The organism is Azospirillum oryzae (assembly GCF_008364795.1).
GTDB classification, from domain to species: Bacteria; Pseudomonadota; Alphaproteobacteria; order Azospirillales; family Azospirillaceae; genus Azospirillum; species Azospirillum oryzae.
Map to the genome: position 1 here is coordinate 57,672 of NZ_VTTM01000008.1, position 56,520 is coordinate 114,191.

The window sequence follows — 56,520 nt, forward strand, 5'->3', positions numbered from 1 at the left end:
TGAAGGCCGGCAAGGGTGGCGGGATCGCCAACAGAGTCGGCGAGTTGCTGAAACAGGTGGCGGCGCAGGTCGGACGGCCGCTGACGCAGGTGGCGCCCATCTTCCTGGTGGAAGGCAAGCTGTCGGATGCGGCGATGATGTCGCTCCATGCCGCTTCCACCCATTACTGGAGCATGTCGCACGGCGAGGGCTGGGACCTGCCGATGGCCCAGGCCGGGGCGATGGGGCTGACCCTGCTGGCGCCCGATCACAGCGCCTACCATGCCTATCTGGACGGGCGGGTGGCGCACATGATCCCCAGCGCCGTCACCCCCGGCATCGGCGCCTATGCCGGCCAGAGCTGGTGGAGCCCCGACGAGGACGAGGCCGCCCGGCTGCTGCGCGCGGTCATCGACGACCCCGCCGGCACCCGCCGCTCGGCCCAGGCCCATCTGCTGGAGCATTTCAGCTGGCAGGCCGCGACCCGCCGGCTGATCGCCCTGCTGCGGGAGTTGGACGCGCTGTGACCGTCTCCGCTCCCACCCCATCCAACCCCGGCCTCCGCCTGCCGGACCCGGTCACGCTCTTCTGCTGCCTGGCCCCGCCTGAATACTACCGCCGGCCGCTGTTCTCGGAGCGGGAGGTGTTCTGCGGACCCGACTGTCCGACGGTGGAGACGGGCGACGGCTTCGCCTCGCTGAACACCCCGCCCGGCGAATATGATCTGACGGCCGTCGTCGCCCGGCTGCCGGCGCACCAGCGTCCGGAACTGATCGTGGTGAAGGCCGATGCCACCCGGCGCAACCTTCCCCGCGGGCTGGACCGGCTGCCGGGCACCAAGGTGCTTCTGGTCGGCGACACCCATCACTTCGCCGCCCCCTTGCGCACTCTGCTGGCCTATGGCGCGATGGAGGACTTCGATGCGGTGATGCTCGACCATACCCGCCAGCACGCTTATCTCTTCCTGGAGGCGGGGTTCGAGCGGGTCTATTGGGTCCCGGCGGTGGATTACGCGCTGCGACGGCGCGACATTCCCCCGGCCCCCGACCGCCCGCTCACCTTCGTCGGGCAGATCGGCGCTTTTCATCCCTGGCGCCGCCATGTGCTGGAGCGGCTGAGCGCAGCCGGGCTGCCGCTGCTGGGCATGCGGGCCGAGCCGGAGAGGGCGGCCGACGTCTATGCCGCCTCGCAGGTCACGTTGAACGTTTCGCTGAACGGCGACCTCAATCTGCGCGTCTTCGAGGCGCTGGGCGCCGGCGGCTTCCTCGTCACCGACGCGCTGTCGCCCGATGCCGGACTGGAGCGCTGCTTCACCCCCGGCCGCCATCTCGCGACATACCGCTCGCCCGACGAGCTGGTGGAGCTGGTGCGCCATTACCTCGACCACCCGGACGAGGCGATGGCGATCCGCCGGGCAGGCCAGGCGCATCTGCTGGCATTCCACAGTCCGCAGGTCAAGCGCGCCCAGTTCTTCGCCGCCGTGTTCGACGACCGTGTCGATCCGGCGCTGGAGGTCCGCGGGGAGCGGCGCGGGCTGGCGCCGCTGCCGGCCCGGAGCATCGGTTTCCGCCGCCGCCTCGCCGCCTATGAGGCGCTGCAGCGGCTGCAGCTGACGGCGTCGCGGCTGACCGTCCACGCAGCCGGGCAGGACGAAACTGGAGGCGGCTTCGCCGCCGACCTGCGGGCCATGGCCCGTGACCTGCCCCGCGTGGTCTTCGCGGATCCGGACGCGGGTTCCGAACCGGTTGCCCTGCCCATGCCCCTGCCGCTGCCGCCATCCGCCGACCGGGTGCGGGATGATGCGGTGACTCTGCTGCCCTGGCCCGACCGGGCGGAGACCGACCGGCGAATGGCCCGGCTGCCCGGCGCCTCCGTCCTCTGTCCCACCCTGTCGTCGCGCGACCATGCCGAGGCGGCGGCCCATCTGGCCGGTTGGGGTTTCGTGCCGACCGAACCCGGCGGCATCCTGTTTCAATGCGCCGACGCCCTGCGCTATGCCGGCCGTTCGCTGTCCGCCCCGGCCCTGGCGGCGGAACTGGCGCCGGAGCTGCGGCATGCCCGCCTAGCGGCGCTGGAGCCGATGCTGCGGACCGCCGAGCAGTTGATCGGCGTCGCCCGGCTGGCCGCCCGCTTCGGCGAGACGTCCCTGACGGAGCGGTTCCTGCTGCGCGCCGTCGGGCTGGACCGCCAGCAGCCGGATGCGCTCGCCGGGCTGGCCCGCCTGTGCGTGGCGGGCGGGCGCCCGGTGGAGGCCGCAATCTATCTGGGCGAGGCGCGCCGGGCCGCCCGGCTTGCCGGCACGGCCGATCCGGCCCCGGATCTCGACGAGGCCGCGCTTGCCGCTTCGGCCGGTGGCCATCCGGGGCTGGAGCGCTACCGCGCGCTGTTCCGGCAGGCGACGGTTCCCTCGACCGGGCGGCCCCGCCGCATCCTGGTCGTCACCAACCTGTTCCCGCCGCAGGAGTTCGGCGGCTATGGCCGCAAGCTGTGGGAGTTCTCGGCCGAGTTGATCCGCCGCGGCCATGCGGTGAAGGTGCTGACCGCCGACATGCCCGACCTGACGCGGCCGGGCATGGCCGGGACCGAGGACATCGAGGCGCATGTCGACCGTTCGCTGACCCTCTACGGCTATTGGCGGGACGGGCGCGCCTTCACCCACGACGACCCGGCCCACTGCGCCGCCCTGATCCGCGCCAACATCCGCCGCGTGCTGGAAACCGCCCGCGACTTCCGTGCCGACGCCTGTCTGGTCGGCAACCTCGACATGCTGGCGACCGAGTTCCTCGACCCGCTGACCCGGCAGATGGGCGTGCCGGTTCTGCATTGCCTGGGCAACCAGCATCCCGGCTACGCACCGGAGGCGGCACCCCGCTCACCGCTCTACCGCGCCGGGCCGGCCAGCGGCTGGGTGGCGGAGCGGCTGGCGGCCGGCGGCTACGGCCTGCCCGCCACGGTGATCCATCCCGGCGCCCGCGTCGATTACTTCCACCGCGCGGTGATGCCGGCGACCGACCGGCTGCGCATCGCCTTCGCCAGCCTGTTTGTCAACTACAAGGGACCGCAGACGCTGGTCAACGCGCTGGGGATCCTGCACCGCGAGGGCATCGACTTCGACTGCACCTTCGCCGGGGAGGCGCCGGACGCCGACCTCGCGGCCCGCTGCCGCGACTTCGTGGAGCGCAACGGCATGGCCGGCAAGGTGCGCTTCACCGGTTTCCTCGATCGCCGCGCCCTGTCCGACCTGTTCGCCCGCTGCAATGTCCTGGTCTTCCCCAGCGTTTTCCAGGAGCCCTTCGGCATCTCGCAGGTGGAGGCGATGGCCGCCGGCCTGACCGTGATCGGCAGCGGCACCGGCGGCAGCGGCGAGGTGCTGCGCGACGGCGTCGACGGCCTGCTGTTCAAGGCGGAAGACCACGAGGCGCTCGCCGACCGCCTGCGCAGCCTGGTCAGGGACCGCGCCGCCTGGCTGCGCATGGCCCTGTCCGGCCGCGACCGTGCCCGCGACTTCACCGTCGCCCGCTCCGTCGACCGGATCGAGGTGGTCTTCGAGGAACTGATCGCGCAGAAGGAATGAGCGGAGGGCACCGCAGCGCGTCGTCCGCAGTCTATCGGCCGCAGTCTATCGGCCGCAGTCTATTGGCCGGTGGAGAAAAAAGGTCCGGGCTCCCCTCCCCTTTCGATTGGGGGATGAAAGGTTGTAGAGTGGCGGAGCCGCAGCCCGCGGCGCGGATTCCCTTGCGGCCATGACCACCATTTTCCCAGACCCGTCAGACGCTCCGGCCGGTGCCGTGCCCGCCTGTTCCTGCCTGCTGTGCAACGCAACAAGCTGGGGCGGCGACTGGAGTGCCGCACCCATCGCCGCAGGGTTGGACGGAACGTCGCAAGGCGCGCTGCCGCAGGGCGCCGCCTCGTCCACCGTCCAGGCCCTGCTGGCGACGGGAACGCCGCGCTGGGGCAGCGGCGGGGTCGGCAGCGGGGCGACGGTCACCTACAGCTTCATGGAGCAGGCGCCGTCCTACGCCTCCGGTTCGGACACCACCGGCTTCGCGCCGCTGTCCGCCGCGCAGCGCGACGCGGTGCGCCAAGCCTTCGCCGCCTGGAGCGCCGTCGCCAACATCTTCTTCGTCGAGACCTCCGACAGCGCCAACAGCGGGCAGGGCGGGTCGATCCGCATCGGCACCAACCGGCAAAGCTCCAGCGCCGCCTACGCCTATTATCCGACAGGGTCGCTCTATGACGGCGGCGGCGACATCTATCTCGCCAACAACACCTCGACCAACACCAGCCCGACGCCGGGAACCTACGGCTACCTGACCATCCTGCACGAGATCGGGCACGCCATCGGGCTGAAGCATCCCGGCAACTACAACGCCACCGGCGGCGGGGGCGAGCCGCCCTACCTGTCCTCGACCGAGGACAATTACCGCTACACGCTCATGTCCTACAACCGGCACCCCAGCCTGGGCCTGAACGGGCTGGCGACGGGGCCGGCGCTCTACGACATCGCGGCGGCCCAGTACCTGTACGGCACCAACACCGACACCCGCATCGGCGACGACCGCTATGCCTTCGCCAGCAACACCGTGGCTGTCAGCCAAGCCATCTGGGATACCGGCGGCACCGACAGCATCGACGCCGGCGGGCAGGCGTCCGCCGTCACCATCGACCTGACCCCCGGCGCCTTCAGCTCCATCGGTCCCAACGGCTCGGGCGGGCTGGCGGTGGGCAATGTGGCGGTCGCCGCCGGCGTCACCATCGAGAACGCCATCGGCGGCAGCGGCAACGACATCCTGATCGGCAATTCCGCCAACAACCTGCTGATCGGCGGCGAGGGCTCCGACACGCTGACCGGCGGGGCCGGCGACGACACGCTGCAGGGCAACGGCGGCAGCGACACCGCGGTCTACAACGGCAGCCGCTCCTCCTACACCGTCACCGTCACCGCCGACGGCGCCACCATCTCCGGCGGCGGCGAGGGCACCGACACGCTGACCGACGTCGAATTCGCCCTGTTCGCCGACACCCGGATCAGCCTGACTCCCCCGGCGGTCACCGCCAAGGCCGGCCGGGTTTCCATCGGCTCCTCGATCAACATCGCCAGTCTGGTGACGGCGACCGATCCGGCCGGCGGCCTCGTCACCCAATATGAGCTGGTCGACAACACCAGCGGCGCCGGCTCCATCATGGTCGGCGGGGTGGCTCAAGGAACCGGCGCCGTGGTCTCGCTGAGCGCCGCCGCCTTCGCCGGCGTCACCTTCGCCGCGTCCTCCCTGACCAGCCTCGACGAGCTGTCGGTGCGCGCCTACAACGGCGTGGCGTGGAGCCGCTGGATCGGTTTCATCGTCTCCTCCCGCCCGGCCAACCGGCCGCCGACCGTCCAGGGCGACAAGACCCTGACCGCCCTGGAAGCCGGGCCGGCCATCGCTCTCGGCATCGACCGGCCGAGCGACCCGGACGAAGGCGACGGCATGACGGTGACGCTGACCCGGCTGCCGACCGCCGGCACGCTGCGGCTGGCCAACGGCACCGCCGTCACCGCCGGGATGACGCTCGGCACCGCCGATCTGGCCGGCCTGACCTATCAGGCGCCATCCGGCACCCCGTCGTCGCCGGGCTCCTTCGCCTACACCGTCACCGACAGCCAGGGCGCGGTCAGCGGCCAGACCGTGACCTTGCGGGTGACCCCGCTGGCCGAGACGATGGCCGGCTTCGATCCGCTGGCCTATCTCGCCTCCAATCCCGATCTCGCCGCCGCCTTCGGCAGCGACGAGACGGCCGCGCGCGAGCATTACCTGCGCTTAGGCCGGGCGGAAGGGCGGGCGCCCCAGTCCTTCGATCCGCTGGCCTATCTCGCCGCCAACCCGGACGTGGTCGCCGCCTATGGCTACGACCGCAAGGCCGCGACCCAGCATTATCTCGCCTTCGGCCGGCGCGAGGGGCGCTCGACCGGCAGCTTCGATCCGCTGGCCTATCTGGCGGCCAATCCCGATCTGGCCGCCGCCTTCGGCACCGACACCGTCGCCGCCACCCGCCATTACCTGACCCTCGGGCAGCGGGAGGGGCGCAGCACCCGCTTCGACGCCTTCGGCTATCTGGTGTCGAATTCCGATCTGTCCGCCGCCTTCGGTCTGGATCCGGTGGCGGCGACCCGCCATTACCTGACCATGGGCCGGGTCGAGGGGCGCAGCATCACCTTCGACAGCCTGGGCTATCTGGCCGCCAACCCCGATCTGGCCGCAAGCTTCGGCACCGACACCGCCCAGGCGGCCCGGCATTACCTGTCCTACGGCCGGCGGGAGGGGCGCAGCAGCAGCTTCGACGCGCTCTCCTACCTGGCGGCGAACCGCGATCTGGCAGCAAGCTTCGGCAACGATTCCACACGGGCGGAGGAGCATTACATCCGCTTCGGCCGCCTGGAGAACCGCAGCACCAGCTTCAACTCCCACGACTATCTGCTGGCCAATCCGGACCTGCTGAGCGTCTTCGCGGGCAGCGAGCAGCAGGTGAAGCTCTATGTCGTGCTCTACGGCAACACGCCGCGGCGCGACGCCGCCGGTTTCGATGCCCTGAGCTATCTGGCCGCCAATCCGGATCTGGCAGCAACCTTCGGCACCGACACCGCGGCGGCCACCGCCCATTACCAATCCGCCGGTCAGGCGGACGGGCGTCCGACCCGGTTCAACGCGCTCGCCTATCTGATGGCCAACCCCGACCTCAGCGCCGCTTTCGGCAGCGACCAGCAGAAGGCGCTGATCCATTTCATCACCTATGGCCGCAACGAGTCCCGTCCCAACCCGATCGGCTATGTCCGACCGCAGCCGGCCGGGCTCGCCATGGCGGGCGACGGGCTGCTGGCCGCCGCGATGGGGGGATAGGGCGCGATTTCCGCCTCCTGATCGGCTTCCGTCAGGGCGGTTTCCCTCAGGCCGGGCTCCGTTGCGGGCCGGCCGTGGAGATGCGTCGCCGCGGCAGGCAGCCGGCTGAACAGAAGGTCCACCTGGACGCAGCGGCCCGCCCGGTCGAAGGTCGGATGGTTGGTTCCGGCAAGGCCGAATCCGTGCCCGGCAAGATGCTCGACGACGGCATGCGCCAGCGGCTGGCCGTCGTACAGCGGCAGGAAGGAGACCTCGACATACACATGGTCGACGGACGCGAGCAGGCGCCCGGCCCCCTGCAGGGCCTGCAGTTCGCCGCCCTGCACGTCCAGCTTCAGCAGGACGGGCCGGACGAGGTCGTCGGGAGCGATCAGTTCGTCCAGCGGGCGGACCGGCACCGTGATCGTTCTGACCGCTTCCGACCCGGGAGCGAAATCCGTCTGGCCTCCGGCGATGGGCAGCAGCGACGAGCAGTCATGACGCCGCGAGACGTGCAGCGGCGCGTTGGCCGTTCCGGCGCCGGCGGCCACCCGGTGCAGCCGCACGCGCGCGCTGTCCGCGAACAGGCGGGTGAAGACGGCGGCGGCTGCCGGCAACGGCTCCACGGCATGGATGGCGGCGTTCCGGTACAGCGAGGCGGCAAGCAGGGAGAACTGGCCGGTGTTGGCGCCGACGTCGATGACGGTGGCGACGGGCAGGGCGCCGAGGATGGTGCGGTGTTCGATGGCCGCCGCCACGCCGAAGCGCAGGCCGCGGCGGAACGCCGGATTGCCCAGCAGGCGGGCCAGCTTGCGCGCCTTGCGCCAGAATGCACCGCCCATCAACGCTCCGCCCACCCGGCTCATGCCGGTTCGCCGCTGTTCCGGTGGCGGTCCGCGGTGTTCCAGGACTGCGCGTAGCCGATCCCGAGGATCATCGCCAGCATGGCGGCGATGGCCGGCATCTGGGCACTGAAGTCGACCAGTCCATGGGCGCCCAGCAGCGTCGCGGCACCGAGCGCCGCCGCGGGATAGATCCCGTCGCGCCGGCGCACGATCAGGCCGCGCACGCACACCCCGAAGATGACGGCCAGGCACAGATAGAAGAGGGCTGCTGCCGGCAGGCCCAGATCCAGTGCCATTTCCAGCGGAATATTGTGCGCGTAATCCCAATCGACCGCACGGGGCAGCGACGCGTCGCGGTACAGACGGAAGGTCGGGGTGAAGGCGCCGAGCCCGGTGCCCGTCAGCGGCGTGTCCTCGATGGCGCGCATCGTCAGGTGGTATGCGTTGAGCCTTTCCTCGTCATAGTCCTGGGTGCTCTCGTTGGCCAAGCGCTGCACCATCCTGTCGCCGCTCACGCCCAGGACGGCGAAGCCCATCCCCAGCACCAGGAGGGCCGACAGCAGCCCCGTCCGCGGACGCACGATCCTGCCGGTCACGAGCGCGATCATGAGAGCGGCCAGTGCGGCGCCCGTGCTGATGAAGGCGCCGCGCGAATGCGACAGCAGCAGCGCCGACCCCAGGATCGCCAGGGCCATCAGATAGGGCAGGGCATGGATCAGGAAGGTCTCCGCCATTTCATAGGCGCGCGGAGCGCTCGGGCGGGAGGACGGCCGCAACGCGTGCAGGAACAGCGCGAAGCAGAACACCATGCCCAGGCCGGCATAAGCGCCGTAGGCGTTGCGGTTGACGAAGGTCGAGGTCAGGTCGTCGACGTAGGCCCACTTGCTCATCCACAGGATGGTCTTGGCGCCGGAAAAATAGGCGGCCAGCCCGTAGACGGCGTACAGCGTGCTGGCGGCGGCCATCAGGATCAGCGCCTCCCTTGCGCGCTTCCGGTCGCAGGCGAGTTGCACGGCAAGCCAGAAGATGCCGCCATAGGTCGCGAGCCGCAGGATCGCCGCGCGTGTCATCGCCGGATCGGCGGACACCATTCCGGCCGCCTCGCCCCCCCCGACGGCCTCCAATGCCGGCTGCGCCGCCATCCACAGGGGGTGCCACAGTTCCGAGGGAAGCAGGGAGGATGCCTGCGCGCAAGCCCAGGCCAGCACCATCGCGAAAGGCACGGCCACCGGCCACAGGCGGCGGAAGGACAGGGGAGCCTGTGCCTTCCCGAACGCGGCCAGCACTCCCCAGAACCCGCACAGAAGCCCGACCGCCACGGCCATCATGCTCCACGCCCAGGGGCGGTTGGCGCCCAGCGGGAGGGGCGCAAGCAGGACGACGATCATCAGCAGGCGAAAAATCAGCGTGTTTCCCGTCAAGTGTGCAAAGTCTCCAACAGTCCTGCGTGATCGTTCCCAAGACCGCCGCATCATACCCGCAAAGGAGGTGCCGTGCCTACCGCCATCGGCGGAGCCGGCTAGCCGGGAGGCGTGCTTCGCCGCTCGAAGGAAGCGCAGTCTCTTGGGCAGGCCGCCGGGCCTTCCCAGAGGGGACCGGCAGGAATCATGCCGCCGCACATTTCAGGAATGAAATAGATTGAGTCAAATTTGATTTACACCAAAGCAGGAGTCTTGTCGCGGAATGCCCTTGCAGGTAGTAAGTCTTTTCATCTTCCGCCAATTCCAGCGAGGCGCGCCCGCGTGACCAGTCGTGAGGCTACCGTTCATCCGATGCTGAAGACGTTGGGTTACCCGGTCCAGTTGGCCCGCCTGCGCCGAATGCGGCATGTCGCGCTCCTGACCTCCGACTTGGCCATGCTGCTGGTCGCGTTCGGCTTGGCGGCGCTGCCGTCGCTGGCCGTGAACGAATGGATCCTGAAGCGGCCGTTCCTGGATGTGTTCGGCGAGGACACGGCGCTGCGCCTGATCCAGTTCGGCGGGTTCGGCATCGGTCTGGTCCTCTGGCTGCTCACCCGGGGCCATTACCGTCAGCGCCTGCCTTTCTGGACCGAGGTGAAGCACATCGTCCTCGGCTGCATCCTGATGCTTCTGTGCGACGGCTTCCTGATGTTCGCGCTCAAGGTGGACTTCTCCCGCCTTTGGCTGGTCCTGACCTGGATGGTTTCGGCGGCGGTCCTTCCGCTGGGCCGCCGGGTGGTGGCCGCGCTTCTCGACGCCTGCGGCTGCTGGCGCATCCCGGTTCTGATCGTCGGCAGCGGCGAGGAGGCCGACGATGCGAGCTACGCGCTGCGGTCGGAACCGTCCCTCGGCTACGACATCCTCGGCACCGTCCCGCTGTCGGCCCTGCTCGACACCGTCACCGGCCGCTCCTGGGCGGCTCTGTATGAAACGCACAAAGCGCAGCTGGTGGTTCTGGCGCTGTCCAGCGCCGAATGCGTGGAGGACAGCGACCTGATCACCGATCTGGTGTGCGAAGGACTGCCCTTCGCCATCGTGCCGCCGCTGCGCGGGTTGCCGGTGCTTGGATTCGACCGGTTCTACTTCTTCAGCCACGACATCATGATGATGATGGCGCGGAACAATCTGGCGCAGCCGATGAGCCGCGCGCTGAAATTCTGCTTCGACTTCGTCGTGGCGGTCCTGCTCATGGTGCTGCTTCTGCCGCTGTTCGCCGTTTTCGCCGCCCTGATCGTGAAGGATGGCGGCCCGGTTCTGTACGGGCACCGGCGGATCGGCTGCAACGGCCGCCCCTTCACCTGCCTGAAGTTCCGCACCATGGTCGGCGACAGCGACCGCATCCTGCGCGAGCTGCTGGAGCGCGATCCGGCGGTCCTGGCCGAATGGCGGAGCACCTTCAAGCTGAAGAACGATCCCCGAGTGACCAGGATCGGACGCTTTCTGCGGGCCAGCAGCCTGGATGAGCTGCCGCAGCTCCTGAACATCCTGCGCGGCGAGATGAGCCTCGTCGGTCCGCGACCGGTGACGGCGGACGAGCTTCACAAATACGGGCGCGACCTGGCCTTCTATCTGCAGGTGCGTCCGGGCATGACCGGGCTCTGGCAGGTGAGCGGCCGGAACGACAGCAGTTACGATCAGCGGGTCCGCAGCGATGCCTGGTATGTCAGGAACTGGTCCCTGTGGCACGACATCGCCATCCTGGCCAAGACCGTCCCGGTCGTGCTGCGGCGCGTCGGCGCCTATTGATACCCGGCGCAGGCGCCGTCCAGCACGTCGAGGAAGCGCGGCCCGATCCGGTCGATGTCGAATGTCCGGTGCGCGTATCCGACCTGCCGGTCCGCACAGGACATGCGCAATGCGGAGTCGGCGTGGAGGCGCCGCGCGGCGGCGAGGAATCCCATGTCGTCGCCCGCATCGACGCAGAGGCCGGCCCTCTCGCGCTCCACCAGCCGGCGCGCCAGGTTGGCCGCCGGCAGTGCGCCGAGGATCGGCCGTCCGGCGCAGAAATAGCTGTACACCTTGGACGGGACGGACAGCGCGCCCGCATAGGATTCCAGAAGCAGCACCTGCACGTCCGCCGATGCCAGCACGTCCGACAGCTGGCCGACCGGCTGGAAATCCAGCAGGACGAGGTTGTCGAGCCCCTCGGCGGCCTTCACGTCCTCCAGCCAGCGGCGTCCCAGCCCTTCGCTGACGACCACGACCCGGACGCGCGGGTCGTCCCGCCAGGCACGCGCCAGATTGGCGAGATGGGCCGGGTTGTGCTTCATCCCCAGGGTGCCGCTGCACAGGAACACGAAACGGTCGTTCAGCCCATGCGCCCGGCTCCAGGCGTTGTCCTTCGGGCGGGGCGTGATCTCGCCGTAGGGAGCCCAGTTCTCCACCACGGTGCTGTGCGGATGGTTGACCCCGCGGGTCGACAGGGTCGGGAGGAAGTCCGGCGAAATGACCACCAGCCCCGCCGACTGCCGCATCGTGCCGAACTCCGTCCGCTCCAGCAGGCGCAGGGCCGCCCAGCGCAGGGGCTTCGGCTTGCGCTTCAGGATTTCCTCGGCCCCGATGGTGAAGATGTCCTGCACCCAGTACACCAGCGGCACGCCGTCCCGCTTCAGGCGCTTCAGCAGGCGTGCCTGCGTCGCCGGCGGCGTGTTGCCCGACAGGACGACGTCCGGGCGGAAGGCGGCGATGCGTTCGGCCAGATGGCCGCCATAGGCGTGATCGTGCAGCCAGCGCCGGTGCAGGACGTATTTGTCCAGCCGCCGGCCGATGCCGACTCCTTCGACCGCGAAGCCGGGGGGATCGTCGGCGCTCCGCATCAAACGGCCGCGCGGGGCCTCCGATTCCGAGGCGTAGAGGTGCAGGACCTGGTTCCCCTCGGCTGCGAGCCAGCGGCTCAGCTGAAGCGGGAAGATGTGACCGGCATAGTCATGCACCAGGATGCGCCGTCCGCCGTGGCGGACGGGCGGCATCGCAGACCGCGTCGCGGGTGCCGGAATGTCCAGGAGAAGGGTCACCGGTTTCCTGCGCCCCGGTTGATGTGTCCGATGCCGCCCGAAATGCTGGCGCTCAGGTCGGGCTGGTCGGAGCCGGAGTGAAGGGGGGGACGACCGGCTGATTGTTGTTCTGATTGTTGTTATTGTTATTGTTATTATTGTTGTTGTTTTGGTTGTTTTGGTTGTTCGCTTGATCGGCCGGCGGCCGGTTGACGGTGTTCGTCCGGTCCAGGATATCCGATACCTCTTTGCTGTTGGTCGGGTTACTCTGCGCGAGGCTGCCGTTCTGCGAGGCCTGGACCAGTTCGCGCGTCACCGTCTGCACCACCGTCGGCGCCGCGGCGACGACCGTCTGGCTGCTCGCCGCCTTGTAGGAGTTGTCCATTACGCTGATCGCCGCCTGGGGCGACGACTGGTAGACGGCGGGGGTGCTGGCGATCTGGACCGTGGCAACGGCGATCGATGCCACCGCCTGCGGGTTCAGGCGCTGCACCTCCGGATTGACGATGATGCGGGCCGCCGTGGTCGCCACCTGCAGCGTCTGCTGCGGCGCGCCCTGGGTGACCGGCTGCTCCTTCACCGCCTGGACCGCCACGGTGGCGACCTGAACGGCGGCGGCCGGGGCGGCCGCTAGAACCTTTTCCGCGGCGCTGACCGCCTGGTTGGCGATCGTGGCGACCAGGGTCGGGTTGTTGGTCGTGCTGGCCGCCTGGACCGCGGAGGACGCCAGATTGGCCGTGGCCTCCGGAGCGAGCCGCTGCACGTCCGGCTGGACGAAGATGCGGGCGGCGATGGTCACCACGGTCGTCACCTGCTGGGGCGATCCCTTGGAGACCGCGTCGGTGCGCACGCTTTCCACCGCGACCGTAGCGATCGCCACCGCGGCCTGGGGATTGGTCTTCAGGATGCGCTCGGCCGCGGCGACCACGCCGGTCGCCAGTTCCGCCGTCCGTTGCGAATTGCCGCCGCTCAGGGTGGCGATGGCCTGGCTCACCGCGGCAGGGTTGCCGGACTGGATGGCCGCCTGCAGCGCCGGGGGCAGGTTGACCGCGCCCGCGGCGGCGGCCCCATTGGCCCCGCCGTTGGCCGCGCCATTCTGGGCCATCGCCGGCATGGCCGGCAGGACACCGACCAAGGCGACCATCGCGAGCGTCAGAACACTGCCCCTGCTCAACATCCGTCCCTCCACAATTCGCATTCGCCGCGCACTGGTGGCCCCGGCATGCTTCCCAGCGATGATCCTGCCCCGTTACTAGCATAATCCGGCGGCAGCGCGAACCTGGATTGATTACCACCGTCGCCGGAGCTTCCCCCGGTTGTGGATCAGATGCGCCGCTGCATCACCCGGACGATGTCGCCGGGCAGGATCGGCGTCCGTTCGTTGGCCCGGTATTCATGCTGCTCGCCGTTGACGGTGCGGACCAGGACGACGTCGCCTTCCCAGGCGCGGTAGTCGTACCCGCCGGCGCGCGCCACGGCGCTCAGCACCGTCAGGCCGTTGGTGTAGGGGAACTCTCCGGGCTGGCGGACCTCCCCCAGCACATAGAAGGGGCGGAAGGTCTGCGCCTCGACCGCTGCCTTGGGATCCTGCAGATAGGCGTCCTTCTTCAGGTGGTCCTCGATGCGCTTGGACAACTCCTTCGCCGTGATTCCGCTGGCGGCGACATTGCCGATCAGCGGCAGCGACAGGTTGCCGACCGGGTCGATCGTGAAGTCACCGGACAGCCCCGTCTCGCCGAACACGATCAGCCGGACACGGTTGCCCGGCTCGAGCAGATAGCCTTCCGCCGGGTTGCCGGGCTTCATGGGCGCCTGTTCCGACGGCAGGCCCGGCGTCACCGCGCAGCCGCCGAGAAGGACGCCGGCTAGGGCACCGGCCATGACGAGACCGCGCAGAGGTTTCGCGTTGAGGAACGGCAGCATGGACGACGAACTCTCCACTATGAGAAAACCATGGGGGGAGGCGCACCACCGGAACGGCGCGTCGGGGATCGGCATGGCGCCCTTATACCTCAATATCGTCATTGAAACGAGTGGTTGATCCCTTATCGCGTGCAGGTGACATGAAGCTTTTTGCAACCATGCGGTCCTGGTTTCCGGCCCGCCCGCCGGGGAGAGGCGACGGCCGCATGCCGGCGCCCAGCGTCCCGGACGGCGTCTGCGCCTATGCGATCGGCGACATCCACGGCGAGCGCAAGCTGCTCGACAGCATGCTCGCCGCCATCGCCGGGGATGCCGAGCGGCGGCGGGGCGACGGGTTGGGCGTCGTCGCCGTCTTCCTGGGCGACTACATCGACCGCGGCATGGACAGCTGCGGCGTGCTCGACCGGTTGTGCCGCGAGCCGCTTCCCGGCGTGGAGTGCCACTTCCTCCTGGGAAACCATGAGGCGGCGATGCTCGACTTCATCGAGGATCCCGTCCGTGCCTCGGAATGGCTGAACTACGGTGGGGCCGAGGCGCTGGGCAGCTACGGCATCCGCGCCTCGGTCGGGACCAGCGACCCCTCCCGCTGCAAGGCGCTGCGCGATTCGCTGCTGGAGCGCCTCCCCGACGAGCATCTGGCTTTTCTGAAGGCGTTGAAGCCGATGGTGGTGCTGGGCGACTACGCCTTCGTCCATGCCGGCGTCCGGCCGGGCAGGCCCCTCGCCCGCCAGCGGACGGACGACCTGCTGACCATCCGCGAGCCCTTCCTGTCCTGGCTGCGCCCGCACGAGAAAATGATCGTGCATGGGCATACCGTGACCCAGTCGCCGGAGGTGACGGCAACCCGGATCGGGATCGACACCGGCGCCTATGCCACCGGGGTGCTGACCGCCCTGGTGTTGTGCGGCGCCGGACGCAGCTTCATTCAGGTGGGCGCCTGATCCGGCCGGGCGCCGGGCTCCGATGCGGGTCTTTCCCGATCGCCCGCGCCCCCCGCCCGTGTTCCTCCAACCCAAGCCCCTCCGGCACCCGCCCTCCGTGGTCCTTCCCGAGCGGGCGGTGCCCGTGGAGGGCGGGTGCCGAGGGGAAGTGATGAACTGTGGATGTGCCCATGCGCTCCAATACACGCTAGTGGATAGTGCAAGGGCTCTGATATATACCTCGAAAGAATTTAGCCAAAGGTATGGGGGCATTGGCGCTATGGCTGTGGTCTTTGCTGCTTTTTCCACTGTTTCGGCCTCGTCCATGCATCCGGCCTTGCGGTCGGAGCGGCGGTGGAGCAGCGGGCTTCTGGGCTGCGCCGCCCTTGCGCTGGGGATTGCCGCCTGCACACCGTCCTGGGCCCAGGTCTCCGGCCAGACCGCTCCCGGGCAGGACCCGCGCAAGGCGCACTCCGGCGCCAAAGTGACCACGGAAACCAACACCGGCACGGAAGACGAACGCCGCAAGGACGATTCCGAGCGGATGCATGATGCCTACGACCCCAAGGGCATCGAACTCGGAAGCTTCCTGCTGCTGCCGAAGGTCGAGCTGGACAGCGCCTACAACAGCAACGTCTTCGCCCAGAACTCCGGCGCCAAGTCCGACTTCCTGACCACCCTCCGTCCCGAGTTCAAGCTGCGCTCGCGCTTCGACGAGCACATGCTGAATTTCTCGGGCATGGTCGAGAAGGTCAAGTACCGCCGGTTCGACGGCGACGACCAGTTGAACGCCCAGGCGGACATCGATGCGCGTTACGACATCGGCGCCGCCACGGAAGCCAACGCCTTCCTCCAGGGCTATGCCCGGCACGAGGACCGCGGCAGCCCCGACGAGGCGGGCGGAACCAAGCCGACGCCGACGAAAGGCCTGACGCTGCGGTCGAACGTGAAGCACCGCTTCGGCAAATACGCCGTGGTGGGCGGCATCGACGCCGACCGCCGCGTTTTCGAGAATGTGCCGGGGGCGAGCAACTCGGTCATCCGCAACGAGGACCGCGACCGCTGGGAAGTCGCCGGGCGCCTGCGCGGAAGCTACGAGATGTTCCCGGGCTATGCCGCCGTCAGCGAGGTTTCGGCGAACACCCGCCGGTACGACTCCAAGTCCGACCGCAACGGTCTGGACCGCGACAGCTACGGCTACCGCGCGGAGGCCGGTATCGGTGTCGACATCAGCCAGCTGCTGCGCGGCGACTTCCTGGTCGGCTACTTTCAGCAGAACTACAAGGACTCCCGCCTGAAGGACCCGGCGGGCCTGTCGGTGCGGGCGACCTTCAACTGGACGCCCGACAAGCTCACCATCGTCGTGCCGTCGCTGGAGCGGTCGGTTTCGGAGACCATCACCCAGGGCGCATCGTCCCTGGTGCGCACCACGGGGTCGGTGATCGTTCGCCACGAAGCGCAGCGCAACCTGATCCTGACCGGCATCGCCTCCGTCTCGCGGGACGAGATGGAAGGCGTGAAGGGCCAGGACGCCTGGGTCTATGAAGGCCGCATGCGCGCCACCTATGCTTTTACCCCAGAATTGTTCGTGGCGGGTGAGGCAGCTTACAGGCGCAAGGATTCCGAGTTGGAGACGTCCTCCTACCGGCAGACGCTGTTCTTCATCCGGCTCGGGGCGCAGCTTTGACGGGAATCTGGTCTGGAGTTCTGTGGTGAGTCTTTTGAACCTCGTTAGGCCGTCGGAGCGCGAAGCCGCGACCGTCCCGGATGCCGATTTCCAGGAGGCGTTTCGAAAGAGCGTCCGATGGGCCTGGCGGGTCCTGTGGCGCGGCAAGTTCCTGATCCTCGCCGTCCTGATGGCGGCGCTGGTTCCAAGCGTGCTGTACCTTCAGCAGATCCCGCCCCGCTACACCGCCGAAGCGCGGATCATGATCGAGGCTGCCCAGGTCCGCAACGCCCTGTCCGAGAACATGTTCATGCCGGAGTGGATCGGCGACGTCACCGTGCAGACGGAAGCCGACCTGATCTCGTCGAGGATGCTGGCGCGGCGCGTCATCGACAAGCTGGGGCTGGCGAACGATCCGGAGTTCAACTCCAAACTTCGCACGCCCCGGCCCCTCGACACGTTCATGGCCGCGCTCAATCCGCTCTCCTGGCTGGTCAGCACCCTGCCGACGAACGAGGTGGAGCCGTCGACGCTCAGCGAATCCGCCCGCGCCGACATCGAGCAGGCCGCCCTGGTCCAGACCTTCCTGGGTGGGCTTCAGGTCGCGCCGCAGCGGCGTACCCTGATCATCTCCGTCCGCTACACCTCGGAGAACCGCGAGAAGGCGGCACTGATCACCAACACCATCGCCCAGCTCTATGTCCTGGACCGTCTCGAAGCCGGGTTCGAGGATACCCGGCGCGTGGCGACCTGGCTCGGGGAGCGGCTGGAGGCCCTGCGGCGCGACGTGGTCAGCGCGGAAGGGGCGGTGGAGGAATACCGCGCCCAGAACGGTCTGCGCCGCAAGGGCGAGCAGCAGGCAACCGTCACCGACCAGCGGCTTTCCGAACTCAATTCGCGCCTCATGATCGCGCGGGCCGATCTGGCCCAGAAACGGGCGCGGTTGGAGCAGGCGCGGCAGCTCATGCGGTCCCGCGGCAGCGTGGAGGCCTTTTCCGACGTTCTGCAGTCGCCGCTGATCCAGCGCCTGCGCGAGCAGGAAGCGACGACGCAGCGCGAAATGTCCGACGCCCTCAAGGTCTATGCGGACCGGCACCCACGCATTCTCGGGCTGCGGGCCGAACTGAACGAGATCCGCAGCAAGATCGGCCACGAGGTCGACAAGATCGCGACCTCGCTGACCGCGGATGCCGAAGCCGCCGCCGCCGGCGTGCGTGCGCTCGAAAGCGACCTGAACGGGCTGCAGCGTCAGTCCGACGTGGCGGGCGAGGCGGAGGTCCGCCTGCGCGAACTCGAACGCCAGGCGGATGCGAGCCGCAGCCTCTACGAATCCTTCCTCGCCCGCTTCAAGCGCGAGGACCAGCAGGAGCGGATGCAGAGGGCCAACGCGCGCATCGTCTCGCAGGCCGACATTCCGACCTCTCCGAGCTATCCGCGTAAACTGTCCCTGCTGATGGCTGTCAGCATGCTGGCCCTGATGGGCGGCGCGATGCTGGTGTTCCTGCTCGACCGTCTGGACAATGCCCTGCGTTCGGCCGACGAAACCGAGGATCTGACCAGCCTGCCCACCCTGGCCATGATCCCCTACCGGCGCGGCCGCGACCTGTCGCCGATGAAGGAGATCCTGGAACGGCCGCGCTCCGTCCTCGCGGATGCCGTCCGCAGCCTTCGCACCAGCCTGGAGATCGCCGACGGCGAACACTCCCCCGTCATCATGATCACGTCCTCGATTCCGAAGGAGGGGAAAACCTTCCTGTCCTTCTGCCTGGGGCTGATCTATTCGAAGATGGAGGGCCGGGTGCTGCTGATCGACGCCGACGTCTACCGGCCGCGCCTGCATACGCTGACCGGCACCGACGGCGAGCGGGGTCTGGCGCAGGTGTTGAGGGGAGAGGCGAAGGTCGAGGATCTGATCCAGCACGGCATCGCCGGCACGCTCGATTTCCTGCCCGCCGGCCGCTCGCCCGACCTGCCCGAGCTGATCAAGGGGGCGGCGATCGAAGAGCTGCTCAAGGGCCTGCTCACCCGCTACGACCGCATCATCATCGACTCGCCCCCCGTTCTGGCGGTCGCCGACACGCGCGTGCTGGCCCGTCTGGCGGACCGGGTCATCTATCTGGTGCGCTGGAACTTCACGCCGCGGGATGCCGTGCGCAACGGCATAAAGCTGCTGAACGGCACCGGGGCGCCGGTCCACGGCGTGGTGCTGTCCCAGGTCGATCAGCGCAAGCACGCCCGCTACGGCTATGGCGACTATGGACAGTATTATGGACGTTACCGCGACTACTACGCCGAGTGAACGGTCGGGTGGGGCCTCCACCCGACCGCGCGCTTCCACACAGCCGTCGTCTCCGGTCTCCGCCATACTGGGGCTGGTGGTGGGCGGCCTGCTGCTGTGGATGGGGACGCCGCAACTGGTCGCCGCCTTGGTCGCCCTCGATGCCGACGCCGCTCTGCAGGGGGTGCGCAGCGGCTCTCCGGGCTCTCCCGATCAGCTCGCCATGGCGGGCGAGGCCCTGACCGCCGCCAATCGCTGGGAGAAAAGCGGCGAGCGCGAGGCGGCCCGTGCCGTGTTGCTGACGTTCCAGGCGCAGGGCGCGCCGCCCGGCCCGGATCGGGACCGCCTTTCTGCCGAAGCCCTGGCCGCCGCGTCTGCGGCCGTGCGGCTCGCGCCGGGACAGCCTCATGCCTGGGCGCATCTGGCCACCCTGCTGGAGCGTGGCGGCGACCGGAAGCGGGCGGTCGAGGCGCTGCGCCTGTCGATCCTGTCCGGCGCGGTGGAGCCGGCCCTGATGATGTGGCGGATCGAAACGGCCCTGCGCCTGCGCGGCGACATGGACGCCGAAGCCCTGTCGCTTCTGCGCCGGCAGATCCGGCTGGCCTGGATCATCATGCCCGACGAGATCGCGGCGCTGAGCAAGCGCCCGGACGCCCATGATCTGGTGACCGAATCCCTCTCTCTGCTGAACGAGGAAGAGATGGCACATTACGTGAGGCTGCACGGCAAGCGGTAGCCCGCGCCGCCGCACCGGCCTCGGACCGGCCCAGCCTCAGATCGGCCCAGCCTCGGACCGGCCGCCTCAGACCGGCATGGGCAGCGGGTCGGCCGCCAGCGGATCGGCGGCGTGGAAGAAGAAGAAATTGTTCACATAGTCCGGCGTGCCCGGCGGCGCGGTTTGAAGAGATCGCGCGTCGACGTCCCAGGGAAGCGGGCACAACCGGCCGTCCTGCTGGCGGAAACGGCGATAACCGGCCGGCTCCAGTAGGGCGCGCACCCGGTCATGGGCGCCGGAGCGGTGCCTCTCCTCGACCTCGATCATCAGGCGCGGGCGGTCGCGGCGGATCAGCCCCATGGCGCCGGCCAGCACCTCGGCCTCGTGGCCCTCGACATCGATCTTCATCAGGCCGACCGGGTCCAGCCCCTCCTCGTCCAGGCGGACGGTCCGGACCATCAACTGGACGTAATCGGGCCTGCCCCCCAGGGCGGAGACCGGGTTTTCGTCCGCGATGCTGCCAATGCCGGAATTGCCTTGCTGGAAGACGAGGCGGGCGGTTCCCGGCCGGTCCGACAAGGCGGCGGCGCGCAGCGTGACGTTGCGCCGGTTCAGGCGGGCGATGGCCGCGTGGCATCCGGGGTTCGGTTCATAGACGACGACCCGCAGGGCATGCAGGGACAGCCAATAGGAATACTCCCCGGCATTGCCGCCGACGTCGACGGCGATCCGGCCGGGATCGCACAGCGGCCCCAAGGTGAAGAACTCCCGTTCGAAATGGCGATCCCGCCGCCAGATGCGGTTCTTCAGCCACCAGACCGGGAAGCGGCGCTCCAGATGACGGGCCAGCCGCCGCTTGACCAGGCCGATCACGTTCCGGCTTCCGTCCGCAGCGGCCGGCGCCCCATCAACCCCATGGCCAGGATGACGGCGATGAGGATCAGGAGATTCATCACCGCCTGGATCGTCACCTGCGGTCCGATATCGGCAATGTCGGAATTGCAGAATGTGAAATAGAGCGTTGAGAAGCCGAAGGCGAGAAAGTAATTATTCCTTCCACCTCCATAGATCAGGCGCAGGCCGCTCAGATACAGGAAAAGAACGATCAAATTGATGGGAATGAAAAGAAACCCGCCGAAATAGGCATAGGTTTCCGCAAACACTCCGTAATTCATGTTGGTGAAGGAGTGCAGGATGCTGGTTTCCAGGATCTCGCCGCCACGGGCCGGGCGTTCGATACCGAAAAGCTGGAGCAGGACGTTGGGAATGGCGTATAGGAACTGGCCGAGGAAGGTCTCGCCGCCGAAATTTCCCATGTCCTGGACATAGGCGATCACCTCGTCCAGCGGGCTGGGGCTGAAGCGGTCGAGGAAGCCAAGGGGTTCGCCATAGTAAAGGCGGGTGTCCCAGCTGTAGTAGATATTGTTCAGCTGCTCTTCCTGCAGGCTGCGGCCGGACGAGCTGAACAGGTCTGATGCGATGCTGAAGGTTTCCTGAAGGAAGCCGCCGATCCCCAGCCCGCGCTCGATGCCGCGTTGCAGGTCGATCAGGGGAAAGATCACGAACTGCATCGCGACGGCCAAGGCGGCCACCGGCAGGACATGCTTCAGCCGGATCACCCCACCATAGGCCAGAAAGGTCGTGACGAAGGCGATGCCGCCGCTCAGCATGATCAGCCGGACATTCTCCCAGAAGCCTTGCAGGACCGTGAAGCCCAGCATCGTCACCACCCAGGGGTCGACGAAGCTCCGCCCCCCCGACAGGATGGCGCGCCGCGCCGTCATGGCGGCGACGGCCAGCGGAAGCAGGTTCGCCAAGTAGAGCAGCAGGACGAGACCGCGCCCCTCCTCGTAATCCGCGGCGCCGGCGCGGCTCAGTCCGGCCAGATGCCGGGCGACGATGGAAAACAGGGTGAGCATGACGGCGACGCTGGCCAGCCAGGACAGGAAGCGCGGATCCTGGGGCAGGGTGATCAGGCCCGACGACCGGCCGAACAGGGCCCGGATGGCAAGTCCCGCCGCCATGAAGACCAACACCCCCATGAACAGGACGAAGGCCGTCTCGACCGGGGCCTGGAGATGGCTGTCCGCCGACTGTCCCATAAGAATCTTCAGCCATTGGGCGATGAAGAACAGTTTGCCGTAGGAGGCGACGAACAGCAGCGACCCCATGCTGCCGATCCCGCCGTTCATCCGGATCACCACCGGCGTCAGCAGGAAGATTGTCAGCGACAGGAAGGCGAAGACCGGCGAGGTGCCGAGAGCGAGCTGGAGCAGGCAGGTCAGAACAGACACCGCCCTCCATGCCTCAAGCAACATTCTATGGTTGTCCACCCGTCCCGCCACCATCGCCCCCGAAAAGCGTACCCCGAAAAATCGCGGCAGTTTCAACTCGATTCCGGCACGATGCAAGGATCATGCTCAAGTTGAGGAAACCTCGGCCTCCTCCATCGCAAAATCACACAAGCCAAGCTTCGGGTGCCACGCTTCCGATACCGAAATTCGGGGGCGGCGAACGCCCTGCGGTAACGGGCCGCAGTGATGGATTGACGGGACAAACGGACGGTTGCAGCATTCCTGCCCTTTTTCCCTCCGTGTCTGGATGACGATTTTGGTCACCGAAGCGCGCAAGACGAATGCCATCCGTGGCGACGCCTTCATGGAACGGCATTTCTCGGGCCTGGTGCTGGACATCGGCTGCGGCGACGACCCGGTGGTCCCCCATGCCCGGCGCTTCGACCGGCAGGATGGCGACGCGAACCGCATCCTGGACCATCTCGCGCCGGCGCAGTTCGACTGCGTTCACAGTTCGCATTGCCTGGAACACATGTCCGACGTGCCTGCGGCTCTGGCTCAATGGTGGGCCCTGGTCAAGCCGGGCGGGGTGCTGGTCCTGGTCGTCCCCCATGAGGATCTGTACGAGCAGGGCGTCTGGCCCTCCCTGTTCAACAGTGATCACAAGGCCAGCTTCCGCCTGGACAGCCCGGCCAGCTGGTCCCCCGTCTCCCATGAGCTGCGGGCGCTGCTGTCCGCCCTGCCGGATGCGGCGATCGAGGAGATCGCCGTGCAGGACCATGGCTATGACCATGGCTTGCGCCGTCCGATCGGCGCCTGGGGGCGCGGTCTCTATGCCCTGGGCTCCTGGCGCTCCGCCGTCATGCGGCGGCTGTTCGGTGGAGGTGCTGCTGTGGGATGGGCGGACCGCCTGCTGACCCGGCTGGAGCAGGGGCTCGGCCGGCCGGTGGCCCAGACCGACGGTGCCGCCCTGGCGCAGATTCAGGCGGTCGTCCGCAAGACGGCCGCGTCAGGCCCGCCGGCGGCGTAGATCGGATCGCCGAACATAAAGCTAGAGCGGCGACAGCGCCCCACGCCACAATCGGGGCCACAATCGGCGCGGCAGCAGGAGCGGGATGGCCGGCGGCCCGGCCAGCAGGGTCCAGATCCCGCCGGTGACGACAAGCTGGGCCAGGGTTCGCGGCGCCATCAGGGCGAACAGTCCGGCCGCGGCCCCACCCGCCAGGACGGTCCCGCCGACCCCCGCCAGGATGGCCGGAAGCAGATGCGCGCGGTGCAGATCGAAGATCCGGCATGTCCGCCGCAGAGCCAGACCGCCGACCGCGGCCAGTTCCGCGACGCCGACCGCGATGCCGGCCCCCAGGGCGCCGCTCCAGGGGATCAGGGTCAGGCACAAGACGATGCTGAGGACGGCCTGGAGAAGGGATGCCAGGACAAGGGCGTCCGCATGATCCGTCAGCCGCAGCAGCGCGCTGCTCAGCAGGCCCGGCACGGCGAGCAGGCAGGTCGCCAGGAAGACCGAGGCCAGCAGCGGATCGAAGGCGATGGCGCCGTGGGTCCAGACGCGGAAGACCGGCTCCCCGGCGACCAGCAGCAGCCCGGCCAGCATCCCCGCCGCCCCGCCGGCGACCCGCCCGGTCAGGCTGAAGAGACGCTTCAGCACCGCCTCCTCGCCGCGATGGTGCTGGCGCGTCATCTCCATGGCCGAGGACAGCACGACCTGCGAGACGATCTGTCGCAGGGCGCCGGCATAGGTCCGCATCGTCGTGAACAGGACCACGGCCAGCCCGTCCGGCATCAGCCGCTGCAGGATCAGGACCGGCAGATGCTGCAGCAGAGGGGTGGTGGCGATGGTGACGGAATGCAGGCCGGAGCGGAACAGGATCCGCCCCGCCTCCTCGCGCCCCGGCCAGCGGGGGCGGAAGCCGACGGCCGGATGGCTCCGCCGGATCACCACCAGGGGAAGCACCCATCCCACCAGGATCGCCACGGCCAGGAACGCGATGGCGGCGGCCAGCAGCCCGCCGCCGGCCGCCACGACCGCGATCTGTGCGGCCAGCCCCAGAAGCTGCTGGGCGCCGCCCAGCCAGACGGCGAGCGGAAAGCGGCCGAACGCCGACAGAACGCTGCCCAGGATCGGCCTTGGCACCAGCAGAAGGGTCGCCATGGCGAGAACCAGCGTCGCCGTGCCGGCATCCGGCGCGGTCAGGCCGAGCATGGCGTCCAGCCCGGCCAGCCAGCCCAGGGCTACGAGCCCGCCCCCCGGAACCAGCACACCGGCATAGAGGCCTAGCCCGACCGACAGCATCCGGCCGACCCCGCTGGTGTCGTCGCGGCCCGCCTCGACCATCATGCGGGCACCCAGATGGGCGTTGATCCCCAGCTCCAGCAGCACCAGCAGCCCGGTCAGGGCGTTGATCGCGAGCCAGTCGGCATAGCGTTCGCTTCCCCAATGGGCCAGGAAGACGGGAACCGCCAGGATCTGCAGGACGCTCCAGGCCACCATGGTGATGCCCAGCGCTCCGGTTCCGGAGATCAGGCGGCCGCGCAGGCCGGCCAGGGCGCCTGCGGGCTGGGGTGGCGGAGGTGGCTGGCTCATGCGCGCCCGATGACCTTGGACAGGAACGCCGGCGGGTGCGCCACCCGCGCGGAAGCGATCTTGTGGGGCGGCGATCTTATGGGACGGGACGGCGGCGGCCAAAGCGCTTTGTGGCCCGGCGCCCTTGGGCGGGAGTTTCGCTGGGGATTTTCGCCGTGGAGTTTCGTTTGACAGGGCGCCCCATGCTTCCGATGATCCCGCCGCGCCGCGATCATGGAGACGACCTGCCGTGCGACGGATGGGCATAGCCCTCATCGGCCATCTGTTCGGACGATGCCGTGCCGATCCCGCTTCCAACTCCGCCTCCAATTCCGCTGGCGCCCGGCGACCGCATGCCGTCGTCGTCGCCTTCGAAAAGGAACTGGGGTCGGGAATGGCCGTGACGCCCCTCTTCTCCGCCCTGCGGCGCGCCCGGCCCGACATGACCGTCACCCTGGCCGGCTCGGCCCTCATGGCGGAGATCGCGGCCGGGAATCCGCATATCGACCGCATCCATATCCTGCCGCCCCCGTACCGGACCCCGCTCCGCGCCGCCCTTGCGGCGCGCCGTGCCGTCCCGGCGGATGGAGAGGGCTATGACTGGCTGATCACGACGGCGGCGGCGCGGCGCTACGCCCTGGGGCTGGTGGCGGCGGCGATCCCGGCGCGCCGGCGGTCGGGATTGGGAACGGCGGAGGCTCTGGCACTCTATGACGCACCGCTCGCCTATGACTGGTCCGTCAGCACCCAGGCGAACAACCTGCGTGCCCTGCGACCGCTCGGCGTCGCCCTGCCGGAAGAGCCCGGGCAGGGGCCGGAGCCGGAACTCCATTTCGCCCCGGACCTGCCCGGAACGGTGGACGGCCTGCTGCGGGCGGAGGGCATAGACCCGTCCCGCCCCATTGCCGTCCTCGCTCCGCAGACCAGCGGCGGCCAGCCGACGGACTGGTTTCCCGACCGCTTCGCGGAACTGGCCGACCTGCTGGCCGAACGCAGGCAACTGCAGCCCGTCTTCGTGGGAACGGCGGCGGGGGCGGAGCTGATCGACGGCATCCGCGGCCGGATGCGCGGCCCGGCCGCCTCGCTCGCGGGCCGGACCGGCATCGCCGCGCTGGGCGCGCTGTTCGCGGGGGCCGATCTGGCGGTCTGCCTGGACAGCGGCGCCATGCATGTCGCCCGTGCCACGCGGGTGCCGCTGGTGGTCGTCGCCTCGGGCTGGCAGGCCCCCCACCACTGGCTGCCGCTCGGGGTGCCGACCTGCCGGATCGTCTCGGCGGCCGGGGACTGGTGCGGCGGCTGCTCCGGGGGAGATTGCCCGGACCGCAACTGCATGAAGCGGGTCGCGCCGGACGACGTGCTGGCCGCGGCCGACGGCCTGCTGCTGACTTTTCCTCCCGCAGCCGCCGCAAGGGCGGTGCGGGTCGCGGCCTGCACCGGAACGCCCACCCCATGAAAGCCGTCGTCTCCACCATCGGACGCTTCCACAGCGTCAACCAGGCTCTGCAGCTCCAGGCGCGGGGCGCCCTGGCGGCGCTGTTCACCGGCTATCCCCGCTTCAAGCTGCGGGACAGCGGCATCGACCCCGACCGGCTGCGGAACTGGCCCTGGCTTCAGGCCCCCTACATGGCGCTGATCCGCTATCCCTGGTTCCAGAGCCATCTGGCCGGCGAATGGGCCTGGCGGGCGCAGTCGATGCACGACCGGCACGTCGCGGCCAACCTGCCGGAGTGCGACGTGGCGATCGTCCTGTCCGGCATGGGGCTGCGCACCGGCCGTGCCATCCAGAAGCGGGGCGGCCGCTATGTCTGCGACCGCGGGTCCAGCCACATCGGGTTTCAGGACGATCTGCAACGCGAGGAATACGGGCTGCACGGCTTCGTCTGGAAAGGCATCGACCCGCGGGTGAAGGCCAAGGAGCTTGCCGAGTACGAACGCGCCGACGCCATCGCCGTTCCGTCCAGCTTCGTGCGCGACAGCTTCATCGCCCGCGGTGTGCCGGCGGACCGGCTGCGCCTGCTCCCCTATGGCGGCGACCTGTCGCGTTTCCGGCCGCTTGGTCCCAAGGATGGCGGCTTCCGCATCCTGTTCGTCGGCCAGCCCGGCATCCGCAAGGGGCTGCCCTATCTGCTGCGGGCCGTGCGCCGCGCCGGGATCGCCGGGGCCGAACTGGTGCTGGCAGGGCTGGAGCAGCCGGAAACCGCGGTGCTGCTGGCCCGGGAAAGCGGGGTGGCCGCGACCATGGCGGGCGTGCTGCGGGGCGACGATCTGGTGCGGGAGATGGCCCGCGCCTCCGTGCTGGTGCTGCCGTCGGTCGAGGACGGGTTCGGCATGGTGATGGCCGAAGCAATGGCCTGCGGCACCCCGGTGATCGCCACCACCAACACCGGCGCCGCCGATCTGTTCACCGACGGGGTGGAGGGGTTCATCGTGCCGATCCGCGATCCGGACGCCCTTGCCGACCGGCTGGTGCGGATGGCCGGTGATCCGGCGCTGACGGCGGCGATGGGGAATGCGGCGCGGGAGCGGGTGCGGTCCTTCGGCGGCTGGGACGATTACGGACGCCGGCTTCACGCGGTGCTGGAAGACCTGATTCGTCCCGGGCCACCCCATCCGGTCATTCCGGGGCCGGTCATTCCAGGCCCAGCTCCCGCCGGCGCGATGCCATGACCTCCGCCGCCCGGCGGGTCAGTCCGGCACCCAGTTCGGGATCGGTGTGGCGGAAGACGGCGGCGATCCGCTCGTCGTTGGCATAGCCCGACATCCAAGCCCGGCGGCAGCCGGCCAGGGCCACCCGCTCGCGCGCCGTCTCGTCCTTCAAATAGAAGCGGATCTTGTCGGCCGCCTCCTCCACGGACCCGAAGAACTCGGCCTCCCGCCCTTCCTCGAAGGCGGCGCGGTGCCCGTCGCTGCGCACGGCGAGCAGGAAGGAGCCGCTGGCGGTGATCTCCATCGACTTGTGGGCGCAGGGATCGTGATGGCTCCGGGTCAGGAAGGCCAGATTGACGCGGGCGTCCCAGATGGCCCGACGATAGGCGTCGCCATACATGGCGGGAACCAGCGTGACCCCCGGCCGCCGGATCCGCGGGTGCCGCCCCCACCGCTCGCCGCCGACGCGCAGCGCGATGCCCCGGTCCGCCAATCCGGCCAGGAAGGCGGGACGCTCCTCATAGGGAGAGCCGACATAGGACACGTCGACGGAGCGCGCCGGCGGCCATGGGGTGGCCGGATGGTTGACGACGGGGTCGAAAGGCACCGGGAACAGCGCCACCGCTCCCGCGCCGGCGGCGCGGTAATCGGCGACGCTGCTGTCCCGCGGCACCACATTCACGTCGAAGCATGGGATGGTTCGGCGGAAGAGATGCCAGCCCGGCTCGTTCATGACGTGGAAGGGGTTGTCCAGGGTGAAGCTGTAAAGCCGTCGCCCGGCCTGCCTCAGGCGGTCGAGCGCCCAGGGCTGCATCCACAGCGGCTTGTCGAACCAGACGCGGGTCGCCGCCGGCGTCTCCAGGCAGGCGCGCACCACGTCGCGGTTCAGCCGGCCGATGGCGGGGCCGGCCATCAGCCGGTCGCGCAGCCGGCGCAGCAGCGGTCCGCCCGCCCGCATGTACGGCCCGACGTCGAACGCCCGCACCCGCACGCCCAGCCGCCGGAACGCCTGAAGGCGATGGAAGCAGGTTCCGCTCTCGCAGAGGTCGCCGACATAGACGATCTCCATCTGCTTTTCTCCTGGTCAAACGCTCCGGCTCCGGAGCGTGTCGGATACCGCACTCCGGGGAGCGCCGCCGGGTTGGATCGTCCCCTGGTCGAGCCGGAGCAGAAGATCGGCGTGGCCGCCGGGAACGGGGCGATGGGAGATCAAGAGGATGGTCATCCGCCGCCGCAGCGCCTGCAACGTCGCCAGCACGTGGGTCTCTCCCGCCCCGTCCAGGGCGCTGGTCGGCTCGTCCAGGACCAGCATGTCGGGCCGGCGCAGCAGGGCGCGCGCCAGGGCGAGTCGCTGGCGCTCGCCGCCGGACAGGGCGGCCCCACGCTCCCCCACCACGGTCTCCAGACCGGCGGGAAGGCGGCGGACGAAATCCGCGGCGCCGGCGTCGGCCAGGGCGGCCCACAGATCCGCCTCCGTCATGTCGTCGCCGGCCAGCATCAGGTTGGCACGGATGGTGTCGTGGAACAGCACGGGGTCCTGCGGCACCATGGCGACCCGCCGCCGCCAGGCGCGCCGGACCGCGCCCCGCAAAGGCCGCCCTCCCACCCGGATCTCCCCCTGGTCCGGCTCGACCAGGCCCAGCAGCAGATCGCCCAGGGTGGACTTCCCGGATCCGGACGGGCCAACCAGAACGGTCAGGCTGCGATGCGGGATATGGGCGCTGACGTCCAGCAGGGCGGGCGGCCGGTCGGGCGCATGGCGCAGGGTGACATGCGCGATGGCGATGTCGCCCGCCGGCGGCTCCACCCCTTCATCGACCGGCGGTTCGGCGGCGTTGCGGGCGCGGGACAGCAAGGCCCGGGCGCGGGCATGGGCCGGCAGGGCATGGACCACGCTGCGCCAGCCGTCGGCCAGCCGGCCGGTGACCATCAGGACCCTGGCCATGGCCGCCATGACCGCCAGCGTTTCCGGCAGCGCCATTCCGAAGCCGCGGACCAGCAGCAGCACGATGCCCGCCGCCGCCGAGGCGGCGACCACGCGCCGCGCCACGGCGACGGCCGCCATCATCCGGCGCCAGTGCAGTTCGCGGTCGTTCACCATTTCCAGACGGGCGTCGAACATCCGCTCGCGCGTGGCGGTGAGGTCGAAGGCCTTGATGAGCCGGAAGGACGACACATCCTCCCCCACCGTCGCCTGCAACTCCTGCCAGGCCCATCCCGTCTCCTGTCCCAGCCGGTAGAGGCGGCGGTCCAGCACCCAGCCCAAGGGCGCTGCGGCCAGCACGGCCCCCAGGCAGAGCAGCACCGCCCAGGGGGACAGCGCCAGGGCGACGGCAAGCCCGCTCAGAAGCTGCATGGAGGTTCCCGCCAGGATCAGCAGGAACTCCACGGCCAGATCGGCCTGATCCACGTCCTGGATCAGGGTGTGGGTGAGCGCCGCGCCGCGCTGCCGGCTGAAGCGCCCCCATTCCATGCCGAGGATGGCCGCATGCAGCCGCCGGCGCAGATGCCGGATGAAGTCGATGCGCAGCCGGGCCGAAACCAGCTGGCGCCAGGCGAGAACCGCCGCCGCCGCCGAGACCAGCAGGACATAGGCGCCGAGAGTCCATTCCAGCCGCAGCGCCGGCAGCGGCAGGCCGAGGACGGAGGGAAGCGCCGCCGGGCCGTTTTCCCCCAGTGATGGCCCCAGTGATGGCCCCAGCGACGCCAGCAGCGGCACCAGAAGCAGGATGCCGATTCCCTCCGCCGCCGCCGCGACGGCCGCCAGGATCGCGACGAGGATCAGCCTGCCGCCGGTGAAATCATGCAGTTCCGCCGCCAGCCGCAGGAAGCGGCGGAACAGCAGCGGCTTCGCCTTCAGACTGCGCATGTTCGGACTTCGCCTTCAGGCTTCGCATGGGGGCCGACATCGAACTCCTGGACGGGCAGGAGCATCCCGGTCAACGCGTCCCGGCGCCGGGATCGGCAATCGATCCGCGAGAGAGAGCAAATGACGCACCCATCCTGCGTTGACAGTATCACGTGGCGTACACTATGCCGAAGCCATGGCCGATGTCTCCCCGCTCCTCGCACCGCCGGTCGAGTTCCTCTTTGCAACCCGCCTGTACCGGGCGGAGATCGCGGATGAGCCCGATCTGAACGCCGCGCTGCTGGCCGCCTGCCTGGATGCGGAGGCGGTGGATGCGGAAGGGCGCGCCTGGTCGGAGCGGAACGGCTACACCGGCTACACGTCCTTCGAGTCCATCGACGATCTGGCCCGGCGTTACGCCGCGGTCGGACGGCTGTCGGAGATCGCCGGGACGCACGCCCAGCGCTTCGCCCGCATGCTGGATTGGGATCTGGGCACCAAGCGCCGGCTGGCGATGAGCAGCCTGTGGATCAACATCCTGAATCCCGGCGGCTTCCACGGCTCGCACCTGCACCCGCTCAGCGTGCTCAGCGGCACCTATTATGTTTCCGTGCCGCCAGGGGCCAGCACCATCAGCTTCGAGGATCCGCGCCTGCCCCTGATGATGGGCGCCCCGCCCCGCAGGGAGGGGTGCGCGCGGGAATCCCGCAGCCATGTGGGGGTGGTTCCCCGGCCCGGCTCCCTGCTGATGTGGGAAAGCTGGCTGCGCCACGAGGTGACGCTGAACCGCGCGGAGGAGCGGCGCGTCTCCATCAGCTTCAATTTCAGCTGGCGCTGACGTCGGGGCTTCGGCCGGCGCCGGTCGCCGGTTCGGCCTTCTCCTCCTTGCGGCCGTACCAGATCGTATAGGCGCAGCGCCGCCAGCCGCCGGCCGCCGGGCTCAGCATCTCCACGTCGTGGACCCGGTGGGGAAGCGGCCGGAACAGCAGCAGGCGGTTGCCCAGCGGAGCGACCTCCACCGGATCGCCGGTCCCCGGATAATGGCGGAAGCGGCCGCCATAGGCGGGCTGCCAGCCGTCGGAGACATAGAAGACGGCGCAGAGGCGGCGGCCGTCGGTGCTGTCCGAATGCGGCGTCAGGAAATGGCCGGGGCCGAAGCGGCGCGTCATCACCCCCAGCACCTCTCCGGGCTCGATCCCCGTCACGCTTTCCAGGAAGGCGTGGAATTCCGGGGAGTTCAGCAGGACCGAGAATCCCAGATGGCAGAGCATGCCCCGGCCGAGTTCGAAACCCGGCATGGGGCCGGCCAGCAGGGCTTCCACCGAAGCCCGCTGCTCCTCGGGAAGGCTCCGGAAGCTCTCCTCGGAGACGGCGACCTCCTGGCGCGAGGGATCGTCGGCCTGCGCCTTGCGGCAGAACTCCTCCACGAAACGCCCCTCGACCGTGAACAGGCGGCGCAGGCCTTCCAGCCGGTCGGGGCGCAGCAGCCCGTCGATCGCCAGACTGTCCTGCGGATCAACGGCGAAGCGGGCGGCAAGCTCGCGCCGGGTGGCCGGCTCAAGCCAGCGGGGGTCGATCCAATGCTCCAGCTTCATCTCGTGTCCTCGCGCCAAGCCCGTTCCACCATGTCGGCCACCAGTTCCGGCACCGGCTCCACTCCCGGTCCCGCCCCCGGCATGAGCGCGTCCGCAGGACACCGCAGCCGCCAGCAGGGGACCGCCGCCGCCAGGGCCGCCGCCGCCGCCAGCAGGGCGCGGCCCCGGCCCAGGTGATTGCCGATCCGCCCGCGGAAGGTGTTGCGGGACAGGAGTACCGCCGCCTGGACCCGGTCGAGACGGTCGAGACGGACGCCTGCTCCCGCCTCCATCCCCGGCATGCCCGGCGCCAGTTCCACCACCGCGGCCAGCGGCGCCGGTTCGCGCCAAACCGGCACCAGGCCGGGCAGGGCGTGCTTGCCGTCGGCGACGGGCAGGGCGCGGGCCATGGGAATGCCGAGGCTGGCGATGGTCTCCGCCGAAAGCCGGAGCGTGGGCAGGCCGGGCAGCAGCCGGGGGGCGGCCCCGGCGCGCAGTCCGTCCGCCGCGGGCACGGCCACGTCGTCGGCCAGAAGGGCGGCGCCCCGGCCCGCCAGGGCATAGGCCAGGATCGACTTGCCGGTGTTGCGTCCGCCGGTGAGCAGCAGCGCCCTGCCGTCCCGCACCACCGCCGTGCCGTGCAGCGGCAGCAGGCCGCGCTGATGGCAAAGCACGCCCAGCATGGTGCCGTACAGGTGGCAGCGGACCTCCGGATCGTCGGCGGGCAGCAGGGGATCGACGGTCACCTGCCGGCCGGCCTCCACCCGGAACCGGGCCACGCCGGGCTCTTCCGCCCAAAAGCCGCCGTCGGGCAGGATCAGTCCATGCGGGTCATGGGCGGCTGCGGCGGAGGGGCGGGGGGCCGCACCAAGACGGACCCGCAAGTCGGGCGGCCGACCTTCCAACAGGATCGCGGGCAGTTCCGGCAAGGCGAGGTCGGACGAAAGCCGCAGCCCGCACAGCTCGTAGGAGACGGCCAACGGTTCAGCCTTCTTCCCGGCGGACCGGTATGCCCAGGGGAAGCCCGAGGGGAAGCCGGTCCACCGTCACCGGGTTGCCGGCGATCCGGCGCGCGAGGTGGGACCGCCATGCGGCGGGCGGGTGCGCGGCCATCAAATCCTTCACCAGCGTCTCCAGCCCGGCGTCGAAGCGCGCTTGGTCTTCCGGAGGGGAGCCGATGGGCGGCCCGGGCCGGAAGCGGGGATCGGCCTCGGCCTTGGTCAGCAGCCAGGACAGATAGGCGGAGGCCATCGGGGTCTTGAAGACGATGCCCAGATGCAGCGACGGCTCCAGGCAGTCGCAGCAGTGGCCCAGCCCCCAGGGCAGCAGCATCGCATCGCCGGCGCGCACGGTGAAGGAGGAGACGACCCGCTTGTCCGGCAGCCTTTCCAGAACCCTGTCGCCGGGCGGCGGCGTGGTCGGAGCGCCGATGATGTCCCAGTGCTTGGCTCCCTCCACCTGGAACAGCAGGATGTCCTCGGGATCGTAATGGGCCTTCAGCGCGCCGCCCTTGCCGAAGGTGGCGATGCAGCCGATGGTGACAGCCATGCCGAACATCCGCTCCGCCGACCGCCTGAGGCCGTCCAGCATGGGCAGCCGGCATTCCATCCGGTTCAGGATGATGCTGATCCCCTGCCGCGCGAGAGCCTCGAAGGCGGCGCCGTCAATGCGGTTCGCCCCGGTCGCGGGGTGCAGGAGGCTTGCGCTGACCGGCGCTCCGGTCTTGGTGATGCGGATGTCGGGCGAGTCCGGACGGTAGAGGTTCAGCGCCTCGACGAATTCCGGCCAGCCGAAGGGCAGGCGGGGCCTGTCGGGAGAGGTCGGGGAGGCATGGACCTGCGGAAGATGCAGCAGCGTCCGCTCCGCCATCGCCGCGATGATCCGGTCCGGGGGCGTTCCCCCTAGAAACTCCGTCAGATCCATATGCTTCGCCCCGCACGCCGCGCGTGATCCGTCCGGCGCGCGATCCGGCGCCTGCCGCCACACTGCTACCACCGGGGCGTGCGCCGGGGAAGGGCGCCTGCGGCGCCTCATCCCCGACGGGTTCGCCGATGAACCGCAGAGGTCAGTAGGCAGGGATCAGTAGAAGGACGCCTGATAGTCGTAGCCGTCGGCGTTCTGGGCACGGGGGATGATGCAGACCGGCACGACGCCCAGGGTCGGGTGTTCCAGGCCCCAGGTGTCCTGCGGCAGATAGCCCGGCCCCGGACCGGTGAAGCGCAGGTCGAAGGGCGGCCGGGTCATCGCCAGGTTGGACCTGTTGGGAATGGCGGTCGCCGAAACCAGGGTCAGCGGATAGGGGTGATACCCCTCGGCCACCACGTTGAACACCTTGCCCACATAGGGGGCGAAATCCTCGAGCTTCAGATCTGGAAACACGGGTTCCGCGGACGCGGTTTCTGGAGACATGGGTTCTGTAGACATGGATCGATCCGGTTCCGTGACATTGGGTTTGGGAGCGGGGCGCCGCAGGGATCAGGGCAGGGATCAGGGCGGAGACGGGGACCGGGGGGGCCATTCCATCAGCAGATAGGCGCCCTTGTTCTCGCACTCGACGAATCCCAGCCGGCGGTAGAGGGTCTGCGCGGGGTTGACCACCTCCACATGGATGCTGACCTTGATGCCCTTGGCGTGGGCCTCTTCGGCCACGCTCCGCATCAGGGCGCCGCCGATGCCCCGGTTCCGGTATTCCGGCAACAGGGAAATGTCGACGATGCGATAATCGTTGGGAAGCCGCAGCAGATACAGCCGGCCCGCCGGCACGCCCGCCACCTCCACCACGTCGAATTGGGCGTCGTGATAATGGGTGGCGTAGTGGCTTGCCTGATACTGGCGCTGCTGGTGGAGGAAGGCCAGCTTCTGGTCGTCCGGCCAGCCGGTGACCGTCATCTCTTCCCATCGGGTCGAGACATAGAGCCGGTCCATGAAGGCGGCATCGTCGGACCTCTCCGGGCGCAGGCTGACCGCCTGCGCCCGAAGTTCCTCCGGCAGGGCCAGATGGCCCACGGGGATAGGTTCCTGCATCTGCTGTTACGAACGCACCGGATATACGCCGTCGTTGGCGATGCACGGCACCAGGCAGAGCACCGGCTGGTTGTTGTCGTGCGCCTGCCCGGTGCCGACCGACGTGAGCGAGGTCGGCGCCAGTGTCGTGTTGGGCGTGGGGTTGCTGGACATATAGCTGCTGCTGACGTCGGCAGGTGCCGCCGGCTTGTTCATGTAGGTGAACCACGAACCGGCGGCGGGCGCCGCGGTGATCGTCGGAGTCGCCTGGAGGTTGATGGTGCCCTTCAGCGTGTGGGTGTGGGCCGGAATCTGGGTCGAGTTCAGGGTCACCGTCGCCGCGCCGACCTGCTGGCCCCAGGTCCGGGCCGTCAGGCCGGGGCCGGCACCGGAACCGATGGCCACGCGCTGGATCAGGTTCGGCAAGCCTATGGTGGCCGAGCCGCCCGTGCCAGAGCCGCCGAAGGTCTGGCCGATGATGGAGGCCAACGCCTGATACTGCACAAGGCTCAAGAGCTGACCATTGCAGGCGAGCCAGTTCTCAGGAACGAAACTATAAGGGAAGAAGCGGATCTCACCGATGAAGCAATCCATGGATCGTGTCCTCTCCTCAAGACCGCGTGGGGTACGTGCCGAGCAGGCAGATGATGTAGGTCAGTACAAGGGACGGCATCATGTTCGCATGAGCCGCGCCGTTGCCGGTGACGCCCACCGCGGTTGACGCCATCGGCGCGATCTGGATGTCGGTCCCGGGGGTGTTGCCGGCATAATACAGGCCCCACCCGGAGGTGGTCGTTGTCGCCAGTCCGAGGGTGCCGCCAGGGGTCGTGGAGGTCGCGGGGCTGGGGCTGGCCATCAGATTGTGCGTGTGGGTCGGCAACTGGGCGGTGGTCAGGGCGACCGTCTCCGCCCCTCCGGTCTGGCCGATGACGCGGTTCGTCAGGCCCGTTCCCTGACCCATATGGATCGGAACACGCCCGCGCAGATCGGGAAGGGCGAAGTTGGTGGAGCCGTTCCCGCCGTAGGTTGCCCCGATCAGCGAGAAGAGGGCCTCGTTGCCCTGAACGGTAAGAACGGTGCCATCGCAGAGATGCCAGCCATCCGGCGCATACGATCCCGCGAAGAGGCGGATTTCGCCAACATAGGCGTCCGACATGTCGTTACCTCATTTACCTGTGGCGGGAAATCACTGGCGTGACGGGAACAAGCCCTGGGTGGCGATGCAGAAGTTCACCACCGTGAAGGGCTGCATGTTGGAATGTGCCTGGCCGCCGCCGTTCACCGCGATCAGTCCGGCGTTCAGCGCCACCGGCGTGTTCAGGGGGCCGTAGCCGGCAGGCGCCGGCTGGCCGTTATCCGTCTGGGCGAACTGCGCCATGATGCCGCCGGTCGGGTCGGGGGTGTCGGCAAGCGTCGTGGTGGCGTTGAGGGTGTGGGTGTGCGACGGGATCTGGGCCGTCGTCAGCGTCACGCCCTCGCTGCCGAAGTTGTTGCCGCGCTGCTGTCCGGTCACGTTCGCCGCGCCGTAGGCCCCGCGGCCGCGCATGTCGGGAAGCATGAAGTTGGTCGTGGCGTTACCGCCGAAGGTGACGCCGAGCAGGGCGTAGAGCGCCTGGTTCTGCTGGATGGTCATGGTCTGGCCATTGCACTGGGCCCACCAATCCGGCGCCCAGCTGAAGCTGAAGGCGCGAATCTCGCCTAAGAAAAAGTCACTCATGCTTCCTCCTCGAAATTTCGGGGCCGTTCGTTCGGCCAGCGGATCAGCGAACCCCAGCCACCGATAGGCATATGCCACCCAAGCATAACTCGCAAGAAAATCATATGATTATCACGACCAACAATGGTGCACGCGCGAAAACAGGTCCGAAGAATTGATATTTCCCGAACAATGAAGCATTATAACGAGCCGTTTTGCTTTGCGGCATGGACATTCTCCGCGCGATTCGCGGTTGCGCATTGTTGCGCATTCAGACGTCGAAATCCGAAATGGGAAACGCCACCACATCCGCCGGCATATGAGGGGGCTGCCGAGGGCGACGGCTGCGGCTGTGCCGATGCACGGGTGGCCAATCCTGGGAAGCAGGCCGGCCCCACCGGCCGCTATCAGCTAGACAACTTGGATGGTTTGGCCTAAATCCGGTTGTCGATGGATCGCAACGGAACGGCTGACGGGCAACCGGAAGCTGTTATACGAGGGATGGTGCCGCCATGGATCGGATGGAGGAGAAGGTGCCCGGCAAGGCCGATGCCGATACCATTGAGGGGCAGGGACGCCGCATGCCCTGGCACAAGCCGGCCCTCCGCCGCTTCGACGCCTATTCCGCACAAACCACTACAGCTGCCGGACCGCTCGACGGCGGCGGCGGTCTCCGCCGGGCAAGCTGAGCGGGAAGGCGGAGCCTTTCCGATCTGAAAACGCCCCGCGATGAGTTTCGCCGGCAGCCTCGGCACGGGCGCAGTCTCGGCGCCGTTCGATCTGGACCGCGCCGTCGCCGTGGGCGATCCGGCTGCGGGACGGATCAGGACGGCCGAGTCCGGACCGTTGCGTCTGGCCGCCGGCCCCGGAGCGGTGCTGGCAAGCCTGGGACCCGACCTTCTGCTGGCGGGACGGGCACGCCTGTACGGGACCGCGGAACTGCGGTCCGCCTTGAATCTCTCCTCCACCGGGCCGGAAGACGCCGCCACCCTGCTGCTGCTGGCCTACCGGGCCTGGGGGCTTGATTTCGCCGACCGGGTGCCGGGAACCCTGGCCTGCGCCATCTGGGACGCCAGCGCCCGCCGCCTGGTCCTTGTCCGCGACAGCATGGGCGTGGAGCCCCTGCATTACACCCGGTCGGCCGGGCGATGGCTGTTCGCGCCGATGCCGTCGGCCCTGCTGACCGATCCGGAGGTGACGCCAGCGCCGGACATGGAAACGCTGGCGCTGTCCATCGCGGAGCTGCCGGTCACCGGTTCCGCCACCGGCTATGCCGGGATCCGCCGGGTGCTGCCGGGTCATGCGGCCGTCATCGCCGACGACACCGTGCGCGAGCACCGCCACTGGCATCCCGACCGCATCCCGACCCTGCGGCTCGCCAGCCGGGCGGACCATGTCGCCGCCGTGACGGAGACCCTGGAAAAAGCCGTCGCCTTCAGCCTGCCGCCCTCCGGCCCGGTGGCGGCCGAGCTGAGCGCCGGCTTCGACAGCGGCGCCGTCACCGCCCTGGCGGCGCGGATTCTGGCCCGGCAGGGACGCAGGCTGGTGGCCTATACCGGGGTGCCGGCCCGGGCCATCCCCCCCGACGCCTATCCCGGCCTGCTGACGGACGAAGGGGATCTGGCCGCCGCCCTGGCCGCCCGGTTCGCGAACGTGGAGCATGTGCGGGTGCCGGGGAACCAGGGCTCCCTGTTCGCCGACTGCGACCGCCGCCGCCTGACCTACGAACAGGTGGAGCGGATGTCCCCCAACGGGATCTGGTCGGGGGCCATCCTGCGCGACGTGCGCCGCCGCCGCATCCCCGTCCTGCTGGAAGGCGGGGCCGGCAACGTCACCTTCAGCTATCACGGCCTGTACCACCTGTGCGCCCTCGCCGGGTCCGGCCGGTTCGTCTCGCTGGCAAGGGCGGTGTGGAGCCTCGGCCGTCACGGGAACCCGACCCGGCTGGGGCTGGCCAACCATGCCCTGGCGCCCTGGGTCCCGCCCGCCCCGGTGCGGATGGCGAAGCGGCTGACCGGCCGCCGCGCCCCCACCGGGCTGGACGATCTGGCGCTGAACCCCGAAACCGCCCGGCGGACGGGCGTCCTCGACCGCCTGCTGGCGGGCGCGCACGAGGATGTCCGGGCCATGCGCGGCGACGGCCGGTCCTGGCGGGTGGCGATGCTGGGGGATCCCGGGGTCGCGGCCGGGGTCCGCCGCGTCAGCGGCGTCGACGTGCGCGATCCCACCGCCGACCGCCGCGTGGTGGAACTGTGCCTGTCCATCCCCGACGACCGGTATTTCGACCTGGAGACGGGAGAGACCCGGGCCATCGCCCGTGACCTGATGCGCGGGCTGGTCCCGGATACGGTGGTGGCGACCCGGCAGAAGTCGATCCAGTCCGCCGACTGGCCCGACCGCCTGCGCGAGGCCCGCGCCGACATCGAGGCCGAGATCGCCTGGATGGAGGCGAGCCCGCTGGCCCGCCACTTCCTGGACGTTCCCCGGCTGCGCCGGCTGGTGGACCAGTGGCCGGACCGCGGGTGGGACGGCCACGCCATGCGGGCGGTCTATCTGGGGACGCTGTGCCATGCCCTGGGCGTCTCCCGCTTCCTGCGCCAGTTCGACCAGGGCAACCGCCCCGCGGCGCCATCCGAATGGGAAGCAACGCCATGACCCCACGCGCCCCCCATGTCCTGCTGCCCGGCTTCCTGGAACCGGGGCCAAGGGACGATCTGCTGGCCCTGCTCCGGTCCCGCCGGGCGGAGTTCGAAGCCGGAAGACTGGTCGGCGGCCGGCTGGATGCGGGCATCCGCAACGGCCTTGCGCTGCTGGATCTGGACGAGGCCGCGCAAGCGCTCAGGGACCGGGCCCTGCGGGAGCTTCCCGCCCTGGCGCCCCGTCTCGGCCTGCCCGCCTTCACGCCGGAAGAGGTCGAGGTCCAGGCCGCCGCCTATGGCGACGGCGGCCATTATGACCGTCACATCGACACCTTCGTGGGAGAACATGCGGCGGCGGCCAGCCGGGTGGTGACCATCGTCCTCTATCTGCACGTCCTGCCCAAAAGGTTCGGTGGCGGCGCCCTGCGCCTGTTTCCCATCGGCGGCGATCACGGGCCGGTGGATGTGGAGCCGGAACACGGTCAGGCCGTGGCCTTTCCCTCCTTCCTGGCGCATCAGGTGATGCCGGTCTCCTGTTCCGGCGACGGACCGGACGACCTGCGCTATGCCGTCAACATCTGGATCCGGCGGCAGGCGCCGGCCGGTCACGGACGGGACGGGAAGCTGGCCAGCGTCACGTAATCGCCCGCCACCTCGTGCCCCACCACGTCCAGCCCGCCCGCGCGGACCCACACATGGGCGAGGATATCGGCGGGGATATCGCCGGTGCCGGGGGCCGACCTCACCCCGTAATACAGCTCCGCCGGGATGCCGCGCCGGGCCAGGAGGCGTTGGGCGACGATCCCCTGGTGGATGCAGACGGCCGGCCAGGGCACCAGCCGCGCCGCGACGGTGACGGCCCAGGCCACCCGCGCCACCTCTGCCGCCGCCGGCGGTGGCGAGGCACGGCGGCGCACCCGCGGATGCAGCCACGCGGCCAGCCGTCCGAACGGCACCAGACGCATGGCCGCCCAGGCCAGCCCCAACCCGGCGGCGGCCTCCAGCAGAAGGGGAAGATCCGCCCGGCGGCGCCAGAGCCGGCACCAGAGCCGGCACCAGACCTGGCCCCAGCCTCGGCAAGGCAGCGCGTGCGGGCTCATGCGCGCCCCTCCGTCAGGCGGAGCACCAGGGCCGCCGTCTCCTCCAGCCGGTCCAGCCCCTCCAGCCGCCGCAGGCGCCAGTGCGGGACCTGTCGCGACAGCAGGGCCAGCCGCCGGAAGACCGCCGGCCCGCGCCCCAGGTCGAGCGCGGTCGGCCAGTGCAGCACGTTGCGTTGCAGCGACGCCAGGACCGCCATGCCGTCCATCGGTTCCAGATGCGGCTCATCTCCGGGCACGGCCTTGTGAAGGTGGCAGACGGCGACGACCTCGCCCGCCGGGGCCGGGGGCAGATGCAGGGCCCGCTTGCCGCCGGAACCGGGCAGCTCGGGCAGGGTGTCCGGCGCATGGCCATGCCGCCGCAGCGCCTCCGGGGACAGCTTCAGCCGCGGAACGCTGGGCAGCGCCATCGGCGGACGGGCCTCGTCGGTCCAGGACAGGGGCGCCAGATCCTCCGCCACCAGCCCCAACCCCCGCGCCGTCAGTGCGGCGGACAGGGTGGACTTGCCGGCCCCGCTCTCCCCCACCAGCAGGATGATCCCACGGGGGGAGGCGAGCGCCGCCGCATGCAGCGGCAACACCCCCCGCTGGTGGCAGATCACCGCCAGGGCGCTGCCCAGCACATAGGCGCGCAGGGCGGGGGCGGCGACCGGCGTCCGGGCGTCGACCAGGATCTCGGACCCGTTCCGCACCAGGAAGGTGCCGACGCCGTTTCCCTCCACCCGCACGGTTCCGTCCGCCGCCACGTCGGCCTCGGCACCCGACACGAAGGGCGTGGCGCACAGGGCTGGGGAGCCCAGCCGGACGGTCACGTCGGCGGCCCCGGCGCCGGTCCTGACCGGCAGTTCCGGCAGGGGAACCTCGCTGTCCAGCCGCAGGCCCAGGACGGAATAGGAGGCGCCCATCACCCCGGTCCCGGCGTCAGGCCGCCACCCGGATCAGCCCCTCGCCCATCATCTCGACAAGCACCGGCGCCAGGTCGCTTTCGATCGTGGCCGCATCGGCGTCGTATCGTCCCGACAGGGCGCCGTACAGATCGCCGGCGGCAAGCGGCGTTTCCAGAAGGCGCCAGACCTCCCCGCCGATGTCGTCCAGACCGAAATAGGCTCCGCGCTCGATCTTCAGCAGCACGGTCTCGCCGTCCAGCTCCGCGGCCAGGATGTCATCGCTGCGGATCAGCAGGGTGGAATGTGGCAGTGGGGTGAGCGTTTCCATCCGGTCCTCGACCATGGCGTGCAATCCTGGGGGTTATGCCATACCCGGTTCGGTGAAAGAAGCGGCTGGAACGGATGCGGGCTCCGACGCCCGTTTCCGGAAAACGACGCCTTCGCGCAGAGGAAGCGGCCGCAGCAGCGTCTCGTCCCGCCCGTAGACCGGGGTATCGGGATGCTGGTCACCTTCCAGCAGCAGCTCGAAGCCGGCGGCGGCGGCCGTGTCGGCGAAGCGGAAATTGGCATGGCGCAGCACCAGAAGGCCGCCGGGCTTCAGGCAAGCGGCCAGCCCCGCCACCGACTCCTCGAAGGCGGCAAAACGGATCAGGTGGCCGCAACGCGGCGGAAAGCTCCCCAGTTCGCCATGACGGTAGACGGCCATGGCGAAGACCGCGTCATAGCTTTCCGCCGGTTCTCCCCCGGCATCGGACGCCAGGGCGAAGGACAGCCGGTCGTCGGGTCCGTCATCGGAACCATTGGCGGAGCGGCGGTGGGCGATGCGGCACCGGGCGATGTTGCGGGGATTGATGTCCAGGCCGCGGATGACAGCGCTTGGAAAGTAGCGGCGCAGGCTGAACACCTCCTCCCCCGTCGAGCAGCCGAAGGACAGCAGGCGGAGGCCGGGACCGTTGCCCAGCCGCAGCAGGACGTAGCGGAACAGGTCCGGATAGCGGTCCAACTCCGTCGTGGCGAAGGGCTGGAAAAGTCCGGGCACCGCGCGCCGCCGCAAGCTCGCATATCGGGCGTCGGTGCCCCGGAGGAACCGGCGGAAAGCGACGAGATGGCCGCCGCCCGGCATCCGCCCCAAAATCCGGCGCATCCGCTTCCACAGGCAACGGCTTCCCGTCATGCAAGGATCCTTTCCGTCCAGGAGCTTTCCGGCAGAGGAGAAGCCACATAACTGTTGCGAGTGTAGCAGTTGCACCGCGATTGTGCGTTTCCGTCGGTGCGGGAAAATGTCCGCAGCAGCCGAGGGAAGCGAGTGGATCGGCATGGCAGGGGCAGCTATGGGAGTTGCGGACACGGAAACGGCTGGCAGGACGGCCGGCCTCGGTTTTTCCGTGGCGGACCTGCCGCCGGCGCAGCGGTATCTGGTCGCCGCCCTGTCCGCCCGTTTCGGCGGCCTGGCGCATCCGCTTCCCGCTGATCCGGACTGGCGGGAAATCGGCTGTCTCGCGCGCTACCATCGCCTGGCCCCGCTGATGGACCGGGCTTTCCTGCCCGGCGCGCCCGACGCCTGGCTGACGGAGATCGCGGAGTGGCGGCGGGCGGAGATCCGGCGCTCGCTGCTGCTGACCGCCAGGATGCTGGAGGTCGCCCGGTGTTTCCGGCAGGCCGGGGTCGATCTTCTGGTCCTGAAGGGACCGGCGCAGGCTGTGCGGCTGTTCGGCGACGCCCATGCCCGGTCATGCCGGGACATCGACCTTCTGGTGCGTCCGGCCCAGGCGGACAAGGCGCTGCGGCTGCTGCGCGGGCTCGGCTACGGCACCCGGCCCGAACTGCTGAGCCGGCATGTCAACGCGATCTTCGCCGCCCATGAGGATGGCGGACCGCCGGTGGAACTGCACACGCAGCTGAGCGAGGGGAACGTCGTCTTCTCCTCCAGGGTGCTGGACCCGTTCCGCGAGAGCGCCGAACTGGACATCGGCGGGCGGACCGTCCGCTCCCTGTCTCCCGGCGCCACCATCGCCTATGCCGCCTATCATGGTGCCCGGCATCACTGGTCGCTGCTGTACTGGTTCGCCGATCTGGTGGCCGCCACCCGGCGCCCCGCCGCCGATTGGGAAGATGCAGCGGCGGTCGCGGCCCGTTGCGGCACCGGACGCCATCTCGCCATGGCCGTGCGGCTGGTCCGGGGGCTGACCGGGCTTTCCCCGCCGGTCCCGCCGCCCTGTCCGTCCGGCGACCTGCCGGTCCTGCGGCGGGCGGAGGCGGTCGTCGGCGCGATCTGGGCGCTGCCGCCGATGGAGGAGAACGAGGCGCTGCGCCGGCTGGGGACCATTGCCGTGCTGCGGTCGGACCTGTCGCTCTATCGCGGCAGGATGGCGGCGGCCCGGTATCTGCTTGCCCTTCTGCGCCCGACGGACAGCGACAATCCCGGCCTCCCGCTGTCCTCCGGCATGCGTTTCCTGCTGCTTCCGCTCCGCATCATCCGCGTTCTGGCGATGGAGCTGTCGCGCGGCCGCCCCTGACCGGATCGCCAGTGACCGGATCGCCCGTAACCGGATCGCCCGCAACCACCGCCCAGAGCGCCGTTCCGACCGAGGGGATGGAAAAGCGGTGCTCCACGAAATCGCGGGCGGCCTGGCCCATGGCGGCGCGCGCTTCGGCCGTCAGCGACCGGGCACGGTCCAGGACGGCGGCGGTGGCGGCCGGGTCGGGGTCGAAGACCAGACCGGTGCCGTCCGCCTCCACCCCGTCCCAGGCCATGCCCCTGGTGACCAGGACGGGGCGGGCCAGGGCCATCGCCTCCACCACCACATTGCCGAAATTCTCCCGCAGCCCGCCGGACCCCAGCCCGGACGGCAGGACGGCGAAGTCGCAGCGGGCAAGCATCGCCGCCACCCCGTCGGCCGGCAGGTAGCCCAGGCATTCCACCGCCCCCCCGGCCCCGGCGGCCAGGGCGGCGACCCGGGCGGCATAGTCGCCGTCGCCCGTTCCGGCGATCAGCAGCCGGTCGTTCGGCCGGCGGGTCGCCAGCCAGATCTCCAGGAAGGGCAGGATGCCCTTTTCCGGCGACAGGCGTCCGACATAGCCGACGACCAGCCCGCCATCCGGCCGGCGCGGGGGCCGGGGCAGCCAGATCCTGCTGTCGACCGCGTTGGGGACGATGGCGACGGGAACCGCCGGAAGCAGGGCGCGCACGCCCTCGGCCTCGATCGCGCTGGTGGCGTGGACGGCGCGGGCGCGGCGCAGGGTCGGCAGGGTGATCAGCCGGTAGAACAGCCATTTCAGCGGCTTGCGGGCGCGTATGTAGGCGACGTGCCCCGCCATCAGGCTGCCATGGACCCCGACGGTGAAGGGCCGCCGCAGCAGCCGGCAGACGATCCCGGCGATGCTGGTCGGCCAGGTGGCGACGCCGCTGACATAGACCAGATCCGCCCGGCGGCAGGCCGTCCAGATCGCCGGCAGCGCCCCCAGCCCGAAGCCCCAGCGTGGCCAGCCGCGTGCCCGGTACAGGATCGGCGACACCCGGCCGGGCAGCCCCAGCTCATCCGGGCGCAGCGGCGCGCCCTCCGATGCGTCGCTGGCGCACAGGATCACCTCGTGCCCGGCCTCGCCCCAGGCCTGGGCGACCCGCGCCGTGCATTCGGCGATGCCGCCATAGCCGCGCGCCGGGGCGATGTGGGTGACGACGATCGCGACCGTGGGAGAGGTTCGGGAAGGAAGATGGGGACCGGACATGCCGTTTCCTCAGGGCAGCGGGGGAAGGCCGAGGGCCTGACGGATGCCGCGCAGGTCCGCCTCGAAATCCCAGCCGGACACGATCTCCAGGCTTCGCCGCCCCATCGACGCGGCAAGGTCCGGGTCGGCGCACAGGGCGCCCAGGGCCTTGGCCATCGCCCCGATGTCGCCGACCGGCACGACGAATCCATTCTCGCCGTGGCGGACGAGGTCGGGGCCGCATCCGACCTGATCGCTGACGATGATCGCCTTGCCGAGATTCATGGCTTCGTTGACCACCAGCCCCCAGGGTTCGCAGGAGGACGGCAGCACGAACACGTCGCACATGGCATAGCAGGCGATCAGATCCTTCTGTCCCTGGAAGCCCAGGAAATGGACGGTGTCCATCCCCTCCGCCATGGCGCGCAGGTCCGGCATCAGTTCCCCGTCGCCGGCGAAGACGAGGTGGGGCGGCGGCCCGCTGGCAGGTACCGGGGTCAGCCGCTGGAAGGCGGCCAGGAGATGGTCGGCATGCTTGCGGCGCTGCAGCTTCGACGCATAGAGGATGACCGGGGCGCCGTCCGGAATGCCCATCGCGCGCCGAAGCCGCAGCCCCTCGTCCGGTGCGGCGTTGCGGAAGAAGGCGTTGTCCACGGCGTAGGGGCAGGCGAACAGCTTCTCCTCGGCGACGCCCTGCTGCCGGTAATAGGCGGCGTTCAGGCTGCCGATCGTCAGCCAGCCGTCGGCCAGCCGGTCGATGGCGGCGAAGAAGACGCGCTTCAGCGCCCGGCGCACCGGCCCGCGGCGGCGGCTGATCGGCGTGGCCTCGTCCCGGAACAGGACGCGGATGCCGAGCCGGCGGGCGGTCAGGGCGGCCAGCCAATGGACCGGCCGGCTGTAGCCGTGGATCGCCAGGCAGTCGAACCGCCCCTCCTTCAGCCGCCGCGCCAGCCCGCGGCTGAAGGGGCGCAGGAGGTCGAGTTGCCCGGTGCCCCCCCAGGCCTCCAGGAAGTCCGACCGGTAGCCGTCCAGCAGGGGCACGTCCCAGGCGATCCGGCGCCCGAACCCGGGATCGGCGAACTCGCGCACCGTCAGGTCGCTGGCATAGAACACCGTCAGGCCGATGTCCGGATCGGCGGCGATCCGGCGGAACAGCGGCGCCGCGTACTGGACGGGGTGGGTGGTGAGGAAGGCAAGCCGGACCGGATCAGTCATATCGCCTCATGGTGGCTCGTCATCCCGTGCGGGTGGCTGCCCGTGGTTGGTGGGGAAACGGGCGACACCATGCCCAACCGCGGGCGCCGATACAATTCCCCGTCACATCCGAATCACGAAGGCATCGCCCTCATGCCTCTCCGCGCCGGTGCCGGCACGTCAGGCGAGATGCGACAGGACGTCCCACACCCGCCAGACGAAGGCATCCCGGCCGAAGCTCGGCGCCAGCAGGTCGGGAACGCAGGGGCGCGGCGTGGCCAGGGCGCGTTGCAGCGCGCCGGCCAGATCGTCGGGATCGCCAGGGTCGGCCAGTTCGCCGATGGCGCCATCCAGCACCGCCTCGCGCGATCCGTCCACCCGCGAGGCGACCACCGGAACCCCGCAGCCCATCGCTTCGAGCAACACGATGCCGAACCCCTCCTGCCGCCCGCACAGGGCGAAGGCGTCGGCGAGGCGGTAGTGGTCGGCCTTCTCCTCCTCGGGCACGAAGCCGGTGAAGACCACGCGCTCCGTCAGGCCGAGCCGGCGGACCTCCGCCTCCAGAGACGGGCGGTCGGTGCCGTCGCCGCACAGGAGGTAGCGCAGCCCCGGTTCCCGTTCGGCCAGCCGGGGCAGCACCGCCAGAAGCTCGTAGAAGCCCTTGTCGCGGTCCATCGCGTCGAGGCGGGCCAGCCCCATCAGCACGCGCGCGCCGGCCACGCCGTAGCGCTCCTCCAGCGCCGCCGGGCGCGGCCCCGGCGTGAAGACGGACAGATCGACCGTGTTGGGCAGCACCGTGCCGCGTCCGGCCGCGATGTCTGACCAGTTCCGGAAGCGGTCGAGCGTGTAGCGGCTGACCGCGATCGTCATGTCGACGGAGGAGAGGCCGGGAACCTTCACCGGCGTCCAGGCGTCGACCCCGTGGATGACCAGCGCCAGCCGGGCCGGCCGGCCGCGACGGGCCAGCTTGCCGGCCATCCGGCGGGCCAGCACGGCGACCGGCATCAGGTTGATGTGGCCGCAGATCACGACGTCGAAGCCGCCGGCCGCCTCGCGGAGAGCGGCGCCCGCGAACCCGAGTTTCCCCGGCGGTGCCGCGCGCTGGACCGTGCGGGGGGGAAGCGGTCCCGGCGGGTGCGGCGCTCGGCGCGGCAGGATGACCAGTTCCCGGACGTCGGGCGAAGCGGACAGGGCGGCCGCCAGATCACGGTTGAAGCGTGATATGCCGCCATGTCCGCCGAACGCATCACTGACGAGAAACAGCAGTCGCATGCGTCGGCGAGGCTCCGGGAGTCTGTCCATATGCGGCGGTCCCGTTTGCCGCGCAGAGGCGTCACGGGCCGGCCGAAAGGCTTACACCATGTCGGCACGCACCGGTAGCGGTAATGCCCGGGGCCGCACGTGCCGTGCGCCGCGGCGGCCCGGCCGCTTGCGTGAGGACGGCTGCACAAACGGCACCGCTTGCGCTATAACCGGGAACAACAACCCTCGGAACAGAGATGAGCCCTCCGATGCGTGCCCAGTCCCGCTTCCCCCGTATCGCCGCCGTCGCGGTGCTCGCGCTGTCCACCACGCTGGCCGGCTGCCAGACCGGGTCGATGGGCAACAAGGAGGGGTTCGGCACCGTCGGCGGCGCCATCGCCGGCGGCCTGATCGGCTCGCGCTTCGGCGGCGGCTCGGGCAAGCTGGTGGCGGTCGGCATCGGCACGCTGCTGGGCGCCTTCGCCGGGCGGGAACTCGGCGCTTCGCTCGACCGTGCCGACCAGGCCTACGCCGACCGTGCCGCGACCCAGGCCTACAGCGCCCCCATCGGCCAGCGGATCACCTGGAACAACCCGCAGTCCGGCAACCAGGGCGTCATCGTGCCGGTCAAGGACGGCTATGACGGCTCCGGCGCCTATTGCCGCGAGTTCCAGCAGACCATCGTTGTCGGCGGCCGCACCGAACAGGCCTTCGGCACCGCCTGCCGCCAGCCCGACGGGTCGTGGAAGATCGTGGGGTAAAGAGTGATCGGCCTGGAGTCTGCCAAATGCCTATTGAAGTATCTGGCAGAATCCAGGTTTTCGATTTTCAGTGCACTTCACGCTTCAGCCGATTCTGTCTGAAGCGGTCTCATTCCCAGTGAAATCGTTTGGGCTGGCTGGGTTGGGCGCGGGGTTGCGGAAAATCTGATCCTGCCGGGCATGCAGGATCACCACGCCGATATCCCATGGAACGATGCGTGGTTCACTCAGCAGTTCTTGCAGCGTGAACAGCCGCATGGCAGCCCCTTCGTGGAGCACCATCCGGGCGATGTCTTCCGCTGTGATCCGGGCCTCGAAAAAGACCTTTCGGCTCGCCCCTACGTCCAACTGCGGCATGATGAAGCCGGTTTCGGTGAACCAGTCCAGCTTGCCGGGCTGGAACTCCAACTCTTCCATCAGCTCGCGCAACGCGGCTTGGCGTGGCGTCTCACTATCCTCGACCCTGCCGCCGAACAATGCCCAATGGCTGGGCACTCGAAGCCAGGGAAGATCATCCCGAAGCTGCATCAGATAACGCCTGTCGGCCGTAACCAACAACACCGCGACATCCCGCAGCAGCCAGCCCGGTCCCCCAGGCAGGAGGCCGCCATCGCCATCGGCCTCGTCGGACTGACCGCTTATGGCAGGTTCGTCCTCCATCGAGTGCAGCCGATCAGATAAAGCTGAGATGCTGAGGCGGGGAACCGATTGGCTTTTCCAGCGTGATGTGACCCTTCAGATGTGCGTCAAGAACCTCATTCACCTTGTGCTGGAGGCACAGCGTGCCGCACATGGTTTGGGCATTGAAGTCTGGGCTGGCGAGATAATTCATCACATCCCAGTAATGGTCACTCGCCCAAATGTCCTTGAAACGGGTTTCACAAATATTACCGATGTGGAATTTCTTATATCGTTCGTTGAACAGCATGCCGCAGGGAGCGACCAATCCGGAACCGGAGAGCTGAATCATGAATGGCGGGCCATAGCAGCGTTGATAGCTGCGGCGGTGTCCGTCCTGTATCTTCGACCACTTGACGACGACCTTGTAATCCTCGTCCGACATCTCCTCGGCCTGATGAAGCAAATCGTAGATTGCCTCATACCCTCCATAGTCGACTCCCAATGAGCCATCCTCGTCATCCGAACAATGCTTGATCACTAGGTAATCGGGCCGCAGTTCCTTGCCCAGCCGCGCCAGCGGCAGGATCTGATCGGCATATTGGGGCATCAGGACCATTTGAAGGCCGATGGTCACCGACAATCCCAAGCGCTTCTTGATCTCCACCATATCCCGGATGTTCTCGCACACCCGGTCGAACCAATGCTCCTTGACCCCCATGATCTCGGCGTAACGCTGGCGTTCTCCGGCCGAGATGTTGACGCGGAGATAGGTCATGTGCGGAAGAATTTCCTCCAGCTTCCGCCGGTTCAGCACGAAGCCGTTGGTTCCGCAGGCCATGGACAGGCCAAGTTCGCTGCCACGCACAATGGTGTCGACGAACACCGGCGAGATGGTGCTTTCGCCGTCCGAAACGAGGCTGATGCCCTTGACGCCGATCTCCGCACAATCTTCCAGGAAATCGTACATGACCTTCTGGTTGATGACGCCTCGATCGTTCTCCTGCAGCATCGCATAACAGAAATGGCAGCCGTAATTGCAGGCTCGCGTCAATGCCATATCGATCGTGATGGGAGCGATGCGTTCGCCACGCTCCCAAGCCCGCACTCGATCCTCATGCCAAGCGATCTTCGTCCCATCCAAGATGAGCTGCGTGTGATCAGACATGATGCTGCTCATGGTCGAGACTCCTCACATCACGGATCAGAGGCGCCGGATGGCGTTCTGGTCCTTGAGCTGTTCATGGTAGAGTTGCAGGCTCTGATCGACGCCACGCTTTAACGCCCGCTCAAGCGCCCGCATCGCGGGCGGCTTTTCCTTGGGAGCGACGCCATTGCCGAAGGTCACCAGGATGCGCACCGGCTGACCGTGCAGGTCGTCGTCGATGCGCAGCAATCGGATGTCCCCTTCGGTCAATCCGGCTTCTGTCAGGAACGCCGCGATCGCAGCCGAGATCCGGCTCATCCGCTCGGCAGCATCCAGTCCCAGCCATGATGCCGACGGCAGTTGATCGAACTCGTTGTAGCGGGGCGGCAGATTCATACGCGCCCAGTAGTCGTCGCGGATCGCATGGGCCATTCGCACCACCGGCACGAAGGCGGGGTCGGCGTTGACGGGATGCAGTACGCCGGCGACCGGGCGCGTCAACTCGACGGCATGGAGAGACGCCATCGCTCGGATGGCTCCATGATCGGCGGCATCGTCGACGGGCGTGTCGAGAATGGCAGAACATAGAGCATCCAGGATCGCCCGCTCCACGGGGGTACGCGCGCCCACATGGCAGGCGGCCCGAACGATGTGGCCGGCGTCCGGTTCGACCAGCACGCACAGTTGCGCGGGGCCTTCTTCGACGGCGACACGAACGAGGCCGTCATGCGGCTCCAGCCTGAGTCCCTCATGCTTGAGGTCGGCGAGCCTGCGCAACAGCCCGTCACGCAAGCCATGGTGCACATCGCGCAGAGCCGACACCATGCCCAGGCCGCGCACGTTGACCACCACGCCGTCGCCGGCCGGGGTGATGGACGCGCTGCCCAGTTGCGACAGAAGAGCCAGAAGCTCACCATCGCGGGCGGCGGGCAAGGTGCTGCGGCGCACCGCCACGGCGATGTCGGGCGTGGACAGGGCCTCGGCCGACTCCGCCATATTGAGGATCCCTTTGACCGGATCCTCGTCCGGCACCCAGATTTCCAGGTAATCGAATCCGACCCTATGCCCACGCAAGGCATTCAACAGGCCGTTTTCGAACTCGGCGACGAGCGTCTCGTATTGGATCGGACTGGTATCCATGATGTCACGTCCGGTCGTAAAAGGCATTAACCGTCGCGGCAACGCGGCGCACGTCCGCCTCCGACAGATACTGATTGACCGGCAGGGTCAGAATGCGTTTCGCCTGCGTCTCGGTAACCGGGAAGTCGCCGGGCTTGTAACCCAGGCTGCTGGCAGCGGGCTGCAGATGGATTGGGATCGGATAATGCACGGCAGTGCCGATTCCATGCTCGCCAAGCCAGCTCTGTAGCGCATCCCGTTGGTCGACCTGCACCACGAAGGTATGGAAGGTGTTGAATTCGTGCTCCAGGCAGGGGGGCATGAAGACGTGTTCGGGGGCGAGCAGGCTCTGGTAAAGCGCTGCGTTGCGTCGGCGGCGCTCGGTGACCTGAGGCAACCGCTTCAGCCGCATCAGCAGGATCGACGCCTGCAGGGTGTCCAGGCGCGACACGATGCCGAACTCCGTCACCGTGTTCCGATCAGCCAGCCCGTGGTTGCGGAGCAGGCGGATGCGCCGAGCGATGTCGGAACGGCGTGTCACGAGGAAACCGGCGTCGCCACAGGCGTTCAGGTTCTTCAGCGGATGTGCCGAGAAGCAGCCGATGTCGCCGATGGTGCCCGCCAGCCGGCCACGGTGAAGCGAACCGATGGCTTGGGCCGCGTCTTCGATGACCTGCAGGCCATGCCTTTCGGCCAGTGCCAGGATCGCATCCATATCCGCGATGCGGCCGGTCAGGTGGACCGGCATGATCGCCTTGGTGCGCGGGGTGATGGCGCGGGCAACCGCGTCGGGGTCGATGTTCTGGTCGGGCAGGACATCGACCAGAACCGGCCGGGCACCGACATGCACGATGCTGGAGGTGGAGGCGACGAAGGAATTGGCCGGGGTGATGACCTCGTCGCCATGCCCGATGCCGAGCACACGCATGGCCAGCACCAGCGCGTCGGTGCCCGAATTCAGGCAGACCGCCTCCTCCACCGAGTGCATTTCGGCCAAAGCGCGCTCAAGCGCGTGCACGGCGCCGCCGCCGATGTAGTCGCCGCGCCGCAGGGCGTCGGTTACGACCGCCAGCAGTTCGTCTCTTTCCTCTTCGAACTGAGCGGAGAGATTGACATAGGGAATGGGGGCCGGATTCACCGGCCGGTCAGCGTCCGGCATAATAGCTCCGCACCGCATCAATCACATAGTCCTGCTCTTCCCGCGTGATGTGTTGATCGGTCGGGAACGTGATGATCGTTTCCGTGTGCCGATCGGTGACCGGAAAATCACCGGGCTTGTAGCCCAGGAATTTCAGGCCGTCCTGCAGGTAAAGAGGGATCGGGTAATGGATCTTGGCTTCGACTCCCTTGTCGATCAGATGGCGCAACAGGCCGTCGCGGTCTTCGGCAAAAACGATGTAGAGATGATAGACCAGACGCATGCCGGAAACCCGCGGCGGAATGCGGATTTGCGGGATGGTCGAAAGCTGCGCATCGTAATATTCTGCGTTGGCGATGCGGCGGTCGGAAATCGACTTGGCTTCCCCGATCAGCCAGTTGCCGACGACGGCCTGCAGCGAATCCAGCCTGGAATTGTATCCGAGAATTTCAATCTCATCGCGGTTTCGCATGCCATGATTACGAAGCAGGCGCAGATTGCGGGCCATGTCGTCGTCGTCGGTGACGACCACGCCTGCATCCCCCCAGACGTTGAGATTCTTCAGCGGGTGCAGGGAGAAGGCGCCGGCATTGCCCCAGGTTCCGGAATTCCTGCCGCCGATATTGGCCAGGATGCCCTGGCAGGCGTCCTCGACCACCGGCAGGCCATATCGCTCCGCGATCGGCATGAGCTTGGTCATGTCGGTCATATAGCCTGTGAAGTGCACAGGCACGATCGCCTTGGTACGCGGCGTGATCGCCGCCTCCAACTGGTCGACGTTCATGCAGAACGTGTCGTCGCAATCCACGAACACCGGCCGCGCGCCGATTTCGTTGATGGCGCCCACCGTGGCGATGAAGGTGTTCGCCGTGGTGATGACCTCGTCGCCATGCCCGATGCCCAGCGCCTTCAGCGGCAGCTTGATGGCGTCTGTTCCGGACCCCACGCCAACGGCGTGCCGGCTTCCGATCAGCTCGGCGAAGCGGCTTTCGAACCGGGTCAGGGGCTCACCCAGCGTGAAGTCGCCTGTGGCGACGAAACGCTTGATCTCCGCCAGGAGGTCATCGATTTCGGCGAATTGCTGGGGCAAGTAGGAGTAGCGAACCTTCATCAATGAATTCCCACCTTAAAAAGGTCCGCGGAAGGTCGGATGCGGGACATCCACCGGCAGTTTGGCGAGTTCCGCGGCCAACGCCGCACGCGGAGCGGCGATGCGCGCAGGCTCGATCCCGGTCAGCGCCGCGGCGGCGTCGATGATGCTGAGCGCGGTCGGGTAGAAGTCGGTCAGCAAGGCGCGGGAGCTGGGGGTCGGATGCTCCGGCAGGCCAAGCCGTACAGGCGGCGTGACCAGGGAGCCGAACGCCTGCTCCACGACGGTGGCGACCACCTCGGCACCGATGCCGAACTGGCGGAAGCCGGTGTCGATGAACAGCAGCCGCCCGGTACGTCGCACGGAGTCGACGATCGGTTCCGGTGCGAATGGCCGGAGCACCGCCATGTCGATGACATCGGCACTGATGCCCGCCTTCTCCAGCGTCTCGGCGGCGCGCAGGGCCTCCAGCAGCATGTAGGAGGTCGCGACGATGGTCACGTCGCCACCCTCGCGCACGCGGCGGGGACCGTCGAGCGGAACCGTGTAGCGGCCCGCGGGAACATGGCCGGTCGCGTAATGGACCCAGCGATGCTCGATCATGATGACCGGGTTCGGATCTTCCAGCGCGGCGATCAATTGGCCCTTGGCCTCGCGCGCCGTCGTCGGCATGACCACCTTCAGGCCGGGGATCATGGCGAACAGAGGCTCAAGGCTCTGCGAATGCGCCGGTCCCTGGCCCCAGCCGCGCCCCACGATCATCCGCACGACCAGCGGTACCGTGTGATGGCCCCCGGTGACGTAGCAGGTCTTGGCGGCGTTGTTGAAAAGCTGTTCCAGCGACAACAGCGCGAAGTCGACCCGCTGATGCACGATCAGCGGCCGGCGGCCCATGATCGCCGCACCGATGGCGACACCGGTGAAGCCGTTCTCGGCGATGGGCATTTCCATGACCCGGGCGGCTCCGTACCGCTCGGCCAGCCCGGCCGTCGTGCCGAAGATCGCCTTGGGATCGCTCACCCCCTCGCCCATCACGAAGATCCGGGGATCATGCTCCATGGCGACGTCCGTCGCCTCGCGGAGCGCCTCGGCGACATTGAGGATTCGCGCCTCAGCCATAGACATGGCTCCTCGCGGTCTCGGGGGAAGGGAAGGGGGCCGTCTTGGCGAAGGCGAACGCCTCGTTGATCTCTGCCTGGATGGCCGCGGTCATGGCGGCTTCCGCCGCCTCGTCGTGCCGGCCTGCCGCGACGAGACGGCGGTGCGCCTGCTCGACGGGGCAGCGCTCCTTCCAGTCCAGGAACTCCGCCTCCGTGCGGTAACCAATGTCGTTGTCGTAGTTCGGACCGCAATGCTCGCGCCAGCGATAGGTGTCGAACACCAGCAGGGTGGGGCCGTCTCCGGCGCGCGCGCGGGCGATCGCGCGCCGGGCGGCTTCGCGCACCGCCTCCACGTCATTGCCGTCCGCCGCTTCGGCCGGCATGCCATAGCCGCGGGCCAGGTCGACGAAGGGGCGTCGGGGCTGGCGGTCCTTCAGGCCGGTGTAGCACGAGTACAGGTTGTTCTCGAGGATGAACAGAACCGGCAGCCGCATCAGCGCGGCGAAGTTCATGCTCTCGTGGAAAACCCCCTCTTCGATCGACCCGTCGCCCATGAAGGTGGCGGCGACCGCATCACGGCCCTCCTGACGGATGGCCAGCGCTGCCCCGACCGCGATCGGAATGGAGCTTGCGACGATCGGCAGGCTGAGCAGGACGCCGGCGGTGGAATCGGTCAAATGCATGGAGCCGCCGCGGCCGCCGCAGCACCCTGCCGCCTTGCCATAGATTTCGGCCAACATCGCCTTGAGATCGCCGTTCTTGGCAAGGTAATGGGCATGGCAGCGATGGGTGCTGACCAACTGGTCGTCGGGGCGCATTCCGGCGCAGACGCCGACGGCGACGGCTTCCTGCCCGATCGACAAATGGACGGGGCAGCGCATCTCCTGCTCGGCGTAGCGTACGGCCACCGCTTCCTCGATCATGCGGATGCGCCGCATGGCGCGGTACAAATCCGGAAGATCGGCACCAGCACGGGATGTGGTCATCGGTATGGCCCCCACCTTCCGGTCATTTCAGATCGATCGTTTGCATTGTTCTGATATTGTGATAGCGGGGATCTTCCATGGCGTTGGGCAGCTTGCCCTCCCGGAAGGCCGTCACCAGATCGCGCACGGCGTCGGCGATGGTGCGCTTGGGCGCGAACCCCAGCTCCTCCCGGATCTTTTCCGACGACACATGGTAGGAGCGCGGATCGTTGGTCGGCAGGAAGTCCATCTGGACATGGTCGCCGACGATGTCTCGCACCATGGTGGCGAGGTCGACCACCGAATGGTTCTTTTCTCCGGCGTTGAAGATCTTGCCGTCGATCTGTTCATCTGGCAGTTGCAGCGATAGCAGATAGAGGTCGCAGATGTCGTCGATGTGAATGTTCGGGCGCAGTTGGGTACCGCCCATGACCTTGATCCGGCTGGTGTTGACGGCGTGGTTGGTCAGGATGTTGACGATGACGTCCAGCCGCTGGCGCGGGGAATAGCCGCAGACGGTCGCCGGGCGGATGGTCAGGGTGACGAAGCCCGGTTCGCGTTCCTGCGCCAGCACGTCCTCGCACATGGCCTTGAACTTCGAATAGTCGGTCAGCGGCTCCAGCGGCAGATCCTCGGTGACCTCCACCCCTTCCTTGATGCCGTAGACCGAGGAGGAAGAGGCGTAGATGAACCGCTTGACGCCCGCCGCCTTGGAAAGCCGCACCAGGGGGCGGAAGGCGTCGAAATTGATCGACTTGCCCAGGCCGGGGTCGAGTTCGAAGGACGGGTCGTTGGAAATGCACGCCAGATGGATCACCGCGTCGCATCCGGCCAGGGCGTCGGCGACGGTGTCGGGGTCACGCAGGTCGCCCTTGATCTCGCGAAGCGCCGGGTTGCCGCGGCTGGACTTCAGGACGTCGTCGCCATACAGGTAGAGATCAAGAACCGTCACCGCGTGTCCGGCTTCCAGCAGCTTCGGAACGAGGACGGCGCCGACATACCCCGCCCCGCCGGTCACGAGCACGCGCCAAGTCTTCTGGGTCATACCAAGCTCTCCGCTTTCAAATCGCCGCTCCTGACCGATCCGTCCGTCGCCCGCCATCCCATCGCCAGATCGAGGATCGCGTGGCACAGGCTGAGATGCAGGATTTCGACGAAGCCGTAGGCATCCGAAGCGACATAGAAATTGACGTCGCCCATGCTGCGCAGGGGGTTGTCGGCCTTGAAGCCGCTGAACGTCGCCACCGCGCAGCCGATCCCGCGCGCGGCCGATACCGCCTTATGGATGTTGGGAGAGTTGCCGGAACTGGAAATCGCGATCAGCAGATCCCCCGATCGGCCATGCATCTCCACCTGCCGGGCGAAGACGTTCTCGTATCCCAGATCGTTGCCGAGGCAAGTCAGCGCCGCCCCGTCGTTGAAGGCCAGGGATCGCAGATCGCCGTTCTTGGAATAATCGATGGCGCAATGGCTGGCGATGCCGGCGCTGCCGCCGTTCCCCACGAACATCAGCTTGTGCCCGCTGTCGTGGGCCGCGCGCGCC

The 56,520-nt window shown here is 68.7% G+C and carries 51 protein-coding genes (2 of these 51 running past the window's edge); 17 read left to right on the forward strand and 34 right to left on the reverse strand.

Going from position 1 to position 56,520, the window contains the following annotated elements; genetic code table 11:
- From FZ938_RS20585 to FZ938_RS20595, 3 genes are all read left to right on the forward strand, one after another.
- Nucleotides 1-506, forward strand: partial view of a tetratricopeptide repeat-containing glycosyltransferase family protein gene (locus FZ938_RS20585; protein WP_149200317.1) — the end only. The gene continues 1,096 nt to the left of window position 1, outside the view; the window shows 506 of its 1,602 coding nt (coding positions 1,097-1,602); its start codon lies off the left edge, out of view; it ends in the stop codon at nt 504-506.
- Nucleotides 503-3,553, forward strand: a complete 3,051-nt coding sequence (locus tag FZ938_RS20590) for a glycosyltransferase family protein (protein WP_246457158.1) — start codon at nt 503-505, stop codon at nt 3,551-3,553. The genes FZ938_RS20585 and FZ938_RS20590 overlap by 4 nt, the downstream gene beginning before the upstream one ends.
- 169 nt (nt 3,554-3,722) lie before the next feature.
- The gene (locus tag FZ938_RS20595) at nt 3,723-6,854 is read left to right on the forward strand and encodes a M10 family metallopeptidase C-terminal domain-containing protein (protein WP_149200318.1); all 3,132 of its coding nucleotides are present in this window, start codon (nt 3,723-3,725) and stop codon (nt 6,852-6,854) included.
- Here FZ938_RS20595 and FZ938_RS20600 read toward each other — a convergent pair.
- Together FZ938_RS20600 and FZ938_RS20605 are read right to left on the reverse strand one after the other, a co-directional pair.
- The gene (locus FZ938_RS20600) at nt 6,782-7,675 is read right to left on the reverse strand and encodes an FkbM family methyltransferase (RefSeq protein WP_174756947.1); all 894 of its coding nucleotides are present in this window, start codon (nt 7,673-7,675) and stop codon (nt 6,782-6,784) included. The genes FZ938_RS20595 and FZ938_RS20600 overlap by 73 nt on opposite strands.
- Nucleotides 7,676-7,695: 20 nt before the next feature.
- Complete coding sequence (locus FZ938_RS20605; RefSeq protein ID WP_174756948.1) at nt 7,696-9,099, reverse strand: O-antigen ligase family protein; 1,404 nt, start codon at nt 9,097-9,099, stop codon at nt 7,696-7,698.
- 321 nt (nt 9,100-9,420) lie between these two features.
- On the opposite strand from FZ938_RS20605, the gene wbaP reads away from it, so the two are divergent.
- Nucleotides 9,421-10,884, forward strand: coding sequence for an undecaprenyl-phosphate galactose phosphotransferase WbaP (gene wbaP, locus FZ938_RS20610; protein ID WP_149200321.1), 1,464 nt, complete (start codon nt 9,421-9,423; stop codon nt 10,882-10,884).
- Here wbaP and FZ938_RS20615 read toward each other — a convergent pair.
- The 3 genes from FZ938_RS20615 to FZ938_RS20625 all read right to left on the reverse strand — a co-directional run bounded on the left by FZ938_RS20615 (nt 10,878) and on the right by FZ938_RS20625 (nt 14,054).
- Nucleotides 10,878-12,152: a glycosyltransferase family 4 protein gene (locus tag FZ938_RS20615; protein WP_149200322.1), complete on the reverse strand. Its 1,275-nt coding sequence runs from the start codon at nt 12,150-12,152 to the stop codon at nt 10,878-10,880. The genes wbaP and FZ938_RS20615 overlap by 7 nt on opposite strands.
- Nucleotides 12,153-12,204: 52 nt before the next feature.
- The gene (locus FZ938_RS30685; protein ID WP_188093918.1) at nt 12,205-13,305 is read right to left on the reverse strand and encodes a hypothetical protein; all 1,101 of its coding nucleotides are present in this window, start codon (nt 13,303-13,305) and stop codon (nt 12,205-12,207) included.
- Between the two features lie 149 nt (nt 13,306-13,454).
- A complete protein-coding gene (locus tag FZ938_RS20625; protein ID WP_149200323.1) occupies nt 13,455-14,054 on the reverse strand; it encodes a polysaccharide biosynthesis/export family protein in 600 nt (199 codons plus the stop codon).
- Between the two features lie 206 nt (nt 14,055-14,260).
- On the opposite strand from FZ938_RS20625, the gene FZ938_RS20630 reads away from it, so the two are divergent.
- The 4 genes from FZ938_RS20630 (at nt 14,261) to FZ938_RS20645 (ending at nt 19,654) form a co-directional block, all read left to right on the forward strand.
- Nucleotides 14,261-14,995, forward strand: a complete 735-nt coding sequence (locus FZ938_RS20630) for a metallophosphoesterase (RefSeq protein WP_211101128.1) — start codon at nt 14,261-14,263, stop codon at nt 14,993-14,995.
- Between the two features lie 304 nt (nt 14,996-15,299).
- The gene (locus FZ938_RS31135) at nt 15,300-16,661 is read left to right on the forward strand and encodes an outer membrane beta-barrel protein (RefSeq protein WP_246457161.1); all 1,362 of its coding nucleotides are present in this window, start codon (nt 15,300-15,302) and stop codon (nt 16,659-16,661) included.
- Between the two features lie 25 nt (nt 16,662-16,686).
- Complete coding sequence (locus FZ938_RS20640) at nt 16,687-18,939, forward strand: GumC family protein (protein WP_246457162.1); 2,253 nt, start codon at nt 16,687-16,689, stop codon at nt 18,937-18,939.
- Nucleotides 18,908-19,654, forward strand: coding sequence for a hypothetical protein (locus tag FZ938_RS20645; protein WP_188093919.1), 747 nt, complete (start codon nt 18,908-18,910; stop codon nt 19,652-19,654). Before FZ938_RS20640 ends, FZ938_RS20645 begins: the two co-directional genes overlap by 32 nt.
- Before the next feature lie 66 nt (nt 19,655-19,720).
- Here FZ938_RS20645 and FZ938_RS20650 read toward each other — a convergent pair whose 3' ends face one another.
- Nucleotides 19,721-20,506 carry an FkbM family methyltransferase gene (locus FZ938_RS20650; protein WP_246457164.1) on the reverse strand — a complete coding sequence of 262 codons (786 nt, stop codon included), beginning with the start codon at nt 20,504-20,506 and terminating at the stop codon, nt 19,721-19,723.
- Nucleotides 20,503-21,927 (reverse strand): hypothetical protein, encoded by a 1,425-nt coding sequence (locus FZ938_RS31140; protein ID WP_246799079.1) that lies wholly within the window; start codon nt 21,925-21,927, stop codon nt 20,503-20,505. Before FZ938_RS31140 ends, FZ938_RS20650 begins: the two co-directional genes overlap by 4 nt.
- A 307-nt stretch (nt 21,928-22,234) precedes the next feature.
- On the opposite strand from FZ938_RS31140, the gene FZ938_RS20655 reads away from it, so the two are divergent.
- Nucleotides 22,235-22,957, forward strand: coding sequence for a methyltransferase domain-containing protein (locus FZ938_RS20655; RefSeq protein WP_149200328.1), 723 nt, complete (start codon nt 22,235-22,237; stop codon nt 22,955-22,957).
- Nucleotides 22,958-22,978: 21 nt separating this feature from the next.
- Here FZ938_RS20655 and FZ938_RS20660 read toward each other — a convergent pair whose 3' ends face one another.
- Nucleotides 22,979-24,526, reverse strand: a complete 1,548-nt coding sequence (locus FZ938_RS20660; RefSeq protein ID WP_149200329.1) for a lipopolysaccharide biosynthesis protein — start codon at nt 24,524-24,526, stop codon at nt 22,979-22,981.
- A 238-nt stretch (nt 24,527-24,764) separates the two neighbouring features.
- On the opposite strand from FZ938_RS20660, the gene FZ938_RS20665 reads away from it, so the two are divergent.
- Together FZ938_RS20665 and FZ938_RS20670 are read left to right on the forward strand one after the other, a co-directional pair.
- The gene (locus tag FZ938_RS20665; protein ID WP_149200330.1) at nt 24,765-25,958 is read left to right on the forward strand and encodes a glycosyltransferase family 9 protein; all 1,194 of its coding nucleotides are present in this window, start codon (nt 24,765-24,767) and stop codon (nt 25,956-25,958) included.
- A complete protein-coding gene (locus tag FZ938_RS20670; protein WP_149200331.1) occupies nt 25,955-27,172 on the forward strand; it encodes a glycosyltransferase family 4 protein in 1,218 nt (405 codons plus the stop codon). The genes FZ938_RS20665 and FZ938_RS20670 overlap by 4 nt, the downstream gene beginning before the upstream one ends.
- Here FZ938_RS20670 and FZ938_RS20675 read toward each other — a convergent pair.
- Both FZ938_RS20675 and FZ938_RS20680 read right to left on the reverse strand, forming a co-directional pair.
- Nucleotides 27,135-28,220 (reverse strand): CgeB family protein, encoded by a 1,086-nt coding sequence (locus tag FZ938_RS20675; protein ID WP_149200332.1) that lies wholly within the window; start codon nt 28,218-28,220, stop codon nt 27,135-27,137. The genes FZ938_RS20670 and FZ938_RS20675 overlap by 38 nt on opposite strands.
- Before the next feature lie 15 nt (nt 28,221-28,235).
- The gene (locus FZ938_RS20680) at nt 28,236-30,020 is read right to left on the reverse strand and encodes an ATP-binding cassette domain-containing protein (protein WP_149200333.1); all 1,785 of its coding nucleotides are present in this window, start codon (nt 30,018-30,020) and stop codon (nt 28,236-28,238) included.
- Between the two features lie 175 nt (nt 30,021-30,195).
- Here FZ938_RS20680 and FZ938_RS20685 point away from each other — a divergent pair, with 175 nt between their 5' ends.
- On the forward strand, nt 30,196-30,837 hold the full coding sequence (locus FZ938_RS20685; RefSeq protein WP_149200334.1) for a TIGR02466 family protein: 642 nt from the start codon (nt 30,196-30,198) through the stop codon (nt 30,835-30,837).
- Here FZ938_RS20685 and FZ938_RS20690 read toward each other — a convergent pair.
- The 8 genes from FZ938_RS20690 to FZ938_RS20725 form a co-directional block, all read right to left on the reverse strand.
- Nucleotides 30,824-31,594, reverse strand: a complete 771-nt coding sequence (locus FZ938_RS20690) for a 2OG-Fe(II) oxygenase (protein ID WP_149200335.1) — start codon at nt 31,592-31,594, stop codon at nt 30,824-30,826. The genes FZ938_RS20685 and FZ938_RS20690 overlap by 14 nt on opposite strands.
- Nucleotides 31,591-32,553 (reverse strand): phosphoenolpyruvate carboxykinase (ATP), encoded by a 963-nt coding sequence (locus FZ938_RS20695; protein WP_149200336.1) that lies wholly within the window; start codon nt 32,551-32,553, stop codon nt 31,591-31,593. The genes FZ938_RS20690 and FZ938_RS20695 overlap by 4 nt, the downstream gene beginning before the upstream one ends.
- Before the next feature lie 4 nt (nt 32,554-32,557).
- Complete coding sequence (locus FZ938_RS20700) at nt 32,558-33,496, reverse strand: JmjC domain-containing protein (RefSeq protein ID WP_174756954.1); 939 nt, start codon at nt 33,494-33,496, stop codon at nt 32,558-32,560.
- Nucleotides 33,497-33,652: 156 nt separating this feature from the next.
- The gene (locus FZ938_RS20705) at nt 33,653-33,952 is read right to left on the reverse strand and encodes a DUF6916 family protein (RefSeq protein ID WP_149200338.1); all 300 of its coding nucleotides are present in this window, start codon (nt 33,950-33,952) and stop codon (nt 33,653-33,655) included.
- A 108-nt stretch (nt 33,953-34,060) separates the two neighbouring features.
- Entirely contained in the window at nt 34,061-34,579 is a 519-nt protein-coding gene (locus tag FZ938_RS20710; protein WP_211101129.1) for a GNAT family N-acetyltransferase, read from the reverse strand.
- Nucleotides 34,580-34,603: 24 nt separating this feature from the next.
- A complete protein-coding gene (locus FZ938_RS20715; protein WP_149200340.1) occupies nt 34,604-35,170 on the reverse strand; it encodes a phage tail protein in 567 nt (188 codons plus the stop codon).
- A gap of 16 nt (nt 35,171-35,186) precedes the next feature.
- Nucleotides 35,187-35,732, reverse strand: a complete 546-nt coding sequence (locus tag FZ938_RS20720; protein WP_149200341.1) for a phage tail protein — start codon at nt 35,730-35,732, stop codon at nt 35,187-35,189.
- 30 nt (nt 35,733-35,762) lie between these two features.
- Nucleotides 35,763-36,293 (reverse strand): phage tail protein, encoded by a 531-nt coding sequence (locus tag FZ938_RS20725; protein ID WP_149200342.1) that lies wholly within the window; start codon nt 36,291-36,293, stop codon nt 35,763-35,765.
- Nucleotides 36,294-36,784: 491 nt separating this feature from the next.
- Here FZ938_RS20725 and FZ938_RS30690 point away from each other — a divergent pair, with 491 nt between their 5' ends.
- The 3 genes from FZ938_RS30690 to FZ938_RS20735 are packed head-to-tail and all read left to right on the forward strand — an operon-like array spanning nt 36,785 to nt 39,553.
- Nucleotides 36,785-36,961, forward strand: a complete 177-nt coding sequence (locus tag FZ938_RS30690) for a hypothetical protein (RefSeq protein WP_174756956.1) — start codon at nt 36,785-36,787, stop codon at nt 36,959-36,961.
- A 40-nt stretch (nt 36,962-37,001) separates the two neighbouring features.
- The gene (locus tag FZ938_RS20730; RefSeq protein ID WP_149200343.1) at nt 37,002-38,927 is read left to right on the forward strand and encodes an asparagine synthase-related protein; all 1,926 of its coding nucleotides are present in this window, start codon (nt 37,002-37,004) and stop codon (nt 38,925-38,927) included.
- Nucleotides 38,924-39,553, forward strand: a complete 630-nt coding sequence (locus FZ938_RS20735) for a 2OG-Fe(II) oxygenase (protein WP_174756958.1) — start codon at nt 38,924-38,926, stop codon at nt 39,551-39,553. The genes FZ938_RS20730 and FZ938_RS20735 overlap by 4 nt, the downstream gene beginning before the upstream one ends.
- Here FZ938_RS20735 and FZ938_RS20740 read toward each other — a convergent pair.
- From FZ938_RS20740 to FZ938_RS20755, 4 genes are read right to left on the reverse strand one after another with little or no spacing between them, the layout of a single operon-like run.
- On the reverse strand, nt 39,517-40,011 hold the full coding sequence (locus FZ938_RS20740) for a lasso peptide biosynthesis B2 protein (protein ID WP_149200345.1): 495 nt from the start codon (nt 40,009-40,011) through the stop codon (nt 39,517-39,519). The genes FZ938_RS20735 and FZ938_RS20740 overlap by 37 nt on opposite strands.
- Nucleotides 40,008-40,913 (reverse strand): hypothetical protein, encoded by a 906-nt coding sequence (locus FZ938_RS20745; protein ID WP_149200346.1) that lies wholly within the window; start codon nt 40,911-40,913, stop codon nt 40,008-40,010. The genes FZ938_RS20740 and FZ938_RS20745 overlap by 4 nt, the downstream gene beginning before the upstream one ends.
- A gap of 16 nt (nt 40,914-40,929) precedes the next feature.
- Complete coding sequence (locus FZ938_RS20750; protein WP_149200347.1) at nt 40,930-41,238, reverse strand: PqqD family peptide modification chaperone; 309 nt, start codon at nt 41,236-41,238, stop codon at nt 40,930-40,932.
- Nucleotides 41,239-41,256: 18 nt separating this feature from the next.
- Entirely contained in the window at nt 41,257-42,069 is an 813-nt protein-coding gene (locus FZ938_RS20755; protein ID WP_174756960.1) for a class I SAM-dependent methyltransferase, read from the reverse strand.
- 211 nt (nt 42,070-42,280) lie between these two features.
- Between FZ938_RS20755 and FZ938_RS20760 the strand changes: the two genes are divergently transcribed.
- Nucleotides 42,281-43,411, forward strand: a complete 1,131-nt coding sequence (locus FZ938_RS20760; protein WP_174756962.1) for a nucleotidyltransferase domain-containing protein — start codon at nt 42,281-42,283, stop codon at nt 43,409-43,411.
- On the opposite strand, the gene FZ938_RS20765 is transcribed toward FZ938_RS20760, so the two are convergent.
- The 3 genes from FZ938_RS20765 to FZ938_RS20775 all read right to left on the reverse strand — a co-directional run bounded on the left by FZ938_RS20765 (nt 43,368) and on the right by FZ938_RS20775 (nt 47,069).
- Complete coding sequence (locus FZ938_RS20765) at nt 43,368-44,624, reverse strand: glycosyltransferase (protein WP_149200350.1); 1,257 nt, start codon at nt 44,622-44,624, stop codon at nt 43,368-43,370. The two genes, FZ938_RS20760 and FZ938_RS20765, sit on opposite strands and share 44 nt — an antisense overlap.
- A gap of 9 nt (nt 44,625-44,633) precedes the next feature.
- The gene (locus FZ938_RS20770; protein WP_149200351.1) at nt 44,634-45,818 is read right to left on the reverse strand and encodes a glycosyltransferase family 4 protein; all 1,185 of its coding nucleotides are present in this window, start codon (nt 45,816-45,818) and stop codon (nt 44,634-44,636) included.
- 159 nt (nt 45,819-45,977) lie between these two features.
- Nucleotides 45,978-47,069, reverse strand: a complete 1,092-nt coding sequence (locus FZ938_RS20775; protein WP_174756964.1) for a glycosyltransferase family 4 protein — start codon at nt 47,067-47,069, stop codon at nt 45,978-45,980.
- 239 nt (nt 47,070-47,308) lie between these two features.
- Here FZ938_RS20775 and FZ938_RS20780 point away from each other — a divergent pair, with 239 nt between their 5' ends.
- Nucleotides 47,309-47,800: an RT0821/Lpp0805 family surface protein gene (locus FZ938_RS20780; RefSeq protein ID WP_149200353.1), complete on the forward strand. Its 492-nt coding sequence runs from the start codon at nt 47,309-47,311 to the stop codon at nt 47,798-47,800.
- Between the two features lie 84 nt (nt 47,801-47,884).
- Here the strand turns inward: FZ938_RS20780 and FZ938_RS20785 are convergent, their stop codons facing one another.
- The 9 genes in view from FZ938_RS20785 to FZ938_RS20825 are tightly spaced (at most 24 nt apart) and all read right to left on the reverse strand, a layout consistent with a single transcriptional unit that may run on beyond the window.
- A complete protein-coding gene (locus tag FZ938_RS20785; RefSeq protein ID WP_149200354.1) occupies nt 47,885-48,460 on the reverse strand; it encodes an NUDIX domain-containing protein in 576 nt (191 codons plus the stop codon).
- Nucleotides 48,461-48,473: 13 nt separating this feature from the next.
- On the reverse strand, nt 48,474-49,598 hold the full coding sequence (locus FZ938_RS20790; RefSeq protein ID WP_211101130.1) for a radical SAM/SPASM domain-containing protein: 1,125 nt from the start codon (nt 49,596-49,598) through the stop codon (nt 48,474-48,476).
- A 24-nt stretch (nt 49,599-49,622) separates the two neighbouring features.
- Nucleotides 49,623-50,705 carry a hypothetical protein gene (locus FZ938_RS20795; protein ID WP_149200355.1) on the reverse strand — a complete coding sequence of 361 codons (1,083 nt, stop codon included), beginning with the start codon at nt 50,703-50,705 and terminating at the stop codon, nt 49,623-49,625.
- Between the two features lie 4 nt (nt 50,706-50,709).
- Nucleotides 50,710-51,843 carry a DegT/DnrJ/EryC1/StrS family aminotransferase gene (locus FZ938_RS20800; RefSeq protein ID WP_149200356.1) on the reverse strand — a complete coding sequence of 378 codons (1,134 nt, stop codon included), beginning with the start codon at nt 51,841-51,843 and terminating at the stop codon, nt 50,710-50,712.
- A complete protein-coding gene (locus FZ938_RS20805; RefSeq protein WP_149200357.1) occupies nt 51,830-52,933 on the reverse strand; it encodes a DegT/DnrJ/EryC1/StrS family aminotransferase in 1,104 nt (367 codons plus the stop codon). Before FZ938_RS20805 ends, FZ938_RS20800 begins: the two co-directional genes overlap by 14 nt.
- 15 nt (nt 52,934-52,948) lie before the next feature.
- Nucleotides 52,949-54,031, reverse strand: coding sequence for an alpha-ketoacid dehydrogenase subunit beta (locus tag FZ938_RS20810; protein WP_149200358.1), 1,083 nt, complete (start codon nt 54,029-54,031; stop codon nt 52,949-52,951).
- Entirely contained in the window at nt 54,024-54,998 is a 975-nt protein-coding gene (locus FZ938_RS20815) for a thiamine pyrophosphate-dependent dehydrogenase E1 component subunit alpha (RefSeq protein ID WP_149200359.1), read from the reverse strand. The genes FZ938_RS20810 and FZ938_RS20815 overlap by 8 nt, the downstream gene beginning before the upstream one ends.
- 22 nt (nt 54,999-55,020) lie before the next feature.
- Entirely contained in the window at nt 55,021-56,022 is a 1,002-nt protein-coding gene (locus FZ938_RS20820; protein ID WP_149200360.1) for an NAD-dependent epimerase/dehydratase family protein, read from the reverse strand.
- Nucleotides 56,019-56,520, reverse strand: partial view of an SIS domain-containing protein gene (locus tag FZ938_RS20825; protein ID WP_149200361.1) — the 3' portion only. 122 nt of this gene lie beyond the right edge of the window; only the last 502 of its 624 coding nucleotides appear in the window; its start codon lies off the right edge, out of view; the stop codon is at nt 56,019-56,021. The genes FZ938_RS20820 and FZ938_RS20825 overlap by 4 nt, the downstream gene beginning before the upstream one ends.

Excerpts from the sequence above, each read along its gene's own strand:
- FZ938_RS20595 (WP_149200318.1), top strand. The coding sequence starts at position 3,723 with ATGACCACCATTTTCCCAGACCCGTCAGACGCTCCGGCCGGTGCCGTG.
- FZ938_RS20600 (WP_174756947.1), bottom strand. The coding sequence starts at position 7,675 with ATGGGCGGTGCATTCTGGCGCAAGGCGCGCAAGCTGGCCCGCCTGCTG.
- FZ938_RS20625 (WP_149200323.1), bottom strand. The coding sequence starts at position 14,054 with ATGCTGCCGTTCCTCAACGCGAAACCTCTGCGCGGTCTCGTCATGGCC.
- FZ938_RS20630 (WP_211101128.1), top strand. The coding sequence starts at position 14,261 with ATGCCGGCGCCCAGCGTCCCGGACGGCGTCTGCGCCTATGCGATCGGC.
- FZ938_RS31135 (WP_246457161.1), top strand. The coding sequence starts at position 15,300 with ATGCATCCGGCCTTGCGGTCGGAGCGGCGGTGGAGCAGCGGGCTTCTG.
- FZ938_RS20645 (WP_188093919.1), top strand. The coding sequence starts at position 18,908 with ATGGACGTTACCGCGACTACTACGCCGAGTGAACGGTCGGGTGGGGCC.
- FZ938_RS20655 (WP_149200328.1), top strand. The coding sequence starts at position 22,235 with ATGACGATTTTGGTCACCGAAGCGCGCAAGACGAATGCCATCCGTGGC.
- FZ938_RS20660 (WP_149200329.1), bottom strand. The coding sequence starts at position 24,526 with ATGAGCCAGCCACCTCCGCCACCCCAGCCCGCAGGCGCCCTGGCCGGC.
- FZ938_RS20665 (WP_149200330.1), top strand. The coding sequence starts at position 24,765 with ATGGGCATAGCCCTCATCGGCCATCTGTTCGGACGATGCCGTGCCGAT.
- FZ938_RS20670 (WP_149200331.1), top strand. The coding sequence starts at position 25,955 with ATGAAAGCCGTCGTCTCCACCATCGGACGCTTCCACAGCGTCAACCAG.
- FZ938_RS20675 (WP_149200332.1), bottom strand. The coding sequence starts at position 28,220 with ATGGAGATCGTCTATGTCGGCGACCTCTGCGAGAGCGGAACCTGCTTC.
- FZ938_RS20680 (WP_149200333.1), bottom strand. The coding sequence starts at position 30,020 with ATGCGCAGTCTGAAGGCGAAGCCGCTGCTGTTCCGCCGCTTCCTGCGG.
- FZ938_RS20685 (WP_149200334.1), top strand. The coding sequence starts at position 30,196 with ATGGCCGATGTCTCCCCGCTCCTCGCACCGCCGGTCGAGTTCCTCTTT.
- FZ938_RS20690 (WP_149200335.1), bottom strand. The coding sequence starts at position 31,594 with ATGAAGCTGGAGCATTGGATCGACCCCCGCTGGCTTGAGCCGGCCACC.
- FZ938_RS20700 (WP_174756954.1), bottom strand. The coding sequence starts at position 33,496 with ATGGATCTGACGGAGTTTCTAGGGGGAACGCCCCCGGACCGGATCATC.
- FZ938_RS20715 (WP_149200340.1), bottom strand. The coding sequence starts at position 35,170 with ATGGATTGCTTCATCGGTGAGATCCGCTTCTTCCCTTATAGTTTCGTT.
- FZ938_RS20720 (WP_149200341.1), bottom strand. The coding sequence starts at position 35,732 with ATGTCGGACGCCTATGTTGGCGAAATCCGCCTCTTCGCGGGATCGTAT.
- FZ938_RS20725 (WP_149200342.1), bottom strand. The coding sequence starts at position 36,293 with ATGAGTGACTTTTTCTTAGGCGAGATTCGCGCCTTCAGCTTCAGCTGG.
- FZ938_RS30690 (WP_174756956.1), top strand. The coding sequence starts at position 36,785 with ATGGATCGGATGGAGGAGAAGGTGCCCGGCAAGGCCGATGCCGATACC.
- FZ938_RS20730 (WP_149200343.1), top strand. The coding sequence starts at position 37,002 with ATGAGTTTCGCCGGCAGCCTCGGCACGGGCGCAGTCTCGGCGCCGTTC.
- FZ938_RS20735 (WP_174756958.1), top strand. The coding sequence starts at position 38,924 with ATGACCCCACGCGCCCCCCATGTCCTGCTGCCCGGCTTCCTGGAACCG.
- FZ938_RS20740 (WP_149200345.1), bottom strand. The coding sequence starts at position 40,011 with ATGAGCCCGCACGCGCTGCCTTGCCGAGGCTGGGGCCAGGTCTGGTGC.
- FZ938_RS20745 (WP_149200346.1), bottom strand. The coding sequence starts at position 40,913 with ATGGGCGCCTCCTATTCCGTCCTGGGCCTGCGGCTGGACAGCGAGGTT.
- FZ938_RS20750 (WP_149200347.1), bottom strand. The coding sequence starts at position 41,238 with ATGGTCGAGGACCGGATGGAAACGCTCACCCCACTGCCACATTCCACC.
- FZ938_RS20755 (WP_174756960.1), bottom strand. The coding sequence starts at position 42,069 with ATGACGGGAAGCCGTTGCCTGTGGAAGCGGATGCGCCGGATTTTGGGG.
- FZ938_RS20765 (WP_149200350.1), bottom strand. The coding sequence starts at position 44,624 with ATGTCCGGTCCCCATCTTCCTTCCCGAACCTCTCCCACGGTCGCGATC.
- FZ938_RS20770 (WP_149200351.1), bottom strand. The coding sequence starts at position 45,818 with ATGACTGATCCGGTCCGGCTTGCCTTCCTCACCACCCACCCCGTCCAG.
- FZ938_RS20775 (WP_174756964.1), bottom strand. The coding sequence starts at position 47,069 with ATGCGACTGCTGTTTCTCGTCAGTGATGCGTTCGGCGGACATGGCGGC.
- FZ938_RS20780 (WP_149200353.1), top strand. The coding sequence starts at position 47,309 with ATGCGTGCCCAGTCCCGCTTCCCCCGTATCGCCGCCGTCGCGGTGCTC.
- FZ938_RS20785 (WP_149200354.1), bottom strand. The coding sequence starts at position 48,460 with ATGGAGGACGAACCTGCCATAAGCGGTCAGTCCGACGAGGCCGATGGC.
- FZ938_RS20790 (WP_211101130.1), bottom strand. The coding sequence starts at position 49,598 with ATGAGCAGCATCATGTCTGATCACACGCAGCTCATCTTGGATGGGACG.
- FZ938_RS20795 (WP_149200355.1), bottom strand. The coding sequence starts at position 50,705 with ATGGATACCAGTCCGATCCAATACGAGACGCTCGTCGCCGAGTTCGAA.
- FZ938_RS20800 (WP_149200356.1), bottom strand. The coding sequence starts at position 51,843 with ATGCCGGACGCTGACCGGCCGGTGAATCCGGCCCCCATTCCCTATGTC.
- FZ938_RS20805 (WP_149200357.1), bottom strand. The coding sequence starts at position 52,933 with ATGAAGGTTCGCTACTCCTACTTGCCCCAGCAATTCGCCGAAATCGAT.
- FZ938_RS20810 (WP_149200358.1), bottom strand. The coding sequence starts at position 54,031 with ATGGCTGAGGCGCGAATCCTCAATGTCGCCGAGGCGCTCCGCGAGGCG.
- FZ938_RS20815 (WP_149200359.1), bottom strand. The coding sequence starts at position 54,998 with ATGACCACATCCCGTGCTGGTGCCGATCTTCCGGATTTGTACCGCGCC.
- FZ938_RS20820 (WP_149200360.1), bottom strand. The coding sequence starts at position 56,022 with ATGACCCAGAAGACTTGGCGCGTGCTCGTGACCGGCGGGGCGGGGTAT.